51 protein-coding genes, 1 tRNA gene, 2 other RNA genes and 1 pseudogene (2 of these 55 cut by a window edge) are annotated in these 57,671 nt (G+C 43.6%); 29 read left to right on the top strand and 26 right to left on the bottom strand.

What is annotated here, in order from left to right; genetic code table 11:
- The 7 genes from rpmE to LLF92_03010 form a co-directional block, all read right to left on the bottom strand.
- Positions 1–2 carry a 2-nt sliver of a 50S ribosomal protein L31 gene (gene rpmE, locus LLF92_03040; protein MCE5340088.1) on the bottom strand. The gene continues 241 nt to the left of window position 1, outside the view, so a 2-nt sliver of its 243-nt coding sequence is all that appears in the window; only part of the start codon is in view: it crosses the left edge, with 2 bases visible at positions 1–2; its stop codon lies off the left edge, out of view.
- 245 nt (positions 3–247) lie between these two features.
- Positions 248–586, bottom strand: coding sequence for a hypothetical protein (locus tag LLF92_03035; GenBank protein MCE5340087.1), 339 nt, complete (start codon positions 584–586; stop codon positions 248–250).
- Positions 583–1,056 carry a hypothetical protein gene (locus LLF92_03030; protein ID MCE5340086.1) on the bottom strand — a complete coding sequence of 158 codons (474 nt, stop codon included), beginning with the start codon at positions 1,054–1,056 and terminating at the stop codon, positions 583–585. Before LLF92_03030 ends, LLF92_03035 begins: the two co-directional genes overlap by 4 nt.
- Position 1,057: 1 nt before the next feature.
- The gene (locus tag LLF92_03025; GenBank protein ID MCE5340085.1) at positions 1,058–1,432 is read right to left on the bottom strand and encodes a hypothetical protein; all 375 of its coding nucleotides are present in this window, start codon (positions 1,430–1,432) and stop codon (positions 1,058–1,060) included.
- Positions 1,429–2,862: a type II secretion system F family protein gene (locus tag LLF92_03020; protein MCE5340084.1), complete on the bottom strand. Its 1,434-nt coding sequence runs from the start codon at positions 2,860–2,862 to the stop codon at positions 1,429–1,431. Before LLF92_03020 ends, LLF92_03025 begins: the two co-directional genes overlap by 4 nt.
- 7 nt (positions 2,863–2,869) lie before the next feature.
- Entirely contained in the window at positions 2,870–4,063 is a 1,194-nt protein-coding gene (locus LLF92_03015) for a type II secretion system F family protein (protein MCE5340083.1), read from the bottom strand.
- A gap of 158 nt (positions 4,064–4,221) precedes the next feature.
- Positions 4,222–5,382, bottom strand: a complete 1,161-nt coding sequence (locus tag LLF92_03010) for a GspE/PulE family protein (GenBank protein ID MCE5340082.1) — start codon at positions 5,380–5,382, stop codon at positions 4,222–4,224.
- 139 nt (positions 5,383–5,521) lie between these two features.
- Here LLF92_03010 and LLF92_03005 point away from each other — a divergent pair, with 139 nt between their 5' ends.
- Together LLF92_03005 and LLF92_03000 are read left to right on the top strand one after the other, a co-directional pair.
- Positions 5,522–6,073 (top strand): sigma-70 family RNA polymerase sigma factor, encoded by a 552-nt coding sequence (locus LLF92_03005; GenBank protein MCE5340081.1) that lies wholly within the window; start codon positions 5,522–5,524, stop codon positions 6,071–6,073.
- Positions 6,070–6,558: a hypothetical protein gene (locus tag LLF92_03000; GenBank protein ID MCE5340080.1), complete on the top strand. Its 489-nt coding sequence runs from the start codon at positions 6,070–6,072 to the stop codon at positions 6,556–6,558. The genes LLF92_03005 and LLF92_03000 overlap by 4 nt, the downstream gene beginning before the upstream one ends.
- A gap of 41 nt (positions 6,559–6,599) precedes the next feature.
- Here LLF92_03000 and LLF92_02995 read toward each other — a convergent pair whose 3' ends face one another.
- Entirely contained in the window at positions 6,600–7,205 is a 606-nt protein-coding gene (locus tag LLF92_02995) for a hypothetical protein (protein MCE5340079.1), read from the bottom strand.
- A 199-nt stretch (positions 7,206–7,404) separates the two neighbouring features.
- Between LLF92_02995 and LLF92_02990 the strand changes: the two genes are divergently transcribed.
- Positions 7,405–9,174, top strand: coding sequence for a DUF4209 domain-containing protein (locus LLF92_02990; protein ID MCE5340078.1), 1,770 nt, complete (start codon positions 7,405–7,407; stop codon positions 9,172–9,174).
- Positions 9,175–9,425: 251 nt separating this feature from the next.
- Here LLF92_02990 and LLF92_02985 read toward each other — a convergent pair whose 3' ends face one another.
- The 4 genes from LLF92_02985 to LLF92_02970 all read right to left on the bottom strand — a co-directional run bounded on the left by LLF92_02985 (position 9,426) and on the right by LLF92_02970 (position 11,570).
- Positions 9,426–9,563 (bottom strand): hypothetical protein, encoded by a 138-nt coding sequence (locus LLF92_02985; protein ID MCE5340077.1) that lies wholly within the window; start codon positions 9,561–9,563, stop codon positions 9,426–9,428.
- On the bottom strand, positions 9,554–9,988 hold the full coding sequence (locus LLF92_02980; protein MCE5340076.1) for an Lrp/AsnC family transcriptional regulator: 435 nt from the start codon (positions 9,986–9,988) through the stop codon (positions 9,554–9,556). The genes LLF92_02985 and LLF92_02980 overlap by 10 nt, the downstream gene beginning before the upstream one ends.
- A 10-nt stretch (positions 9,989–9,998) precedes the next feature.
- On the bottom strand, positions 9,999–11,117 hold the full coding sequence (ald, locus tag LLF92_02975) for an alanine dehydrogenase (GenBank protein ID MCE5340075.1): 1,119 nt from the start codon (positions 11,115–11,117) through the stop codon (positions 9,999–10,001).
- A gap of 362 nt (positions 11,118–11,479) precedes the next feature.
- Positions 11,480–11,570 (bottom strand) — tRNA-Ser (locus LLF92_02970).
- 233 nt (positions 11,571–11,803) lie between these two features.
- On the opposite strand from LLF92_02970, the gene gcvT reads away from it, so the two are divergent.
- The 5 genes from gcvT (at position 11,804) to LLF92_02945 (ending at position 17,647) form a co-directional block, all read left to right on the top strand.
- Positions 11,804–12,976, top strand: coding sequence for a glycine cleavage system aminomethyltransferase GcvT (gene gcvT, locus LLF92_02965; protein MCE5340074.1), 1,173 nt, complete (start codon positions 11,804–11,806; stop codon positions 12,974–12,976).
- Positions 12,977–13,133: 157 nt separating this feature from the next.
- On the top strand, positions 13,134–13,511 hold the full coding sequence (gcvH, locus tag LLF92_02960) for a glycine cleavage system protein GcvH (protein MCE5340073.1): 378 nt from the start codon (positions 13,134–13,136) through the stop codon (positions 13,509–13,511).
- Positions 13,512–13,591: 80 nt separating this feature from the next.
- Complete coding sequence (gene gcvPA, locus LLF92_02955) at positions 13,592–14,923, top strand: aminomethyl-transferring glycine dehydrogenase subunit GcvPA (GenBank protein ID MCE5340072.1); 1,332 nt, start codon at positions 13,592–13,594, stop codon at positions 14,921–14,923.
- Positions 14,920–16,365, top strand: a complete 1,446-nt coding sequence (gcvPB, locus tag LLF92_02950; protein MCE5340071.1) for an aminomethyl-transferring glycine dehydrogenase subunit GcvPB — start codon at positions 14,920–14,922, stop codon at positions 16,363–16,365. Before gcvPA ends, gcvPB begins: the two co-directional genes overlap by 4 nt.
- Positions 16,366–16,396: 31 nt before the next feature.
- Positions 16,397–17,647 carry an OFA family MFS transporter gene (locus LLF92_02945; protein MCE5340070.1) on the top strand — a complete coding sequence of 417 codons (1,251 nt, stop codon included), beginning with the start codon at positions 16,397–16,399 and terminating at the stop codon, positions 17,645–17,647.
- A 24-nt stretch (positions 17,648–17,671) separates the two neighbouring features.
- On the opposite strand, the gene LLF92_02940 is transcribed toward LLF92_02945, so the two are convergent.
- Together LLF92_02940 and LLF92_02935 are read right to left on the bottom strand one after the other, a co-directional pair.
- Entirely contained in the window at positions 17,672–18,301 is a 630-nt protein-coding gene (locus tag LLF92_02940) for an ATP-dependent Clp protease proteolytic subunit (protein MCE5340069.1), read from the bottom strand.
- Between the two features lie 129 nt (positions 18,302–18,430).
- Positions 18,431–19,120: an ATP-dependent Clp protease proteolytic subunit gene (locus tag LLF92_02935; GenBank protein MCE5340068.1), complete on the bottom strand. Its 690-nt coding sequence runs from the start codon at positions 19,118–19,120 to the stop codon at positions 18,431–18,433.
- Between the two features lie 241 nt (positions 19,121–19,361).
- Between LLF92_02935 and LLF92_02930 the strand changes: the two genes are divergently transcribed.
- Both LLF92_02930 and LLF92_02925 read left to right on the top strand, forming a co-directional pair.
- A complete protein-coding gene (locus LLF92_02930; protein MCE5340067.1) occupies positions 19,362–19,757 on the top strand; it encodes a hypothetical protein in 396 nt (131 codons plus the stop codon).
- Positions 19,758–19,764: 7 nt separating this feature from the next.
- Entirely contained in the window at positions 19,765–20,673 is a 909-nt protein-coding gene (locus tag LLF92_02925; protein ID MCE5340066.1) for a hypothetical protein, read from the top strand.
- Between the two features lie 202 nt (positions 20,674–20,875).
- Here the strand turns inward: LLF92_02925 and LLF92_02920 are convergent, their stop codons facing one another.
- On the bottom strand, positions 20,876–23,077 hold the full coding sequence (locus LLF92_02920) for a PASTA domain-containing protein (protein MCE5340065.1): 2,202 nt from the start codon (positions 23,075–23,077) through the stop codon (positions 20,876–20,878).
- A gap of 667 nt (positions 23,078–23,744) precedes the next feature.
- On the opposite strand from LLF92_02920, the gene LLF92_02915 reads away from it, so the two are divergent.
- From LLF92_02915 to LLF92_02900, 4 genes are all read left to right on the top strand, one after another.
- Entirely contained in the window at positions 23,745–24,431 is a 687-nt protein-coding gene (locus LLF92_02915; GenBank protein ID MCE5340064.1) for a phosphatidylserine decarboxylase, read from the top strand.
- Positions 24,415–25,359 (top strand): CDP-alcohol phosphatidyltransferase family protein, encoded by a 945-nt coding sequence (locus tag LLF92_02910; GenBank protein MCE5340063.1) that lies wholly within the window; start codon positions 24,415–24,417, stop codon positions 25,357–25,359. The genes LLF92_02915 and LLF92_02910 overlap by 17 nt, the downstream gene beginning before the upstream one ends.
- 47 nt (positions 25,360–25,406) lie before the next feature.
- The gene (locus LLF92_02905) at positions 25,407–25,874 is read left to right on the top strand and encodes a ferritin family protein (GenBank protein ID MCE5340062.1); all 468 of its coding nucleotides are present in this window, start codon (positions 25,407–25,409) and stop codon (positions 25,872–25,874) included.
- A 759-nt stretch (positions 25,875–26,633) separates the two neighbouring features.
- Entirely contained in the window at positions 26,634–27,818 is a 1,185-nt protein-coding gene (locus LLF92_02900) for a right-handed parallel beta-helix repeat-containing protein (protein MCE5340061.1), read from the top strand.
- 473 nt (positions 27,819–28,291) lie between these two features.
- On the opposite strand, the gene LLF92_02895 is transcribed toward LLF92_02900, so the two are convergent.
- The 3 genes from LLF92_02895 to LLF92_02885 form a co-directional block, all read right to left on the bottom strand.
- Positions 28,292–29,002, bottom strand: a complete 711-nt coding sequence (locus tag LLF92_02895) for a transposase (protein ID MCE5340060.1) — start codon at positions 29,000–29,002, stop codon at positions 28,292–28,294.
- 101 nt (positions 29,003–29,103) lie between these two features.
- Entirely contained in the window at positions 29,104–30,324 is a 1,221-nt protein-coding gene (locus tag LLF92_02890) for a PAS domain-containing sensor histidine kinase (protein MCE5340059.1), read from the bottom strand.
- Between the two features lie 24 nt (positions 30,325–30,348).
- A complete protein-coding gene (locus LLF92_02885; GenBank protein ID MCE5340058.1) occupies positions 30,349–30,744 on the bottom strand; it encodes a response regulator in 396 nt (131 codons plus the stop codon).
- Positions 30,745–30,970: 226 nt separating this feature from the next.
- On the opposite strand from LLF92_02885, the gene LLF92_02880 reads away from it, so the two are divergent.
- From LLF92_02880 to LLF92_02830, 11 genes and pseudogenes are all read left to right on the top strand, one after another.
- Entirely contained in the window at positions 30,971–32,674 is a 1,704-nt protein-coding gene (locus LLF92_02880) for a GspE/PulE family protein (GenBank protein ID MCE5340057.1), read from the top strand.
- The gene (locus tag LLF92_02875; protein ID MCE5340056.1) at positions 32,674–33,870 is read left to right on the top strand and encodes a type II secretion system F family protein; all 1,197 of its coding nucleotides are present in this window, start codon (positions 32,674–32,676) and stop codon (positions 33,868–33,870) included. The genes LLF92_02880 and LLF92_02875 overlap by 1 nt, the downstream gene beginning before the upstream one ends.
- 99 nt (positions 33,871–33,969) lie before the next feature.
- Positions 33,970–34,053: pseudogene (locus LLF92_02870) on the top strand (prepilin-type N-terminal cleavage/methylation domain-containing protein).
- Positions 34,054–34,357: 304 nt separating this feature from the next.
- Positions 34,358–34,807: a hypothetical protein gene (locus LLF92_02865; protein MCE5340055.1), complete on the top strand. Its 450-nt coding sequence runs from the start codon at positions 34,358–34,360 to the stop codon at positions 34,805–34,807.
- Entirely contained in the window at positions 34,798–35,190 is a 393-nt protein-coding gene (locus LLF92_02860; GenBank protein ID MCE5340054.1) for a prepilin-type N-terminal cleavage/methylation domain-containing protein, read from the top strand. The genes LLF92_02865 and LLF92_02860 overlap by 10 nt, the downstream gene beginning before the upstream one ends.
- Positions 35,191–35,377: 187 nt before the next feature.
- A complete protein-coding gene (locus tag LLF92_02855) occupies positions 35,378–37,309 on the top strand; it encodes a DNRLRE domain-containing protein (GenBank protein ID MCE5340053.1) in 1,932 nt (643 codons plus the stop codon).
- Positions 37,310–37,326: 17 nt separating this feature from the next.
- Positions 37,327–37,713: a hypothetical protein gene (locus tag LLF92_02850; protein MCE5340052.1), complete on the top strand. Its 387-nt coding sequence runs from the start codon at positions 37,327–37,329 to the stop codon at positions 37,711–37,713.
- Positions 37,710–39,221 (top strand): PilN domain-containing protein, encoded by a 1,512-nt coding sequence (locus tag LLF92_02845; GenBank protein ID MCE5340051.1) that lies wholly within the window; start codon positions 37,710–37,712, stop codon positions 39,219–39,221. The genes LLF92_02850 and LLF92_02845 overlap by 4 nt, the downstream gene beginning before the upstream one ends.
- A gap of 1 nt (position 39,222) precedes the next feature.
- Positions 39,223–39,798 (top strand): hypothetical protein, encoded by a 576-nt coding sequence (locus LLF92_02840; protein ID MCE5340050.1) that lies wholly within the window; start codon positions 39,223–39,225, stop codon positions 39,796–39,798.
- Positions 39,785–41,101, top strand: coding sequence for a hypothetical protein (locus tag LLF92_02835; protein ID MCE5340049.1), 1,317 nt, complete (start codon positions 39,785–39,787; stop codon positions 41,099–41,101). The genes LLF92_02840 and LLF92_02835 overlap by 14 nt, the downstream gene beginning before the upstream one ends.
- A gap of 134 nt (positions 41,102–41,235) precedes the next feature.
- Entirely contained in the window at positions 41,236–43,020 is a 1,785-nt protein-coding gene (locus LLF92_02830; GenBank protein ID MCE5340048.1) for a hypothetical protein, read from the top strand.
- A 19-nt stretch (positions 43,021–43,039) separates the two neighbouring features.
- Here LLF92_02830 and LLF92_02825 read toward each other — a convergent pair whose 3' ends face one another.
- The 3 genes from LLF92_02825 to pilM are packed head-to-tail and all read right to left on the bottom strand — an operon-like array spanning position 43,040 to position 48,502.
- Positions 43,040–45,025, bottom strand: a complete 1,986-nt coding sequence (locus tag LLF92_02825) for a hypothetical protein (GenBank protein ID MCE5340047.1) — start codon at positions 45,023–45,025, stop codon at positions 43,040–43,042.
- Positions 45,025–46,323 (bottom strand): hypothetical protein, encoded by a 1,299-nt coding sequence (locus LLF92_02820; GenBank protein MCE5340046.1) that lies wholly within the window; start codon positions 46,321–46,323, stop codon positions 45,025–45,027. The genes LLF92_02825 and LLF92_02820 overlap by 1 nt, the downstream gene beginning before the upstream one ends.
- A gap of 16 nt (positions 46,324–46,339) precedes the next feature.
- Positions 46,340–48,502 (bottom strand): type IV pilus assembly protein PilM, encoded by a 2,163-nt coding sequence (pilM, locus tag LLF92_02815; protein ID MCE5340045.1) that lies wholly within the window; start codon positions 48,500–48,502, stop codon positions 46,340–46,342.
- A gap of 82 nt (positions 48,503–48,584) precedes the next feature.
- On the opposite strand from pilM, the gene mtaB reads away from it, so the two are divergent.
- The 3 genes from mtaB to obgE all read left to right on the top strand — a co-directional run bounded on the left by mtaB (position 48,585) and on the right by obgE (position 51,566).
- The gene (gene mtaB, locus LLF92_02810; protein ID MCE5340044.1) at positions 48,585–49,727 is read left to right on the top strand and encodes a tRNA (N(6)-L-threonylcarbamoyladenosine(37)-C(2))-methylthiotransferase MtaB; all 1,143 of its coding nucleotides are present in this window, start codon (positions 48,585–48,587) and stop codon (positions 49,725–49,727) included.
- A gap of 414 nt (positions 49,728–50,141) precedes the next feature.
- On the top strand, positions 50,142–50,378 hold the full coding sequence (gene rpmA / locus LLF92_02805) for a 50S ribosomal protein L27 (protein ID MCE5340043.1): 237 nt from the start codon (positions 50,142–50,144) through the stop codon (positions 50,376–50,378).
- A 180-nt stretch (positions 50,379–50,558) separates the two neighbouring features.
- The gene (gene obgE, locus LLF92_02800; GenBank protein ID MCE5340042.1) at positions 50,559–51,566 is read left to right on the top strand and encodes a GTPase ObgE; all 1,008 of its coding nucleotides are present in this window, start codon (positions 50,559–50,561) and stop codon (positions 51,564–51,566) included.
- On the opposite strand, the gene LLF92_02795 is transcribed toward obgE, so the two are convergent.
- The 5 genes from LLF92_02795 to ssrS all read right to left on the bottom strand — a co-directional run bounded on the left by LLF92_02795 (position 51,567) and on the right by ssrS (position 57,120).
- Positions 51,567–52,526, bottom strand: a complete 960-nt coding sequence (locus LLF92_02795) for an acetylxylan esterase (GenBank protein ID MCE5340041.1) — start codon at positions 52,524–52,526, stop codon at positions 51,567–51,569. It lies immediately after the preceding gene.
- A gap of 116 nt (positions 52,527–52,642) precedes the next feature.
- Positions 52,643–55,258: an alpha-glucan family phosphorylase gene (glgP, locus tag LLF92_02790; GenBank protein MCE5340040.1), complete on the bottom strand. Its 2,616-nt coding sequence runs from the start codon at positions 55,256–55,258 to the stop codon at positions 52,643–52,645.
- Between the two features lie 160 nt (positions 55,259–55,418).
- Positions 55,419–56,027, bottom strand: a complete 609-nt coding sequence (locus tag LLF92_02785) for a hypothetical protein (GenBank protein ID MCE5340039.1) — start codon at positions 56,025–56,027, stop codon at positions 55,419–55,421.
- Positions 56,024–56,485, bottom strand: a complete 462-nt coding sequence (locus LLF92_02780) for a hypothetical protein (protein MCE5340038.1) — start codon at positions 56,483–56,485, stop codon at positions 56,024–56,026. Before LLF92_02780 ends, LLF92_02785 begins: the two co-directional genes overlap by 4 nt.
- Positions 56,486–56,935: 450 nt before the next feature.
- Positions 56,936–57,120: non-coding RNA, 6S RNA (ssrS, locus tag LLF92_02775), on the bottom strand.
- Between the two features lie 225 nt (positions 57,121–57,345).
- Between ssrS and ssrA the strand changes: the two genes are divergently transcribed.
- Positions 57,346–57,671, top strand: a transfer-messenger RNA (tmRNA) gene (gene ssrA / locus LLF92_02770) (it continues 29 nt past the right edge of the window).

The following is a 57,671-nucleotide window of genomic DNA, read 5'->3' as shown; positions in this document are numbered from 1 at the left end:
ATTTTGTCACCTTAATTAATATAAAGCTAAGTATTATATAGTTTTTTTCGACTATTGCAAGAGTATTAACAAAAAAGCATAACTTTGCACATAATCTCTTATTTTCAAAACACTTACAGCAATAGGCAAGTGTGAAAATCAAAAATCAAAAATTAAAAATTAAAATGACATATTAAAATGTAAAAATAGTTATCCCGAAGGGATTCCAAAATTTTGATGTTTGATATTTAATTTTTGATATTGTACTTTATGGGATATAATACTTCTTAACGCTTGTAAGTTCTCGTGTTCCTCTTTTGCAGAAAACGCTGATTTCAGCCAGTCTGTCGGCTTCGATTTTTATGCTCATTTTCGCTTCTTTCCATGCCAAACCTGTCGTGTCAGGTTCAATCGTGTCGCCTTTTGGGAAATTATTGACCGCCGCAAGAGCCAGACCGCTTGAAATCAGATTCTGTTTGTCGGCCTGAAGCAGAGCGTTGTTGGTTTCAATCGCGATAAAATTCGACGTGCTGTTGAGAATGAGAAATTCAGTCCCCATCAGAAAAAGAATCAACATAACCGAAAGCAGAACAAAACCTTTTTTCATTTTACCGCCTCCGCCTGCACGCCGGCGAAAAAGACATACGAATTTTCCATTTTTTTATCAACGCCATTGTACCTTGCAGCCCCGACATATTTGCTAATCTCCACGGCATAGCCTTTCCCGTCTTTTTGCCAGACATCCCAGTCAACTTTCCCGGCCTTCATATCCCATTGCATTTCATCCTCGCCGCTGCTGCGGATTATTTTGCCATCATTAAAAACGTAATTAATCGTTTTGCCATTTTGCTCAATCACAAGTTTACCATCTTCTGTTTTGGCCAACGCAGCCGCGGCATTGATATCATGTTTTATAAACTGCATAGCATTGAGAATGCTCGTATTATATTGTACGAATTGCAATGATTGCGGAATATTCCACATAACGACTTTAGTCAATCTGCTTATCGGCAGAGCGATAACCGCCATTATCGCCATCAGCACCAAAAGCTCCGTTAATGAATAGCCTTTTTTCATTTTAGTTTTTCTTTTCCGCAAAGTATCTCGCCATTTCGATATGAGCCTGTTTTTGACCGCTTTGCTCAACCGCTTTTACTTTGACTAATTTCAACCCCTGCCATTGGCCACTGCCTTGCGATTCTTCGATATTGATTTTCACCTTCGGCCACAAGCGTTTGTTTATTTCATCACTAATCGGCGTGCCTGTTGCTGAAATACTGTCAAGCTGCGCCTGCGCGGCTGAAATACATCTTTGTTTGGCGAACAGATACTTATTAAAATTGCCGAAAGTTTTCAGCCCAATCGCCATACAGACCATAATCGTGCCAAGCAATGCCATGGCAATCATCGTTTCGGCCATTAGCGAACCATTATTTTTAAATTTCTTTTTCATACAAAATTTGAACATGCCGTAATAATCTCAACCATAACCGCAACAACCGAATAATTAACAAAACCAACTACGCCTCCAAGAAGTATCGTTACACACGGCAGCAGAATGAATCTGGCAAGATTAACCCTGAAGCTATAATTAGTACGATAGACATTTTCGAGCATTTCAAGAACGTTTAACGTATTTTCCGAATTTTGGTCAAAAGCAATCGCAAGCGACGCAGAAAGCCCCGCCTGTTTTAGAGATTTCGCGGGATTTTCACCCGCTTCGACGAGCCTTAACCACTTTTTTAATTTTCCCCTGTACCGGCAATTCACATCAAGCTCGATTGTATTTCTTATCGCCTGATTGAGCGTGCTTCCGGAGTTAAGCGAAATTTTCAAAACTTCCACAGTCTGCAAATTCGAGTAATTATTTTCAAACCAGTGTACCATCGGCAGATGCCATTTTATAAAATCACCAATCCGTGAAAGCAGACGCGGCCTTTCAGTCCTGCGAGGTCTGAACCGCACCGTGCTATAAATAACTGCTGTAATAAATAATATCCCCAACATTATCGCCCATCCAAAGTTGAAACATACATAATTCGAGATTTTAATAAGAAGCATCGTGGATTTCGGCAGACTGCCGCCTGTCATATCTTTGATTACGGAGCTGAATTTCGGAATTATAAACACCATAAGTCCGACAACAATAAACGTCATACATATTAATACAGCGATAAAATATGTAGCCGGATATACAGGTCTTACACTTTTGCGGTCTTCTGCGTTTTCGAGCAAATCCTTTTCAATAGTCTCAATAACTCGCGGCAACTGATTCGTCTTTTCGCCGGCAGCTATTAACGCGGTTATCCTTGCCGGGCAGTTCCTGAAGCCCCGTTTAATCGATTCGCTCAACGAATAACCCTGCAAGAGCCATTTTGAAATTTGCCGCAGGATAATCGAATGTTTGTATTTTAAGTTTTCCGCCGCAGACTGCAACGCCATAGGAAGCGGTAAATTCTGCCTCATACTGGCGCCGATTGTCGAAATGACATAAGCAGTTGTATAATTTTTTCCAGTCCAGTTCGCACCTATTAAATAACCACAGATAATGCCCAGCAATCCGATAAAAACCGTACCTATCGGGAAAGACAAGATAAAAAGGCCGATTGTAATTCCCATAGTTAAAACAATTGTGAAAGCCAGTTTCGCAGCCCTTTTCGGCCATGGAACAATATCGGTTTCATGCGGTCTTACAATTATTGCCAACAGTGTTGTGAAGAAAATCAACAAGGATGTAACCGCCTCCAAACCAAGGTCATGACTTGCGAATACTATAAAGAAAAACGACACCGCAATTGGCATTGTGATAATCGCCAGCCGCGGCGTTTTGTAACCGAGGAAAACATACAGAATAAGAACAGACATAATCAGCATCAAAAACATTTTTATCTCACATCAGCGAAGTAATAATTCTGCACATCGGCAAAAAAATACTTAATACTATCATTCCAACTAATCCGCCGACAACCATCAGCATCAGCGGCAGCAGAATAGCCTCCAATCTGGCCTGACTGCACCGCACCTGCTCGACATACATCTGGCCAAGACTATGCAGATTGTCCTCAAGCTCATTCCGCTGCGAACCTAATTGTATCGAGTAAAGAAACAGTTTTGGAATTATTCGGCAGAACTGCCCCGCCTGCATAATATTTGTGCCTTTTTCGATTTGCTCGGCCAAAAATTTTGTCTCAAAGATAAGATTCTGGCTTCCCGAAGATTCGGCACTTAATCGCAGGCAACTGGACATATCGGTTCCGGCGGCAATCATCGCGGCCATAGATTCAGCCATCTTCGCCATAATACTGCTGTGGTATAGTCTGCCAAGGACCGGAATGCTCAACAATACCGATTCCTTCATTTTTCTTATTGCAGAATTCGGCGACACCAAAACGTTCAATGTTATTATCAGCCCCGTTAAAATTCCAACGCCTATCCAGAAAGGAATAACATATTTCGGTATTTTAAGCACAACTCTTGTCAGGCTTGGAAGCTGCCCGCCGGTCATATCTTGTAATATATTTGAGAATTGCGGAATAACGAGCAGAAACATAAATGTTATTATTACTGATGCCATCGCAAAAATTACCGCTGGATACGCAATAGCTTCAAAAATAATTTTTCGCGTCTGATTCGACATTTCAATGTGCCGATTCAGATTCGTCAGCATTTGGCTCAATCTGCCGGTTTCGACACCTGCTTTTAAAATCCTGCCGTAAAGCGGCGGAAAATATTTTTGCCTTTTCTCGAACGCTTTTTCAATGCTCTCGCCTCGTTCAAGTTCGCTTGCGATGTCCTCAACCAATTTTCGCATTTTGCGCGAGCCGATGTCCGCCGACAGTTCGCGCAAGCCTCTTTCCAAAGGCACACCCGCTTTTGTAATCGAAGCAAGCTGCTGATTGAAAAGCAGAAATTCATCCCTGCTGATGGAAGTCTTCGGCCCTTTGAGTTTCGCCTTCTCAATCGAGTTGACGGTCAGCTTCATATCCTTCAAAAGCTGCTCGGCCTCGGCAGGTGATGCCGCTTCGATTGTGCCGCACATCAGCCGATCATTCGCCGCTAAAGCATCATATTCATATATAGCCATATTTTCACTCCAACTATTTTCTGCCACTAAGACACAAATAAATTTAAGATTGAAGAATGAAGAATGAAGATTAGAGGAACGCCTGCGGCGGAATATTTATAAAAATCTTCAATCTACAATCTTCATTATTCAATTTCATAGTTTCTTCGCGGCTATTTTTATTCTATTACTCCGCAAACTCTGTTCAGTTCATCCATCGAAGTAACGCCCTGCTCGACAAGTCTTTTGCCGTCGGCAAGCATATTCGTATGCCCTCTGTCTTTGAGTATCGCCTCAAGCTGCTCAAGGTCGTTACGCTGGGCAATCGCTTTTCGCAACTGACTGTCAAGCTCGACGATTTCCGCAATCAGTGCCCTGCCTTTATAACCGGTATTAAGACAGCTTTCGCAGCCGATGGACTCATAAGAATTTTTACCGATTTGTTTTTTGCATTTATCACAAAGCCTGCGGACGAGCCTTTGATTCAATATCGCCGTTACGCTCGATGTAATCTGATAAGGCTCGATTCCCATTTCCAAAAGACGCAGGAAACCAGCCGCCGGCGTTGAACTGTGCATCGTACTCATTAAAAAATGGCCGGTCAGCGCAGCTTCAATCGCAATCTTCGCAGTCTCGGCATCGCGTATTTCGCCAATCATCAAAACCTGCGGGTCTTGCCGCAAAAGCGAACGCAGCGCGGTCGGGAACGTCATTTCGCCATAAGGCGTAATCTGAACCTGCGTTACGCCATCGACTCTTATTTCGACCGGGTCTTCGAGCGATACGATGCTTTTGCCGGGAAACTTCTCCAGTATATATCGCAGCAGCGCAGCAAGCGTTGTGCTCTTGCCGCTGCCGGCCGGGCCGGTGAGAAGAAATAATCCCTGACTTTTAAACGCAATTTTCGTAAGCGTATTAAAAATATTTTTTGAAAAACCAAGCTGCTCGATTTCCGTCAGGTTTTTATGCTGATAAAAAATCCGAACAACCGCTCTTTGGCCGTGAATTGTCGGAAAAATCGCCAGCCGTTCATCGGTTACGTTTTTGTTCTGCGAATTGACCTCAATTCTGCCTTCCTGCGGAATATCGTTACGGTATGTCAAAAGATTGCCAAGCACTTTCAGGCGGGCAATGATATTTTCGGAAAACGCCTTCGGAAGCGTTTCAACAGTATTTAAAACGCCGTCGAGGCGGTATTTCACGACCAGACCATTCTCTGTCGGCTCAAAATGCACATCGCTTGCCCCAGTTTCGACCGCACCGGCCATAAAGCCGTCAACCAGCGATACCGCATCCTGCGATTGGCCTTCAGCTTTCCTATTTTTACCTTTTGAAACCATAAATTCTCCGAAACCAATGATTTAGACGCACCGGCAGGCAAAACGTTATTGAAAAAATAAAAATTTCCAAAAATTTTGTATTTTTCCCGATTTTTTGGTAACATAGTATCAGCCTGAACGTCTTAACTGTTGAAAACTAATGTTAAGCAAAGCTCAAAGCTATAAGTTGTTGTGGGATTTTGCGATACCTGACACGCTGAATGCGTCCCAGCAATGGGTGCTGCCTGCAATGCAGTCGTATGGCGAACAGTTAATCACTATGCTTTGGCGAATCCTCGGCAACGAACAGGACGTCTGCGACGCGTATCAGGACACATTTCTGCACCTTGCTCATTACGACCACGGCGAAAAACCAAACAACATCAAAGCCTATGTCTTCCGCTCGGCAAGCAACACCGCGATTTCGTTTTTAAGAAGGCGAATGCTCGAAAAGAAAAATCTGCCTCAACTGGCCGCAACCAAAACGGAAGAAGCTCAAACAGTCGATATGGATTCCAACGCTTTGCAGCAGCAGCTTCGCGATACTATTACAAAATTGCCAGACCTGCTGCGGGATGTCGTAACGCTGCACGATTTGGCTGAACTTCCTTATGCGCAGGTCGCGAAAATTTTGAGTATAACCGAAGGCAGCGCCAGAGTATATCGGCACAGAGCGGTACAGTTATTGGCGGTTTGGATGAATAAAATATGAAATTTAAAAATACAATTTATTGCAAAGACATACGAAGCAGACTGAACAAAATCGTCTCCAGCTTAATAAGTATGGATGCCGTCTGGGTTCAGAATCATATTGCCAACTGCCCGAAATGCCAAAGACGCCTTGCCTCGCTTGGCAAAGTCTATCTTGCATTGTCGCTGCTCAAATCTCGTCCGCACCAGCTTGATTTATTGAAAGCCGCGAATGTGCAGACAATAGACACTCTCGCTCATTCGGTGCGTCATACCGCAAAAGCTGAAAAATTGAGAATTGCCCGGCCGGACATTAAATTTATGGAAAAAATCGCACCGCTCAAAAGCTCCATCGCCAACATGGCTGCGTGTTTTGCGATTCTGTTCCTGCTGAAAACCGGAATCTTCACCTCAATCGAGAAATTCCAGAACACCGGCGAAAAAGCACTTCATAATTATTACGAAAAACAACTCGGTCAGGAATACTCCGACGAAATCTTCTCGTAAAATAACCCGCCGAATGAATCGGCGAGCTAACGATGCAAAAACTATTTATTAATTACTAATTGAGACTTGAAAACCTTACCTGTCAGATAATCGGTGAATTGCGTTTTTAGCGTAAGTTCTTTTTCTTTACCGGCCAATTTATCGCCGGCGTCAAAGTCCAGTTTATAATGCGTTGACATCAGCGAGCTTGTCCATTTCTTTTTCAATTCTTCAGGCGTTACTTTCCATTGCGCAAGCATCGCGTTTTCCGGCTTGGCGTTCAAATTCCAAAGTTCGACATTGACTTCCCCTGCCGCTTTGACAGCATCGCCCATATCGTCGATTGGCTTCAGATACACAACCAGCCTGTCTTTCTTCTTTGTTGTATCATTTGTATAGAGTCCGCTTTTGGATAAAAGCTCAACCGCATTCAGTGTTGACAGCGCAGAAGTCCTTGCTTCTTTGTTTATGCCCATTAAGCCTTCGACCTGCTTTGTAAGCTGCGCAACTTCGTCAGAAAGTTTCGCGTTAGATTTTGCGGGAGCCTTTGTTTCTGTTGTCGATTCAGCCTTCTGCTTTTCCTGACAGCCGGCAAACGGCAGAATACAGAATACAGAAGTCAGCAGACAGAATATGATTTTGAATTTTGAGTTTTTAGTTATAGCCATTTCAAGATTCCTTTCTGAATGCAATATATTATCGGCAGGGAATCAGAATTGTCAACTATATATATCTGCGATGTTTCAACGCAAAAAACAGAGCCCTGACAGTAATGGAGGGGTAATTATCTCGTCTCCGAGATTCGTTTTCCCTTTGCCTTTTCTCCGTTTTCCCGCTATAATTCACTCATTCCCTTGAGGAGATCATATGGTGAACGAAATTGAAAAAGTTTTATCTGCATTTGAGAATGCAACAGACCCTTTCGATGAACATGAAGTAAGCGAAGCGGTAAGAAAGTTGCGTAAAAAAGACGATAAATCTGAGCCTCCAATGGAATGGCTTGCTGAGTACACGGCATTTGATTTTTATGAGGATGGCTCAGAACAAGGAAGCGTATGGGGGATTTATTTCGGTCCAATGATGTCGGGGAAGGATAAAGATGGAACAACATGGGAAATTCCTAGTCTGAACCAAGTAACACCTGAAATACTTGATTATTGGTACAATCGAGCAAAACAAGCAAAACATCCCATATTAAAAACTCGTTATGCAACACTGGTTTGGGAATTTTCAAAACACGTAACTAATAAGCCTGCTGATATCACAATGGCACATATTTGCATTGACAGTGTAATCGAAATGGCAAAATTGCTGTGCCATAAATATGAAAGTAATGTTATTCGGAAAATAAAATATGCTACCAAATTAGCAATTAGTATAAATGATAAAATCCGCTCAAATCAACTCCGTGATACAATGATTGATTTTGAGGGTAAGATTGCTGACGATTCTAAACGTGGCTTATGGGGGTTTTCATTTGATACTCTTTTAATGAACAAAAAAATTAAATTGGTCGACGAACAGGCGAAAAATATTATTGATGACCTCGAAACTAGGCTTGACCGTGTATCTAATTTTGACAACAAAGAATCATTTGACCCATTCGCTGCAGAATCTGCTGCTATTCGGTTAGCACAATATTATCGCAAACAAAATAACCCGGACGACATCAAGAGAGCTTTGCTAAAATATGGGGGCGCATTTGAAAAGATTTCTAAAGAAGCTTCTGGTCTTTTAGCTATCACCTGGTTGCAAAAGGTTGAATCGATATATAGAGATTTCGGCCTTAAAGATGAAGCTGATAAACTACTAAATATTATTCACAATCGCGGCCCCGATGCTCATAAGGATATGAAGCCGATTTCAGTTAAGACAGAAATTCCTCGGGAAGAAATGGATAATTATGTCAATGCAATGACTGCCGGAGAAATTGATAAAGTAATGACTATGATAGTAATTCAGTACATTCCTAATAAAAGTGAAACTCAAAAAGAACTAAAAAATACCTCTAAAAATTTTCCTCTTTCATTTCTGTTTTCAAACGCCTTACAAGACCATAATGGCCGTACTATTGCAAATATAGGCTCACTTGAAGAAGACATAGATGGTCATATTATTATGCAAATTGCTCAAGATATGCAATTTATTTCTATATTTCTTCGCAATGTATTACATAAATTTAAGGAAAAGTTCTCTATTTCGTCTGATAGCATAATCGGAAAATTATCTGAATCGCCTGTATTTACAAAAGAAAAAATGAATATCGTCAAAAGAGGTTTAGATGCATATTTTAATGAGGATCATCTTGTTGCCATACATTTATTAATCCCGCAAGTCGAAGATGCCATAAGGAAATTATTAGAATTAGCTGGTGGGACTATATCTAAGCAAAATCGTTATGGCGGATACGATTATAAAACCTTTAATGAGATACTCAGAGATGATGTTATAGTTCAATTGCTTGGAGAAGATGCTGTTTTATATTTCCGAGTTTTATATACAGACCCTCGTGGATGGAATCTGCGGAATAATGTTTGTCATGGAATCAGTTTACCAAATCAATTTTGTGTCCAGATTACAGACAGAATATTTCATTCCTTATTATTCCTTGGTCTAATCAGAGAACGAAAAGAATAAATAGTATCCGCTTGCCCTGCCGTCAATTTTTGTATTTTGATAAAAAAATCCATGCGAGATTTACCCGCCTATGGAGGGGCACTCCTCATTCGACGTTAAACGTTGAAAGTTGAATGTTCAATGTTCTTGAAGCCCCTTTCGGGGAACGTTAAAAACAGGTTTCACCAAAGACAGACTCTTCAATTGAGAATTAAAAATTCAAAATTAATAATTTCTTTGTGCCAGACTATCTCTGCGGCCAATTGAAATCTTCAGGCCATCGCGAATAAGCCCTTTATGATGACCGCGGCAACTTCAATCAGGGCGGCGCGGATGTAACGGAAATCACGCCGCAGGTGCTGCAAAAATAGCAGACCGGAAAAATGATTTCTGTAAAATTTTAAATCCATTTTCCGATGGATTTTAGCACTACAAATGTTTCTGTTTTGGAAATTCCTTTAATCGCAGACAGTTTATTTGTAAGGAACTGAATTAACCCCTTATTTGAATCAACCAATACCTCTACCAATAAATCATAACGGCCTGAAAGGATAGCAACAGATATGACGTTTTCAATCTGTGAAATCTCGACGGCCTTCTGATTCAACAGTTTGCTTTCGGAAACATTTACAGTAATCAAAGCCAATTCCTGATTTTCGAGCGTTTCAGGATTCCGCAATGCTTTGATTTTTAAAATGCCGTTTTCCTGTAATTTCTTGAGACGCTGACGCACGGCACCTTCAGAAAGCCCCAAATCTCTGGCGACCACACTGTTGGGAACAGAATTTTTCGAGAGCTGATTTATAATTTTCCAATCTGTACTGTCCGGCTGCATATATATATCCTTAAGAATCTAATACTGAATCCAGTGGAGTATAGGTCAGCCCCAGTCCCTGTGCAACATTATTATAAACACATTTTCCATTATATACATTTACACCTTTGGCAATATCCTGATTCATTCGGCAGGCTTTTTCAAGGCCGTGTTCGGCAATCATCAGGCCATAACGCAGTGTTGTACTTGTTAATGCAATGGTTGACGAGAGAGCTACTGCACCAGGCATATTCGCAACGCAATAATGAACTACGCCATCAACTGTATAAACGGGGTTGTCGTGTGTCGTCGGTTTTGTTGTTTCTGTGCAGCCGCCCTGATCTACGGCGATATCGACAATGACAGCGCCCTTTTTCATTTTTTTCAAGTGAGCCTTTTTGATAAGACGAGGCGCTTGTGCACCGGGGATTAATACTGCTCCAATTACAAGGTCGGCATTTTGTAAAACGGCATCGATATTTGCTTCGTTGCTGTATAACGTTGTGATGTTACAGCCAAATATATCATCGAGATAAGCCAAACGGTTGGAATCAATGTCGAGAATCGTAACATCTGCACCAATACCTACGGCGATTTTGCACGCATTCAGGCCCGCGACGCCTCCGCCCAGTATTGCAATGCTTCCGCGTCTTACACCCGGCACTCCGCCAAGCAATATGCCGCGGCCGCCAAACGGTTTCTCAAGATATTTTGCACCTTCCTGAATTGAGAGCCTTCCTGCAATTTCGCTCATCGGCTTCAGACATGGCAGCAGACCTGTCGGAGTTTCAATTGTTTCGTAAGCTACGCCTTTTATTTTCTGTTTGAGCAGCGCAAGCGTAAGTTCCTTTGAAGCGGCCAAATGAAGATAAGTGTATAAGATTTGTCCCTCGCAGAATAAATCATACTCTTCCGGCAGAGGTTCTTTGACTTTGATGATCATATCGGAATCGGCAAATATTTTCCGCTTATCGGAAATGATTGTTGCGCCTGCGGCGGCGTATTCACTGTCTTCAAATCCGGCATTAATGCCTGCTTGTTTTTCAACGAAAACTTTATGACCTTTCGAACAATACACTCTTACACAAGATGGCGTTGCACCTACTCGGTACTCATGTGTCTTGATTTCTTTGACAATTCCTATTTTCATACCAAATTCCTTAAAAAATCATGTGTATCTGCTGATTGTACTCGTAAAACGTATTTTTTATAGTAAATTATGCTAAATTAGTAAAAAATATCTTTAAAAATACGAAAATCGAACAAACCCACACATAATCATCACGAAAATAAGACAATTATTGCATATCAATTCCAATCTATCGTAGCGCGTAAGAGTCTTTTCGCGGATAGAAATTTTCTTAAAAAGTCTATTTTTTTAGATGCACGCAGGTTGCGAAGTGAGACACAAAGGTATGAGGTAATAAAATTTGGTGGAAAACTATAATGAGGCTCTAATGAGTCTCTTAATCCGTTGGTAATCAAGAGCTTAACTAATGGCTCTCTTTAAAACGGAGAGGGCGAGATTCGAACTCGCGGTACCAGCGTTCACCGGTACGACGGTTTAGCAAACCGTTACCTTCAGCCACTCGGTCACCTCTCCAAATCATTGACAATTAATAATTTAGAATTACTAAAATAATCGCAAATCACGGTCATTTCGCAGTAACTTTACATAAAACAAGGCAATATTGCAAGAAAATAAGAGCCAAGATTTGTGGGCAATTAAAAATAAACAATAATCCCTAAATATTCAGCACCTCTTTATGCGTGAAAAACGTTGACATTTGAATAATTTTGCTTAGATTTATCACTATTCTGCTAATAAGGATAAATGTGGACAAGAAAACTGTTTTATTTGACAAGCACGCGGCTCTTGCGGCCAAGGCTCAAATTGTGCCTTTCGCCGGCTGGATGATGCCGTTGTGGTACAAATCCATCAGCGAAGAGCACTCGGCCGTTCGCAAAACAGCGGGACTTTTCGATTGTACCCACATGGCGTTTTTGAAAATCACAGGCAAAGACGCAATGAAGTTTCTGAACCTGCTTGTTACCAACGATGTCCCGAAATTGAAGCCAGGCAAAGCACAATATGCTTATGTTCTGGATTACGCAGGCGATATTATCGATGATGTGATTGTTTATTGTATCGCTGACGATAATTTTATGCTCGTCGCCAACGCTTCCAACGAACAGAAAGTTAAAGACTGGATTGCGAAAGTCAAGCAAGGACAAATCGAAGTCGCTGACCTCAAAAACGCTTCTTTACCCGATGCCAGAGTCGATATGGCTCTTCAAGGACCTGCAGCGGTAAAGTGTCTGGAAAATATTTTCGGCGTTGATGTAAGCGGAATGAAATCACTGTCTTTTATTTTCGCGAAGAAAAATGATCTCGATGTAATTATTACTTCGACCGGTTACACCGGCGCAAAAGTCAGTTACGAAATTTTCGTGCATCCGAATAAAGCTGCGAAACTTTGGGATATGATTCTCGAAGCGGGAAAACCGCTGGGTATTATTCCGTGCGGGCTTGGCTCGCGCGACAGTTTGCGAATTGAAGCGGGATTGCCATTGTACGGCCATGAGCTTGCGGGCGATTTTAATATTTCGCCTTTCCAAGCGGGTTACAGTTGGGCGGTAAAACTTCAAAAAGAAAACTTCATCGGTAAAGACGCGATTGCGAAAAAAGTAAACTATGAAACCGAAGTCGCGAGATTAAAATTTGACGGCGGCAAAGGCGTTCGGCCAATCAGGCAGCTTGACGGCGTTTTAAATGAAGCAGGCATTTGTATCGGACACGTTTTAAGCTGTGCTACGGCAGGCGGGACGCAAATTGTTCTTGCACTGATTAAAAAAGAATATAACGCGGCAGGAAAACCTGTCGGCATTTATTATACCGCCCGAAACGCAGGACACATCCAGCAGGGCAGAAAAGAAAAAGTAAATATCGGCGATAAACTTACCGCCGATATTAAAGGAATGGCAGCAGAACGATTCGAAAAATTTTAAACGTTAGCCACAAAGACACTTATAAATTGAAAAATTGAAGATTGTAGATTGAAGATTAATATAAATATCACGCCGCAGGCGTTCCTCAAATCTTCATTCTTCAATCTTAAATCTTAAATAAATTCGTGTCTTGGTGGCTAAAAATAAGGAGTAAAAAATGGTACCAGGAAATCTTTTTTATACAAAAGACCACGAATGGGTTGAAATTAACGGCGGCACAGCGACAATCGGCATCAGCGACCACGCTCAACATTCACTTGGCGAAATTACTTTCGTTGAGCTTCCCTCGCTGAACAAGAAATTAAATGTTCACGATGTTGCGGCTGTTGTTGAAAGCTCAAAGGCGGCAAGCGATGTTTATAGTCCTCTGGCGGGCGAGGTCGCGGAAGTTAATGAAGAATTATCCTCAAAGCCTGAACTTATTAATCAGGATTGCTATAAAACAGGCTGGATTTGCAAATTGAAAGTTTCAAAGCCTGACACGAAACATCTTATGAACGCCACACAATACGAAGAATATCTTAAAACGGTATAAGCGTAAAGCGTATCTCGTGAAGTGTATCTCGTTTTTTTTCGCTTCACGCTTCACGAATAACGAAATACGAAAGGTAAAAAATGTCTTTCATAGCCAACACACCCAGCCAGCAGAAACAAATGCTGTCTGAAATCGGTCTTTCAATGGATGGTCTGTTTGCCGATATTCCGAAAGAATTTCTGACAAAGGAATTTAATCTGCCTTCGGGAATGAGCGAGTTTGAAGTTCGCAACAGACTCGCCGACCTCGCCGATAAGAATCATATCGATTTGACTTGTTTCCTCGGCGGCGGTTTTTACGACCATTTTATCCCCTCGGCTGTTTACGCGCTTATCAGCAGGAGTGAATTTTATACTGCTTATACGCCCTACCAGCCGGAGATTTCGCAGGGTACCTTGCAGGCGATTTTCGAGTATCAGTCTTTGATTTGCAGGTTGACTGAAATGCAGGCTTCAAACGCTTCGCTTTACGATGGTGGAACGGCTCTTTATGAAGCGATGATGATGGCGCTGCGAATCACAGGCAGAAATAAAATTCTAATCGATGACAGCGTCAATCCTATTTACCGTGTAATGATTCAGTCGTACACGAAGAATTTGAATATTGATTTGGAACAAACGAAAAACGAACAGGGACTTGTGAACAGAAAGGCTCTGCTGGAAAAACTTGACGATGGTACCGCGGCAATAATCGTACAGAATCCGAATTTCTTCGGCTGTGTCGATGATTTTACGGATTTGGCCGAAGCCGCTCACAAAAAAGGCGCACTGCTGATTGTTTCATGCTACCCGATTTCGCTTGGCATTTTGAAAACGCCCGGCGCAATGGGCGCTGACATCGTTACCGGCGAAGGCCAAAGTTTAGGATTGCCGATGAGTTTTGGCGGGCCGTATCTTGGATTCATGGCGACGAAAAAAGATTATGTTCGGAAAATGCCGGGCAGAATCGTCGGCAGGACAAAAGATAATCAGGGCAGAACTGGATTTGTTTTAACATTGCAGGCGCGTGAGCAGCACATTCGCCGCGACAAGGCGACCTCGAATATTTGTTCCAATGAAGCACTTTGTGCGCTGACGGCTTTAGTTTATTCTTCGCTGCTTGGCAAAGATGGATTGAAACAAACTGCGCAGTTGTGTGCGGACAAGGCGAGTTACGCATGGCAGAGATTGACTGCGGTAAAAGGCGTGAAATCTAAATTTCAGGCGAAATGGTTTTTTAATGAATTTGTGATTGAACTTCCGGCCAATGCCGCGGAGGTTGCGGGCAAACTGATTGAAAAAGGGTTTGCCGCTGGCTTTCCGTTGAGCAGGTATTACGAAGGAATGGAAAATTCGCTGCTGATTGCCGTAACTGAAAAGCGAACTAAACAGCAAATTGGAATGCTCGCCGAAGCACTGGAGGCTGTACTATGAAACTCATATATGAAAAAAGCGTTGAAGGTCGTCATGGCGTAATGCCGCCCGCGAGCGATGTGCCGACAACTATTCATATTAAAAAAGAATTATTGCGAAATTCTGATGCGAAACTGCCGGAGTTGAGTGAACTTGATGTTGTTCGGCATTTTACGGAACTTTCGCGCAGGAACTTTGGCGTTGATACAAATTTCTATCCGCTGGGTTCATGTACGATGAAATATAATCCGAAAGTCGCCGAGCGAATCGCGGCGTATCCGGGCTTTGCACATCTTCATCCGTTACTGCCGCAGTTGCGAATGGGCGGAATGCTTACGCAGGGTGCGCTTGAAGTTTTGTATGATATGGATAAATATCTTTGCGAATTGACTGCGATGGCAGGCTTTACAATGCAGCCGATGGCCGGCGCTCACGGCGAACTTACCGGCATTATGATTATGGCGGCCTATCACCGCGACAAGGGAAATAAAAAAACAACGGTTCTGATTCCAGACAGCGCACACGGGACAAATCCGGCAAGCGCAGCGATTGCGGGCTACAAAGTTGTTTCTGTGCCTTCCGACAGCGAAGGTATGATGGATGTTGAAGCGTTGCGAAAAATGGTTAATTCTGAAACTGCCGGCCTGATGCTGACTTGTCCGAACACGCTGGGCATTTTTGAAAAGAATATAAAAGAGATTTGCGAAATTATTCATTCGGTTGATGGTCTTTGTTATTATGACGGCGCGAATTTGAACGCGATTGTCGGCAAGGCTCGGCCGGGCGATTTTGGTTTCGATATTATGCACATAAATCTTCACAAAACTTTCGCCACACCTCACGGCGGAGGCGGTCCCGGCGCGGGGCCGGTTGGCGTTGTGAAAAAATTAGTCGATTTTCTGCCGGTGTCTATTGTTGTGAAAAGAGACGACGGAACATTTGCGCTCGAATATGACAGGCCGAAGTCGATTGGTTATATCGCGCCGTTTTACGGCAACTTCGCGATTATTCTGCGGGCGTATGTTTATATTCTAATGCTCGGCAAAGAAGGTTTGAAAGCTGTTTCGGAAAACGCGGTTCTGAACGCAAATTATATCAAAGAAAAACTGAAGGATTATTACGATTTACCTTTTGGGCAGACCTGCAAGCACGAATGTGTTTTCAGCGCTGAAAGACAAACGAAAAACGGCGTTCATGCAATCGATATCGCCAAGGGTCTGATTGAAAGAGGTTTTCATCCGCCGACAGTTTATTTTCCGTCGATAGTAAAAGAAGCGATAATGGTTGAACCGACGGAAACAGAAAGCAAAGAAACGCTCGATATATTTATTAATACAATGATTGAATTAGCGAAGCTGGCGAAAAATGAGCCGGAGAAATTGAAAGCTGCGCCAATCACAACACCTGTTGGAAGATTGGATGAAACCGCGGCAGCGAAAAATGTTGATATAGCGGAAATATAAGCACAGAACATAGAATAAAACGGAGTAATACTTGAAAAATAGATGGTTGATTGCATTAAGCGCGGTTGGTATTCACATTTCCATCGGTTCGGTTTACGCATGGAGCGTAGCGGCAAAGCCGATTATGAATATTTTCGAATGTAAATTGTCTGATGTTACGCTGACTTTCGCGGTCGCGATTGCTTTTCTTGGATTAAGCGCAGCGTTCTTTGGTCACTTTGTTGAAAAATATGGACCGAGAAAAGCCGGCACACTGTCGGCCTGCTTCTTCGGTGTCGGTGTTATTTGTGCAGGTATTGCAGTCAGGTTTGAATCGCTGCGTCTGTTATATTTATCTTATGGAGTGCTCGGCGGAATCGGTCTCGGCACAGGATACATTACGCCGGTATCGACTTTGATAAAATGGTTCCCGGATAAAAGAGGAATGGCGACGGGCATTGCGATTATGGGGTTCGGCTTCGCGGCGTTTATCAGCAGCTTCGCAATGAAAAAACTCATGTCCATCGAATCAATCGGTGTTGAAGGTATGTTTTATGTTCTTGGCGTAATATATTTTGTTGTAATGTTCATCTCGGCACAATATTTAGCTCCGCCGCCACAAGGATGGATGCCTGCCGGTTTCAAGGCGAAATTAGATAACGGAACAAAAAAAATCAAAGCTGACCTTTCGCAGCTAACGGCAAATGAAGCCGTCAAGACCGCGCGGTTTTATTTTCTGTGGGTGATGCTGTTTATTAATATTTCCTGCGGCATAGCGATAATTTCGGTTGCCTCGCCGATGGGGCAGGAATTGGCGGGCTTGTCAGCAGCGGCAGCGGCAGGAATGGTCGCGATAATCGCGTTGTTCAACGGGCTTGGCAGAATCGGCTGGTCGAGCGTTTCAGACCATATCGGCAGACCGGTAACGTGGATGCTGTTCTTTGTGATTCAGATTGTCGCGTTTTTGGCACTGCCCCGCATTACAAATCCCGTTCTATTTCAGGCTGTAGTATTTTTAATTATGACCTGTTACGGCGGCGGGTTTGCATCGGTGCCTGCGTATATCAGCGACCTTTTTGGCACCAAACAGGTTTCCGCGATTCACGGTTATATTTTAACGGCGTGGTCGGCTGCGGGTATTTTCGGGCCGATGCTGCTGGCTATGGTAAAAGACAGAACACAAAGCTATTCAGCAACATTATATATTTTCAGCGGTTTGTTCGCGGCGGCTTTGATAGTCTCAATTCTGCTGACGGTCAAAATTCGTTTGATTCGAACTAAAAATCTTGCAGCGGGAATTTAAAAAATCTTCGTGCCGCGCCGGCCATTAATCTTCTTGGGGCCTTTCCACTGGCTGCGGAGCTTTCTGCAGGATTTCGTCCGCAAGGCCGTACTCGATTGATTCATGAGCTTCGACCCAGCGATTTCTGTCGCAGTCGGCTTCGATTTTCTCTACCGGTTTGCCGGTGTGATGTGAAAGTATTTCATATAATCTGCCGCGCAGGCGGAGAATTTCCTTGGCCTGAATATCAAGATCGGTTGCCGGCCCTTCCAGAATGCCGCTGATTAACGGCTGATGCAAAAGGATTCTGCTGTTGTTGAGCATATATCGTTTGCCTTTAGCGCCTGCGGTAAAGAGTATCGCGCCCATGCTGGCGGCCTGTCCGACGCAGTATGTCGCAACCTGGCAGCGAAGGAATTGCATTGTGTCATAAATCGCAAGACCCGCCGTTACGCTTCCGCCCGGCGAGTTGATGTAGAAGTTGATATCGGTTTTGGAATCTTCATTACTCAAAAACAGCATTTGAGCGATGATAAGGCTCGCGGATTCATCATCGACCTGCCCGCCGAGGAAGATGATTCTGTCCTTGAGCAGTCTCGAGAAAATATCATAAGAGCGTTCGCCGCGTCCGGTTTTTTCCACTACTATCGGTACTAAATTTTGATTTAGTGTCATCTGTTTTCCTTTATTTATCTCTGTGAGCTTTATCGTTAAAAAATAAATGCCTCTGTGTTCTCTGACTTCGGCGAGCTCAGTCGAGTCGTGAACTCTGTGGCTAAAAATAAAATTTAACTCTGTGGCTCATTATTTATTTTCTTTTTTCTTTTTATCTTTTTCATCAATGGTTTCGTGCAGCACTTCGTCAATCAAGCCGTAATTTTTCGCTTCATCTGCTGTCATATATCTGTCGCGTTCTGTTTCAGACATAATTTTTTCTATCGGCTGACCTGTGTGCTTCGAAAGAATTTCGTTAATAACTCTCTTTGATTTGAGAATTTCTTCAGCCTGAATTTTGATATCCGAAGCCTGACCGGTTACGCCGCCCCACGGCTGGTGGAGCATAATTTTTGCGTGCGGGAGAGCATGACGTTTGCCTTTTGCACCGGAGCCCAGAACGATTGCCGCACCGGACGCCGCACAGCCGATGCAATATGTCGCGACCGGCGAGCCGATGAACTGAATCGTATCGTAAATCGCCATCGTATCGTCAACGCTTCCGCCCGGCGAATTAATATACAAACTAATTTCGCTTCCGCGTTTTTGATTATCAAGATACAACATCTTCATAATTACCGCAGTTGCCATACTATATTGAATTTCGCCAATCATAAATATGATGCGATTTTCCAGCAGCATATCGTCCAGCGTCATTTCACGTGTCCGCTGATACTGCATCTGCACCCGTTGCCCGGCCTGTTGGCCGGCATCACCAAAACCGTTAATGATTGACGGATTATTTGTTTTTATCAGACCTTTATGAGTCTCAAACATCATTTTTTCCTTAAAGACAGTTACTTTAATAAGCCTTTATCGGCTTTTTTTTCCTTTAACTTCGCGTTTTTTTCGCAAATCTCCAGCATTATCAACATCCTGAAAATTTCGTCAATAAAATAACTTTTGGGAGGGTTGTGTAGGATGCGAAAACAATAGTATCTGCTATTATTTCGACTGGATTTATATGTGATATAAGGTATAAATAAAGGCAGTCTAAACAAAAAAAAACACGGAGGAATTTATGATTAACATCAAAGATTTAGGAGCCGTTGGAGATGGAAAAGCCGATAACACAGCCATTTTTAACAAAGCAATCCCAAAAGACTCCAAAATTATCGTTCCTACGGGTACATATCTTACCGGCCAGATTCGCCTGCGGTCAGGAGTTAACTTACACCTTGAAAAAGACGCAATAATCCTTTTCACAGATGATTTTACCCACTTCCGCCCTGTTAAATCCCGCTGGGAAGGCGTTGAATGTTACGGTTATTCGCCGTGCATTTACGCCGAAAATCTTCAGGATGTCTCAATCACTGGCGATGGAATCATCGATGGCAACGGCACACGTTGGCATGAGAAATTTAAGCAACTAAAACAAGGCGATAAAAAACCCGTTACCGCTTTGCGCTTTGGATAACGAATTTATGAAACTCAATACAGGCATCGACCTTTCAGACTGCGGCGGTGGCGGAATCGGTTCATTCTTTTTCAGACCGCCGCTGATTCAATTCAACAACTGCCAAAACGTCCTGCTCGAAGGCTTCACAACCCGCAACTCCCCTTTCTGGAACACACACATACTCTATTGCAAAGACGTAACAATTAAAAACGTAACATTCCAAAATCCCGACACCGGCGTCAACGGCGACGGCTTAGACATCGATTCCTGCAACGGCGTTAATATTTTAGATTACAACTTCGATGTAAATGACGATTGCCTTTGCTTAAAATCCGGAATCGGCAAAGACGGCCTGCGCGTCAATAAACCGTGCGAGAATATCGTTGCGAAAAACTGCAATATGCTTCGCGGCCACGGCAGCATAGTTATGGGTTCGGAAACCGCCGCCGGCATTCGCAACATCGAAATATCAGATTGTGTTTTCCACGGCACAGACCGAGGCATAAGACTAAAATCACGTCGCGGCAGAGCCGGCACAGTTGAAAACATTACGCTTAACAATATCACAATGAACGGCGTCGGCTGTCCGATTGTTATGAATCTATATTATGAATGCGGCGCAAAGCCGGAGGAAATTCCGTATCTTTCAGACCGTAATTTCCAGCCGGTCACAAATACTACTCCGCACGTAAAAAATATTAAAATTACAAACATTACTGCAAACAATGCGCAATCCGCGGCATCTGTTTTTATTGGCCTGCCTGAAAGCCCGATTGAGAATGTGCTTTTCGATAATGTGAAAATCACGATGGCAAAAGACTGTAAACCGTTCCGTCCCGCGATGGCGTTTGGAACCGAAGCTATGAAAGGCCAGGGTCTGATTGCCGATAACGTGAAAAATTTCATTCAGCGAAATACCTGTATTGAGTCATAAATTACATGGAACGCTGAGCGTGAATTTTTAAATTACAATTCCATCGTTTAGCCGTTTCCGGAACGGAAACGTATTGTAGGGGCAGACCTATGTGTCTGCCCGAATGCATAATTTTGATTTTGGATTTAATTCTGAAATCTCAAATTTGTCCGCGTCTGACCTTTTAAATTCAAAAATTCCCAAAAAAAATATTAAATCATTTTCACTCCATCCAGTTTTCAGCCAATACTGCGAAGTCGAGGAAATCAACAATATCATCACCGCCCGCAATATCAGCGATAAACTCGCCTTCAAATAACCACTGACTGCTCAAGAAAGCCAAATCATAAATATCAACGCCATCCGGACAATCAAAATCTCCGCCCGATGAATATGTCCAACTCAACCCCGGATAATTAACTTCGTTAATACACATTCTCCAAACATCATTCGACCCATTCACAGTTTCACCTACAAAATCCCAACCGACAAAACTTGCCCGCTGTTTCATCTGCGCATCTGTCAGCGGCGTACCATATCCATTATTCGGCCCTGCCGTATTAAGAAAATAACTACCGCTAATGCTACTGCCAGAATAATTCCATCCGCACAGCCCCCCGATATAATCACCGCTTCCGCTCACATTGCCTGTCGAATAACAGTTCGCGATGCTGCCGGAAGAATTATATCCGCACAGCCCGCCGACAGAATTTGTTCCACTTACATTGCCTGTCGAATAACAGTTGGTGCTGCTGCCGGAATAATGCTCTCCGCACAGCCCACCGACAGCCCCTTTTCCGCTCACATTGCCTGTAGAATAACAGTTGGTGATGCTGCCGTGATAATTAGTTCCGCACAGCCCGCCAACCCGATTTGTTCCGCTTACAGTGCCGGTCAAATAACAGTTGCTGATGCTGCCGCTGTTATTATATCCACACAGCCCGCCGACATACTCTGTTCCGCTTACATTGCCTGTTGAATAACAGTTCGCGATGCTGCCGGAAGAATTATATCCACACAGCACGCCGATATAAGAACTGGCGCCGCCAATAATGTTCACATCTTCTGTGCCCAGGTTTGTTACGATACCGCCGGAATCAAGTTTTCCGAACAGGCCAAGATAATTATTGCTTACTCCGCCGGTATCTATCTTAAGTGAAATAATTGAATGGCCATTGCCATCAAAAACACCAGTAAAGGCAGTTCCCTGAAAACCGGTGGTAGAAGAATTTATATCAGGCGCAATAACAGCTTTAGAAAAAACAAATCCCGCCAGATTGATATCATTTACAAGAATGAAAGCCCTGCTATAGTCGTTAGCGTATGCCGCTAAAGCCAGGAGGTCAATTGCATTTGCGATTTTGTATGGGTCTTCTGTTGTCCCGCTTCCGCCGCTGTAATCGTAGCTTCCTGCTGTACCAAATGAAACCACTATATTTACAGATATTCCCGATGCAACAGAAGCACCCGCTGCCGGATTTTGACTTATAACATATCCTGCGAGTACTGTATCGCTGAATCCCGGCGATACGGCAACGGTAAGACCTGCTGATGTAATGGCGGATTCCGCCGCCGATTGCTCCAGACCAACTACATTGGGAACAGTGATACTAATACCCAATGAAACCACTATATTTACAGATGTTCCTGATGCGACAGAAGTGTCTGCCACTGGTTCTTGGCTTATAACATATCCTGCGGGTACTGTATCGCTGAATCCCGATGATATGGCAACGGCAAGACCTGCTGATGTAATAGCAGATTCTGCCGCCGTTCGTGTCATACCAACTACATTTGGCACGGTTACCATAGGTGCATAGTCAAGCCGTATGTTCGGAATCTTGGTAGTACTGCTTGGTATTGGTGAAGTGTAGCCTGACCATGTTAATGGATCTCCATAGTCGTTATCCGCGCCATAATATATCGAACGTGTACCGCCCGGAGTTGAATATCGACAGTAGCCCTTGCCTAAATATGGACCTGAACTATTATTAAAAGATATATCAACCATCAGGTTTTGCGTGCCGTCATAATAAAATGGCGTACTGAATATGAATGTCGTCCAGCCTGTTGTAGAAACAGTCTGGTTCGACTGATAAACGACTGTCCAACCCGTTGACTCCCACGCCTTCAGACTGCTGTATGCGGAACGGCTCGTATGTTTCATCCTTATTGTGAAATTATTCATCACCACTCCCGGTATTGTCGTAACATCGAGGGCAAGCGAATTCAGAGTTTTTTCGCAGCCGATTTCAGCGGCAAGATAAATTGTCTGTGTGCGGGCATCATAATAACTCGTATTTAATGGATATTCCCACGAATAAGCGCCTGTGCCGATTGTGATAGTTTCTGCCTTTGCAGAAGACACACAAACAATTGCTGTAAAAATAACCCCCGCCAATATTACTGCTGTGAATCTCTTCATCTTCCACCTTTTGAAAAACATTTTGCTCGAAAACATAAACTGCAAAGGAGTGCCTACAAACATCTCCTCGCACTCAATGAGTCAACAAAGTACCTATAATCATACCTATTTTACCCAAATAATCAAGAAAAAAAACTTGTACGCCGCAGGCGGATATCAGTGTCATCTGTGGAATCCGCGGTTAAATTTTTCGTGTAATTTTCTTGACAAACAAGATGTTTTATGGTATAATACCCACATAAAATTGATGGATGGAGTTATTACTATACCCTGTCCTCTATACCCTAAACCCTTTACGCTAAAACTTGCACATTTTTTTATGGACACCCATAGTCCTTAATTTTTTAGACGATTTCAGGTTAATTCACTTCATTTCACTGCTCATTTATTTCTTTTTTGTGTGTTTTACTTACGTTTTTGTGTCAAAAAGTGTCGATTTGGGTCAAAACTGACTAAAAAAATGAGCGATTTGAGGTGTTTTTAACGGTTTTTGAGGTGTTTTGAGGCACTTTTGATGTGTTTTTTAAGGTTTTTAGACTGTTTTTAAGCGTTTTTTTTTAACAAATACAAGCAAGTTTGACACACAATTTACTGTGCTGTTGTTGAATTATTTTACTATGGCCTTTGTCGCTTCGGGGTTATAATGCTCGCGCATTTAAGGATTTTTATGAGAATACCAATTACGAAATACGGTTTGCCGCAAGTGGTCATCTATCCGGGCTTATGCGCATTAGCAATGCTGCTGTCGATGTTCACGGCGTTTTTAAGCGTCGGCCTGTTCTGGTTTCTGGAGATTGTTTTCGCGATAGTTCTGGTATGGATGCTGTCGTTTTTCCGCGACCCTGTGCGTGAAATTCCGCTCGGCGACGATTTAATTCTCTCCCCTGCCGACGGCACCATAACCGAAGTGGAAGTTGTTGATGAGCCGGACGTTATGGGCGGTCCTGCGATTAGGGTCGGCATATTTTTGAGCATTTTTAATGTGCATTTGAACAGAACGCCCTGTGCGGTTAGAATAGAGAACATAAATTACCGCAAAGGCGCTTTTATAAACGCGATGGACGCTAATTGCGGTAAACTCAACGAGAGCAATAACTTAACGATGACCCGCCTGAATGAACCGAAAGAAAAAATTTACGTCAGACAGATAAGCGGTGCTATCGCAAAGAGAATTGTTTGCGCCGCACAAAAGGGTCAGGAATTTGCTGGCGGACAGATATTTGGAATGATAAAATTTGGTTCAAGAACGGAACTTTACCTGCCGGCTCAAAGTACCGCAAAATTTCTCGTGAAAAAAGGCGACAAAGTCCGGGCAGGTTTGACGATATTGGCTAAGTATGACAGAACAAAATAATAATTCGGAACATACGCACAAAAATATTCGCAAAAGCAAAAGGCGACTCAAATACATTACCGTTTTGCCATCGCTGGTAACGCTGATTAATGGAGCGTGCGGTTTTGCGGCGATTATCTTCGCAGCGAAAGCATCAACCGGCCACATCTCCGGCCTTGACATTTATCATCCGGAGTTTCCATTTTTGAAAATGGCCGGCTATATGATTTTCTTCGCGATGATTGCTGATATGCTCGACGGGCATCTGGCACGTTTGAGCCATAGCACAAGCAGTTTCGGCGGTCAGTTGGACAGCCTCTGCGATGTAATCAGCTTCGGCATCGCACCTGCGTTTCTTATGCTGCGGGTTGTCGAAACAAGTATATCGTTTAATCCTGTTATCGATATTTTTATATATCGTTTTCTGCTGCTTGTGGCCGCGATATATTTCAGTTGCGCCGCTATTCGCCTTGCAAGGTTCAACGTCGAAAACGAAGACGACGAATCTCACCATATGAGTTTTTTAGGATTGCCCAGCCCTGCCGCTGCCGGTGCGGTTGCAAGTCTTGTTATTCTCAATCAGGAAATGACAATGAAAATCGCAGAAAACTGGCGGCCGTATTTGCAGATTTGCCATACCATTTTGGTATATATCCTGCCATTCGCGACCCTTTTGGCCGGCACAATGATGGTCAGCAGAATTCGCTATCCGCACGTTGTGAATCAGTATCTTAAAGGCAGCAAGCCTTTTGGGTATTTGATTAAAGCTGTGGTTATTATCGTTATAGTGGTCTGGTATTTTGAGTGTGCTTTGGTGATTGTATTTTGGAGTTTTGCGTTGAGCGGCATTACAAAGTGGATTTACGACCATATTATAGCCCGCAAGCCCACCCAAAGCAAATTAGAGGAAGACGAAGAAGACGCATCGGCAGTTACAGTTTCCCAGTAATTAAAAATCGATAGAGATATTTTTATTGGTTTATTGGAGAGATTAAAATGGCAGATACTGGAGATATTGTCGATATTCTGATGGTGGGCGTCAACAGGGAAACAGAGGCTAATATATTTTACAACATCATGTCGCAATATACCGAAGACCCTCAAGTCATCTTAATGTGCAAACAATTTGCCGAGGAAGAACTTGTGCACAAGACGAATCTTGAGCTTGAAATATTCAAGCTGGGCAAAACCGTAAGCGACCGTCCAAAAATTTCAAATAGCACTCCGCTTGATTTTATGGTCGATTTATCAAAAGTATCGCAAATGGATTGCGGGGATTTACTGGTTATCGCGATGAACAAGGAAAAAGAAGCGTTCAGATTTTATATGGAGTTGTATGCTATGACAACTGAACCGGAATTTCGCGAAGTGCTTATGGAAATGGCCGAAGAGGAAGCCAGACACAAATTAAGATTTGAAATCCACTATGATTTGTATATGTCGGCAAAAAAACCGATACTATGATTTGTCAAAAAATACTATACCGCGAAGTAAATTTTCACACTGATTATTGCCGTTTTTAAAAATTGTGGATACGTTTTTCAGTTCAAAAAACACTGTCAAAAAGTCTGAATTGCGCGAAATTAAATCAAAAAACCTCAAAAAGACGCCGATTTTTTATTTTTGCGCAGGAATTTATCGCCTATTTTGCGCACGTTAAGATTGTTCAGCGCAAGTTCGTAAAAAAACGCTCACTGAATAACACGCTTTTACACAAATCGGCAGTAAATTGTCAGTAAAATGAAGTAAAATCACATAAAAACGACAAAATACGCAAAAACTGAAAATGCTGCTTGCGCTTTTTTAAAACGAAATCGCTAACGTATCCAATACAAAGACGTTGCAATTCAAGACCCCTTTTTTAACGCTGATTACCCCATCTGAATTTTAATTTCAAGGAATAAAATTCCTGAAGATTCTGGGGTCTGCGTTACACTCCGACACAGATGCCGCTGATTTCGGCAGAAAAAAATAGGTGGCTGTCCCTAATAATTCCCCTAATAATTCCCAATAATTCCCTAATAATTCTAATAATTATAATAATTAATATATCTTGACTTTCAATTAAAATGCTTTATACTAATTTTTATATGATGCGGTGGGAATATTAACAAATGTTGAAAAGAAAAATACAATCGTATCTCACAATTCTGGTGCAATTCTTTTTTGTAGCTGTTTTGGTCTGTCCGGTTTTGTTGCTATTATTGCGGAGGAGAGATTAACGTGAAGCGAACTCTTTTAGCCATCGCCATTATAATCAATTGTTGGTCTCCATTTTCTTTTGCCACCGTTCGCAATGTGCCTTCACAGTACGGCACTATTCAGGCGGCAATTAATGCGAGCGTTAATGGCGATACGGTTGTGATTGCACCGGGGGTATATATAGGCAATGGCAATCGGGATATTGATTTTAGCGGGAAGGCGATAACGGTTCGGGGGGCGAACGACAATCCAAACGATTGTGTAATAAATTGCACCGGCACAGAAGATGAGCCGCATAATGGGTTCAATTTTACTTACGGTGAAGGCGGCAATTCGATTCTCGAAGCAATCACAATAAGAGGAGGCTACGGCTATGGTGGAGGAATTTTCATTTCATCGAGCAACCCTGTCATAAATAATTGTATTATCTGTGATAATTTGGTGCCTGAGGGCTGTGGCGGCGGGATTTATAATACTTACGGCAGTCCAATAATAAATAAGTGCATAATCCGTAATAATTCGGGAGGCTGGGGTGCCGGAATTTTTAATTGTGGTGGCAGTGCGACTATAAGCAACTGTGCTATCCTTAATAATACAGGAACGATTGGTTGCGGTGCCGCAATTTACAACTATTCTTATAGCAATGCAAACATAAGGAACTGCACCATAAGCGGCAACATAATGCAAGGAGAATCTGTTATTTGCGGTGCCTACAACAATGGCGTAAGCCCAACTATGAGTAACTGTATCATATGGGGCAATGTGGCAAGTGCCTTGATTCATGGGCCTATGACGGTAACATATTCTAATATGCAGGGTGGATACTCCGGAGTGGGAAATATAAACGAAAATCCATTATTTTCAGCCGGTGGTTATCATTTAACTGAATTTTCCCCTTGCGTAAATGTCGGCAATCCGAACTATCAAGCAGAACCTGGTGAGACTGATTTGGACGGCAATCTGCGTGTGCTTTATGGACAAATTGATATGGGTGCTTATGAATTTGTTCAGATTACTCCCGGCGATATTGATGCGGATGGCGATGTGGACTTTGTTGATTACGCCGTCTTTGCCAGCCGCTGGATGTATCAAGATTGCGCCGAACCGAACTGGTGTTCCGGTGCCGACCTTAATAAGAACGGTTCTGTTGACTTATATGACTTAGGTAAATTTGTCGAATACTGGCTTTATGGCACATTGCCATAATCATATACGACGACTCAATAATCTTTCGGCAAAGTGGTGCTTTGCCCGGCGTCTGTGGTTGGTTTATGGTTTTATGTATAATAAAAAAACATCTAAAATACCCATCCATTGCTATCGGGGTTCTGTGTAATTAAATATTCCCTGTTCATACTTGCCGATATTGTATTCATATGAAACGGCACCACAACCGAGTGGCATTGCTACGCCAGTTCTGGTATCTGCCGCATTACCCGTTAGAGTTGTTTTACTAGGAGCGTGTCGGAAAACCCACATAGCAGCATATCAATAAAAAGATTCGGCATAATCATCAAATAATTATTGCCGACTTTTTAAATTTTTGCATAATACTTCTTTATGAAAACACAAAATCAATTCAAGGGAATTAATTAGGAATTAATTAATTAATTAATTAGAATTAATTAGGGACAAATTAGGAATTAGGGACAAATTAGGACAAATTAGGGACGGACAAATTAGGGACAGCCACCTATTTTACCTTTCTTTCGCTTTTCGCTAATTTCTTTCTTTGGCCTGCCGACTGGCAACGGCCTTAATCTGCGGCCTGCTAACTTTTCAAGTTTACTTATAAAACTATCGCTGCCTAATGGACGACCTCGCAATATACCGCTGCGAATTGCTTTCATTTCCTTGTCAGGAATTTTCTGCATCAATAAGTGTTTCCACTGGTCAGCTTTCATCATATCATACCACCTGCGCAAATCAAGCAACTCCGATTTGCTATCCGCATCAATATGCGCGGCCGCACTCGACCATTCATAATTCCACGGCTTACGGCTTATGCCGGCACGCAATGGATTATGCTCTATATACCGCATCGCTGAAAAGAAATGATGCTCGTCAAGGCCGCACGAATAAAATCTGCCCTGCCAGAGATGGCCGCTGCGTTTGTGAAAACGATTGATGTATTGCGTGTAAATGAAATGCGTTCGGCCTACCGCCATGGCAAGAGACTCGGCCTTTTGAGGTATCGCTATCAGGTGAATATGATTCGTCATCAGGCAATAACCCATTATCGTCAGACTGTATTTCTCCGCCTGCCGTTTCAAAATTTCAAGATATACTTTCCTGTCGTCATCAACGAAAAATACATCCTGCTTGTTATTACCTCGCTGGGTAATATGATATGGCAATCCTTCTAATACTATTCTTGCTATTCTCGGCATAACATAAAAATAACATTCACTTTGTATTTGTCAATAAAAATAGAAAAATAGGTGGCTGTCCCTAATTAATAATAAAAGAGGTGTGATTAGTGTGTAATTGATTAGTGTGTAATGGTGTTTTCGAGCAGTTCGTCTTTGCCTTCATCCAGCTCAACCTGCGGGCCTTTTAAAGGCAGACTTACGGTAAAAGACGTTCCTTTGTTTAATTCGCTTTCGACTGAAATCGTGCCGTTGTGCCGTTCGACAATCTGCGCAACAATCGGCAAACCAAGACCTGTGCCGGCAATTTCTTTCCCCGGACGCTGCACACGGTAAAATCTTTCAAAAACTTTCGGCAAATCTTCTTTTGGAATACCCATACCGTTATCTGAAACGGTTATCGCAACAGTATCATTAAACAATTTTGTGACAATAGATACTTTACCGCCTGCGGGCGTGAATTTTATCGAATTGCTCAAAAGATTCGTAAATACCTGTATCATCTTATTGCGGTCGAAAACAGCCGTACCCACCTGCGGCTCGATTTCAACAGACAGTTCAACTTTGAAATTTTTAGCCATCAGTTGCATCGTGTCGGCAGCTTCTTTTATAGTCTCGGCCATATCAGCCCGGGCGAAATCAAAACTCATTCTGCCTGATTCGAGTTTCTGAAAATCCAGCACATCGTTAATAAGAGCGCTCAACCGGTCAACGTTTCGTTTTGAAAGTTCAAGAAATTCTCTTTGTTTACTTTTTAATTTGCCTGCCACGCCTTCGAGCACGACATTTAGGCCTTCGCGGATGGCTGTCAGAGGCGTTCGCAATTCGTGAGAAACGGTTGAAATGAATTGCTGCTTGAGTTTCATCGACTCGACAGCTTTTTCCTCTGCGATTTTCCTGGCGGTAATATCGTTAATACATACTACAACATGTTTTCTTTCATCAACGATTACAGGTTTTATAGTCAGGGAAAACCAGAATTTTTCATCTTTGTCGGAAAACAGGGTCTTGCTTTCGACTTCAAGCTCTTCGACAGACTTAGATGTTTTAAAAACATTATTTATATTCGTTTTTAAAAGGCATTGCCCGCAGTGAGATTCATCGTGGCATTTTTCATTGTCGGCGGCGATTTTGCAGTTGAGAACATCGCAAATAGAGTTGTTGATAATTTCCTTATAACTTTTGCCTATCCTCCGGCGAATCGCCTCGTTGACTCTGTCAACATTAAGGTTATCATCGACCAGAAGCAGCCCCACAGGCACAGCGTCAAAAATCACTTCAAGGCTTTTGCTCTTGAGTTTGATTATAAAATTCAGCTTCTCATTGGATATTACGTCTGTCAATTGAATACCAGTTCAGAAAGAATGTTATTTTTCGAGCGTCTGTGTAATTTTTTCGAGTAACTGCGGATATTCAAAAGGTTTTGTAACATATTCGGTAACGCCCAACGAACCAGCTATCGCGATATTGTGCGACTCGCACGCTGCTGTCAGCATAATTACAGGAACATCTTTGAACCGGTTGTCCTGCCGCATCATCTCGAGCATTTTAAAGCCCGACATTACAGGCATATTGCCGTCGAGCAGAATCAAATCCGGCGTCATCTTCTCAAGCATTTCAAGCGCTAGGCTGCCATTAGAAGCGGTTACAACCTTATACTTGTTCCATTCAAGTCGAGCTTTAATTGTGCTGACAATGTCCGGTTCGTCATCGACAACCAATATCGTTGCGGTTTTCTTTTTTGATTTAAATAAGCCCAGCATAATATTCCTTTATATTAAAATCTCTGGGGTCTATTTCGACTGTTTTGATAGTCATTTTAATCATTTTTCGCAAAAACAGTTTTTTTCTGCTTCTGTGCTCCACATTAATTATTTATCACAAAATTATCGGACGTTGAATCTTGTAATACTTGTAATGTATGTTAAGCCCTGCTCTGTTATGGACGATTTTACATGCGGTCAAAGTATATTAATCCGGATAAAAAATATGCAAGAACTACAAACTGACAGTCAGTTATTGGATGAAATTATCCGCCTCGGCATTGCCGACGAAAAAAAACTCGACGAAATGACAAGGCAGTGCGAACAGAGCGGAAAAAATCTGCTCACATATCTTAAAGAAAACAATCTTGCGACAGATGAACAAATCAGCAAACTCGTCGCACAATGCCAGCATCTTGAATACGTGAATCTTTCACCGGATATGGTTGATTCGATTACTGCGCACATGATTCCGTATGAATTATCCAGCGAACACAGTCTTGTCGGAGTGCGTCTGGATGGCGACAAACTTTACGTTGCGATGAGTTCGCCGATGAACCTTGCCATTCGCGACCAGATAGAAATGCGAACAGGCTGCAAAGTGATTCCGATGGTCGCCGCACCAAATGCAATAAAAGCAGCTCTGCGTTATCATTTCAACGTTCAAAACGTAACGAAACAGACAATCGCCTCGATGCGTCTGAAGAATACCGGCGAACCTGTTAATCATCGTACAGTTACCGCATTGGATAACTTGCAGGAAAGCAGCGACCCTGTCAGCGGTCTCGTCGCTTCAATTATCACCGGCGCAATCGATGCCCGCGCAAGCGACATTCACATTGAGCCGCAGGAAAAAGATACGATAGTCCGTTACAGAATCGACGGCATCCTGCGCAAGGAACTTGATATTCCATCATCCGCGCAGGGCGAAATCGCAAGCCACATAAAAATCCTGGCAAAAATGGACATCGCTGAAAAACGCGTTCCGCAGGACGGCCACATAAAAACATCGCATCAGAATAAAGACTTCGACTTAAGAGTATCTTCGCTGCCGTCGGTCATAGGCGAAAAAATCGTAATAAGAATCCTCAACAAGAGCAACCGTCAATGGAATCTCGACAACATTGCGCCTGACCCGTTAGACAATCAGCGAATCAGGAGTCTTGTCGCAAATCCTTATGGAATGATTCTTCTGACAGGCCCCACAGGAAGCGGAAAAACAACGACGCTGTACTCTTTGTTACAACTCCTGAATACCGGAAAGAACAATATCGTAACCGTTGAAGACCCTGTCGAATACAGACTTGACGGCATTACGCAGGTACAGACCAATCCGCGAGCCGGCTTGACATTCGCAACAGCACTGCGAAGCATTTTAAGACAAGACCCGGACGTAATTTTAATCGGCGAAATCAGAGATTATGAAACCGCGGAAATCGCCGTCAGCGCCGCAATGACAGGCCATCTTGTTCTGTCAACTCTGCATACAAACGACGCGGCAGGCGCAATATCAAGACTTATAAACCTCGGCATTAAACCATTTATGCTTGCATCCGCCCTGCTCGGCAGCATCGCGCAAAGGCTTTACAGAACTTCGTGTTCGGCGTGCAGGGAATCTTATGCTCCGGATTCGGATATTAAAAATAAATTATTCGCCGAACAGCCCGACGATATACTTCTTCACAGAAGCACCGGCTGCGACAACTGCGGCAAGAGCGGTTATGTCGGCAGGAAGGGAATATATGAAATTCTGCCGGTATCGCCTGCAATTCGCAATATGATAATCGACGGCGGAAATGACACCGCGATAAAAAATCAGGCGATAAAAGAAGGTATGAAAACATTAAGAATGAGCGGACTGAATCAGGTTCTATCAGGCCTGACCACGATAGACGAGTTATATCGTGTCGTTGATATGCAGGAGGATTGATGGCAACTTACGAATACACCGCACGAGACGAAGCAGGCAGAATCTTCAAAGGCATTTATGAAGACATCAACGGCATAGGCGCCCTGCGCAGCGAATTCGCAAAGATTGGTTACAACCTGCTGAAAGTCAAAAGAAGCAGTAAATTCAATCCAAAACGTCTGTCTATCAGGCGTCCGGAAATTATATCATTCACTTTTAAATTAGCAGGTATGTGCGGTGCAGGCCTTTCAATCGTCCAGAGTCTTGAAACGCTGGAAAAGCAAACGGACAATCGTTCGCTGCAATATGTAATCGCTGATGTGAAAAAAAGCATTACAATGGGGTCGTCGCTTGCCGATTCTTTCGGTAAGTATCGTAATATATTCTCTGATTTCTTTCTTGGAATGGTCGAAGCCGGCGAATCGAGCGGTAAACTTCCGGAAAGCCTTGAAATCAGCGCCAAATATCTCGAAAAGCAGGACGACCTGCGCAACCGCCTCAAGAGCGCTTTTACATATCCGCTTATCGTCGGAGTTATGTGCGTCGCCATCATTGCGGCCCTTGTGATATTTGTTGTGCCGGTCTTTTCAAAAATATACAGCCAGCTCGGTGTTGCACTGCCGGGCCCGACTCAAACGCTTCTTGTGCTTAGCATAATTGTCCGGCATTACTGGCTGCACTCTATAATATTAATATGCCTTGCGATGTACGGGTTCCAGCATTACAGAAAAAATAAATATCTAAAAATAAAATTGGATTATTTTAAATTCGCGATGCCTGTGTTCGGAAGCTTAAACAAAATGGTGGCAACAGCGAATTTTATTCGAAGCTTTACGATGTTGATAAACACCGGCGTACCGATAATCAGGGCACTACAAATTTCGGGCTTCGTGGCAAATAATGAAAAAATGACATGTATAAGTCAGGCTCTGCAAAAATCCGTTCAGGCAGGCCACGGTCTGGCCGATGCGATGCAGGAACACAATATTTTCCCACCGATAATTATACAGCTTGCCGGCGTAGGTGAACAATCCGGCCAATTGACGCAAATGCTCGACAAAGGCGTCAATTTCCTCGAAAAAGATATAGACAGAATGATTAATTCGCTGCTTGTAAAACTTGAACCCGCAATGACGGTTATTATGGGTTCGGTTATCGGACTTATACTGATGGCTGTTTATCTGCCGATGTTCGATTATATGTCGCATTTAAAATAAGTTTAAAGTTTTGCAGATTTTACATAAGTCGCAGGTTTTAAAAGACGAGAAACTATATAAGAGTATTAATTTATTTATTGCTTTTCGAAAGGAAATAAGATGAAACGTAAAGGTTTTACATTGATTGAATTGCTCATAGTGGTTCTGATTTTAGGAGCACTTGCTGCCATAGCGATTCCGAGAATTACGGTCAGTGCCGGCAACGCGAAAGCCAATGCCTGTGCAACAAATATTGACTTGATGAATTCTCAAATTGAACTGTACGCAGCAGACCACAATGGTGTCTATCCGGCCACTATGGCAACAGTAACTGGCAACACCAGCTACTTCCCGGATGGCGCACCAATCTGTCCATTAGGCGGAAAATACACTATGCCGACTAATAACAGAGTAGTGTGCGACCACAAACAATAAAAAATAACGGATTCCGTAGAGGGTAAGATAAAGGGATGGCCGAAAGTCATCCCTTTGTTTTTGGTGCGAACAAATGAAAAAAACTGTCAAAGCCGTTACGCTCGTTGAAATGCTTATTGTCGTATTGATAATAAGCGTGTTGACATTTGTCGCCGTTCCGAGAATGGGAATGGCAACGGTCTTTAAAGGCAAAGCACAAACCACAGCAAATCAAATCGCCGCGGCAGTTCGTTTATGCAGAACGATGGCAATCAGCAACGCCGCTCAAAACCGACAGGGATTCAGCTTAACTTTTACCGGTTCCGGCACCTATACCGGTTTTCAAATAACCAACCTGCAAACCTCACAAGTAGTCAAAACAGAAAAACTTACTAACGGTATTACATACAGCGGAACAACCAGTTTCTGGTTTGGCCCGCTTGGCAGCAGAACAGACACAGGCGGAAATCTCACTGTCAGCGCAGGCGGAAAAACTTTAGTAATATCAGTCGTCAGTACTACGGGAATGGTAAAATGCGAATAGCAGTGAAAAATAAAACGGGGTTTACTCTGGTGGAAGTATTGGTTGCCTCCGCCCTGCTGATATTTGCGATGGTTCCAATCCTAAAAGCACTTACGCAAGTCAATATGAACAATATAATCGTCGAAAGAAGAACAAAAAGCCTGAACCTGGCAAAATCGCAAATAAATCAGATTCAGGCAAAATCAATTTATAATTTCGATGACAATTTCTCACAAAATAATTTATCGCTTGATAACTTATACCTGTGCAATATTGCTTCCTCATCCGTAAACACCAACTTGAAAGCAATCACCGTTTCGGTCGGTATGGATAGAAATCATAACGGCACACTCGGCAGCGATGAAGTTGAAGTTTCTCTTCAAACTCAATTAGCACGCCGATAATTTATAGGACTTACATTAACTCATTTTAAAATAAACAGAGCAAAACGCTCAATGTCCTATAAAACCGCAAGTACGCACAGCGTAACGCCCTTTTCTGCGTTGCCTGCTTAATTTCGTCATTTGCGGTTTTGAAGTTAGCACACAGCTTTTTTCAGCCGATATTTACACAGAAGTACCGGAAAGCACTATGCGTATGCGCAAAAACAATTTAATAGCAGGTTTTACAATCGTCGAACTGATGGTGGCAATGGTGTTACTGCTCATCATTATGGCTGCGCTGATTCCGCAGATACGCGCGATACGAAGCAGTTGGGCGACAACACAAAAATCATCTGAACTGATTCAAAACGCACTTGTACTCGAAGAACATCTCAACAGAAATCTCGCTGCGGCAAAACAAATTCTTGCCGTCAGTTCAGACAATGTTGACAGCGGATATATAACATTCACCGACAACCTCGGCGTTTCAAAAACATATTCTGTTGCAAATGGCTATATAGCATTCGGCGATACGGCAAATCCGCAGTTGCTTGCCGGCCCTGTTACAAAATTTAAAATATCGTGCTATTCACTGAACGACTTCGATACACCTGTAACCGATGCCAACAGCATACGTTTTGTGAAAATCGAAACTGATTTGACAAACAGCGAATCATCCGGCACGTCCAGAAACATCGTTACGCAAATATACGTACAAACCGGCAAACCTTCTGCATCAGGTCAGGAAGTTATAGATGTTATGGTAAATCAGAATAACAAGAATACTGCTTATGATTTCATCGCAGGCTCTTACGGCTGCGACGCTGTTATGGAAATCAGCAAAAATAGCTATCAGGCTTTGCTGTGCTTTAAGGACATCGTAGGTGATGCAAACTGGCAAATACCACTGGGCACGGAAATTTCTGAAGCGACATTGAAACTGTGGTATGTAAATCACAACGGCAGTAATAACATTAATATATACCGAATGAATGTTGACTGGTCTGAAACATCAACTTGGAACAGCATCGGCGGCGGAATACGTCCCGGCATCAACTGCGATTCAGCAAGCGCATTGACCATGAATCCAGGCAACGGCGTTCCGACTTCGCTCGAGATTGACGTAACGGATATTGTAAAGGGCTGGATAAACGGCGAATATCTAAACTATGGTTTCGGCTTTGTCAACGACAAAAACAATAATCTGCAATTCGCCGCGACAGAAAACACAACCGGAACAAACGCGCATACTCCAAAACTCATAATCAAACAACAGACGCCGGACACCAGACCAAAAGTTGCGGTAAAAGATTATGTGAGCTATGGCGGTTCAAATGCTATCTTCGACAGCTATAATTCCAGCAGCGGTTTCTACAGCAATAGCAATGTATCACAAAACGCCGTTGTTACTGCCAACGCAATCGGCTACAACATAATCACATTATACAGCCATGGCAAAATATACGGCGACGCCTACATCGGGCCCGGCGGCAATACGTCCATTGGGTTTTCAACCTGGGGTTCGACAATCACCGGCATAAGAGGCACGCTCGACACGCCGATTGATTTTCCAAATCCGACTGCGCCGACAGGTTCGCCTTTCGACAGCGCGTCAGAAGGAGATTTCCCGACTAACGACTGGACAGGCGGAGAGCGAATCATCAGCAGCAATCATCATTACAACAGTATATCGATTTGGAGTTCATACATCACAATAAATGGAGATGTAACTCTGCTTCTCGATGGCGATTTAAATGTCGGAAGCGGCAGAAGCATCAGAATAGCTTCAGGCTCAAGTCTGAATTTATATGTAAAAGGAAGCTGCAGCATAGGCGGCAGCCTAAACGCATATAACGAATATCTGCCGTCAAATATGCGAATTTATATGCTCGGCAGCAATAAATCTTTCAGCACATGGGGCAGCGGAGACATCAGCGCCATGATAGACAATCCTAATGGCCCGGTAAGTTTTTGGGGATGGGGCGATTTTTTCGGCAGAATAAAATGCAAGTCGCTTTCAGGCTCGTCCCCAATACACGTTGACCTTGATTCGACATTTGAAAACGGCGGCGGAAGTGCCGGCGGAAACAAAACATGGACTTTCAGCGGCGGGAATAGTTATCAGGGAATTGCGCCATAAAAAATATGAAACGAAAAATGAAAAATAACGGTTCGGTTTTGCTTGTGGTGGTTTTCATAATCGCCCTGCTGACTGCTTTTGTAGTCGGTATGCTGCAGATTCACAGCGAACAGTTTCAGATTATGAAAAATGAGATATTCACAACGCAGTCGAATTTAATCGCACAGGCAGGCATTGCGGACGCACTGGCAAGAGTACGCACAAGCCAGTCGCTGCCCGCGAATTTTAACACTAATTTTGGCGGCGGTTCATACAGCGTAACCGTTGCAGGTTCGCTGCCTGACCCGAATTTTACATCCGCAGGAACTTCAGCGCAGGGATTTACGACCAATATCAGCGCGGATGTTACCGTGGATACAAGCAGTTATGTAATTCGTATTGATAAATTAAGGATAAACGAATGAACCCGACTCAAAACAAGACGATCGGCATAGACGTATGCAAAAATTCTTTGAACGTTGTCCGTCTGGAACGACAGGGAGAGAAAATAATTCTCACGGAAAGTATGCAGATTCCGCTGAACATCAAATTGAATGTGCCGGATGCGCAAACAGACCCGAAAGTCCTGTCAAACGCGATAAAAAGTTTAAAGCTCACCAAAAGACTGGAACACTGCGATGCTGCTCTTTGTTTGGGTTCTTCGCCGGATTTGCTGCAGATTTTAAAGCTGCCGGAAGCAACGCCGCATAATATTATTAAGTATATTCACGATGAAATTCGGCAATACGCTGTTTTGCCGCTGAAAAATATAAAGACGGACTACTGTGCATTGCGAAGCACGGCCTCTGACGAGAGCAAACAGGTGCTCGTGAGCGCTTGCCCCGCACAGCCACTTGTCGATGCAACAAGAGAGCTTGAAAGATATCATATTGATATAGGCCTGATTGAGCCTGCCGTTATTTCTCTTATAAGAGCCTGTTACAGAAAAATCGTCTGCACCGCTCACGACAAAAACACAATGCTCGTCCTGCTTGGAGACGATGTTTTGAATATATGCGTCTTCAACGGACAAAAGCTGGATTTCCTGCGAACTAAGAAAATCGATGATAATTCAGATTCAAACGCCTGTACGCAGGCTATCGCGGCTCAAATTCAGTCTGTTGTCCAGTTTTATGAAATGGAAAAACCACTGCAGCCGAACGCATGGCAGATTTTCCTGACGTGCAGACAGAGCGCCGCGCAGGCAGTTCCAATTACAGAGCAATTGAAAAATATCCTGCCGCAAAACATCGAGGTAAATCCTGTTTTGCCGGAGCATTTGAATATTGTCAACAAAACCGCAAGTTCAGATTTTTCTCCCGCGGCGGTCGGTGCGGCAATGAAACTGCTCAAAGCCGACGATTCGGAAATCTCAATCAATATGGTTCCGGACGAAATTTCAGAAATCAGAAAATCAAACAAGCAGTTGCTTGTCATAATCGATATCGCTGCGGCAATATTAGTGCTGCTGTTCATACACATTGCACAGCTCGGCATACAATCTTCCAGAGCAAACACAGAAATCACAAAATCGAGCAAAATTCAGTCCGAGCAAAGCCTTTCGCAGCTTTCACGTGCAAAGGCCGACGTCAATGAACAAACAACTAAAATTACCGCCAACCTCGGGACGCTCGAAAAAATCGTGCCTGAAAACAGCAAACTGAACTGGGCGTATGTTCTGGCTGAAATATCCAAAAAGGTTCCGCAAACCGTTCAAATTCAAACTATGCGGTCGGGAGATTCGCAATCGTTAACGATTGAAGGCGTAGCGGTAAATTACGCCGCGGTAACAGATTTTGTCAAACGCCTGTCGGAATGCAAAACTATCGGAACAGCGCAGCTTGAAGACACAAAACAAAACACACAATACGGCGAAGGCTTTATCGATTACTCGATAAACTGTTCTCTTGCATCAGGACGGAAGGAAAAATAATATGACAAATTTACAAAAAAGAAATATGACTGTCGCCGCGATATTAATAATAATGACCATTGCGATTTACAACTGGTTTGTAACGCCGCACTCACAGTATCTCATGGCCGAACAGCAATATCAGCAGACAATCGAATCGCTGGAGACGAAAAATAAAATTCTTAACAGCAGTCTGAAAATATCTAATAAAACGCTGGAGAATCTCAGCGGAAAATACGAACAGCACAAGCAATTATTCTTTGACGCAAACAACGCAAAGATTTTCCTGACAGGCATCCAGACCGCAGCGGAAAAGAACAGCTGCACGATTCAGAATCTCCGCTTCCTGTCACCGCGTGAATTTCCGCAGACCGCAGGCAATATCGGAATCAGCCAATACCAGACGAATTTAAACATATTCGGCGGCTACGGCAGCATAATCAAATTTTTGAATACGCTTCAGAACAGAACTGAACAAGTCCGGGTCGATTCAATAAACATCGAGATGAACAATGAAAATGGCTATCTCGAATGCGACTTGTTAATAAGCATATACACATTAAAGGTTAAGGAGAATACTGAAAATGTTAAGAAATAACAACACCTTAAAAGCGATACTCTTTTTAAGCTTGTCGGCTGCCGTTTACGCTGCCGATAACGAAATCGATATCAACTCTATAACGCAGGAAAATCCGTTTGCGCAATTTAAGCCCAATCAGCCCTCGCATCCCGGCATTGCCGGCATTATCAAGCCGGAGCTTGTCGTTGAAACTACGACGTTGAAATTCCTCGACGCAAAAAGTGTAAAGACATCCATCGTGAATATGTCGGGCGATTTCGGCAATATCGAACCGGATAGCAAGGGCAATTCGCTGATAGTGTGCGACACGCCGGAAAATGTTGCGAAAATTATTGCGCAAATCCGAAAAATCGACCGCACACCGGAACAGATAATGATTGAAGTTGTTATTCTTGATGTAAAACTCGATAACGAAACTGAAATCGGCATCAACTGGGATATGCTGACGAACGATTACAGAGATGCCGCATATAGACAGAACCTGACTTACTCAAGCCGTCTTTCTGCAGTGGCACAAACTTCAGACAACATTCAAAATGCTACGGCATATAATACTACTGGCACCGCAGGCGACTTCTGGCTTACCTTTGGAGACATACGAACGGTTATTCACGCCCTTCAGCAAAAAAATAATGTCGAAATAATAGCAAGTCCGCGAGTGATGGTTGTCAGTGGTCAAACCGCTTCCATCGAATCCGTAGAAGAAATACCATACAAAGAAAGCTCCGACACAAGTGCAGGCGGGTCATTGACAAGTACGCAATTTAAAAATGTCGGCGTTAAATTGAAAATAGTCGCAACACTGACAGATGATAAATTCATACTTTTAGCCGTCGAAACGGAACAAAGCGTTCAAACAGGCTCAAGTGTCGTTACAGGCGGCGTAGGCGCCACAGGCGTACCAATAGTTGATACAAGAAATGTTAAAAGTTCTCTGTTGCTGGAAAACAGTCAGACGCTTGTAATCGGCGGCCTGCGTAGAAAAGTAACACAGAAGCAGACCAATCAAATTCCATTCCTTGGTGATGTGCCGATTGTCGGTCTCGCATTTAAAGCAACTGATATAACCGAAAACAATTCGGAATTATTGGTACTGCTTTCACCGCACATTTACACGGGCGAAAAACCAAGTAAAGCGGAAATGGAAAAATTTGATGAAATATCAAAACGACCTCTGCTGACGATTCCGGAAGTCGAAGAGAAAAAAGAACAACAAAAGAAAGAAAAAGCTGAAAAGGCGAATAAAGTAAAGGCTGAAAAAGAAAAAGCCGAAAAGAAACTTCAAAAAAATAACAAAAAGAAAAATAACGTAACACTTTAGCCAAATGATTTTTGTAGGGGCAGACCTGTGTGTCTGCCCAAAAGGGCGAACACATAGGTTCGCCCCTACATACGGCTAAAATGTTACAAAACAACAAAGATTAAGCCATCAATGTTTTGGAAAGGAAAAGACAAATGACACATAAGCCGAATATCGTTCATGTAACACACGAAGCTGTCGGCAAAATCGGCGGAATTGGCGCCGTGCTTGAAGGTATGCTCACGAACAAAGTCTATCTCGAATCAACCGGCAGGTCGATTCTTGTAAGTCCGCTCTTTTCCATTGATGGTCCGGTGCAAAATCGTCTCGGCCATGGCGGCGAAGTCCTCTACTCCGGCGTTGACGGCTATACCAAAACAGGTTACGCAGAAACATTCCAGGCGATTGAAAAATATTTCAACGTTGACATTGTTTACGGCAGAAAACTTTTCGAAGACAAACGTTCCGGCATTCAAAGCACGCCGGAAGTTTTACTAATCGATGTTCGTCAGGTTAATCAGCCGCCGATTAATGAGTTCAAACATAAAATGTACGAGCATTTCGGCATATCGGGAATGAGATATGAGAAAATGTGGGAATTTGAGGAATGGGTGCGACTGGCTCCGCCGGCAATTGCCGCGTTGAAAGCCATCGGCGCCGCTTCACACGACGGCAGCACAGTTATTGTCAGTCATGAGTTCATGGGAATGCCGACCGCGCTTGCCGCTATGGTCGACACCGAATATGATTTCAAAACCGTCTTTTACGCGCACGAAGCAGCGACCATCCGCCGAATCGTCGAAGACAAAGTCGGCCATGATACGATGTTTTATAACGTAATGAATCGGGCAAAATCAGAAGGTTTATCGTTGTCTGATGTTTTCGGCGACCAGAGCGATTACTCCAAACACGCATTGGTCAACGCGTCAAAACACTGCGATACCGTTTTTGTCGTCGGCGACCTTGTCGGCGAAGAGCTGAAATTCATCTCTTCTGATTTCGACGCCGAGCATATCAAGCTGGCTTACAACGGCATACCGGCTTATCATATCGGCCTCGACGAGAAAAAACTTTCTCGTTCAAGACTTCAGGGGTATTGCAAAAATCTGCTCGGTTATACGCCGGATTACATTTTCACACACGTTACAAGACTTGTCCGAAGCAAAGGACTCTGGCGTGATTTGCGGGTTCTTGAGCATCTTGAAAAAGAATTCAGCGCACAAAACAAAACAGCCGTGATGTTTGTCTTAAGCACCGAAGTCGGCCAAAGACGCGAAAAGGATATTTTAAGAATGGAGTCCGACTATCACTGGCCGGTTGTTCATCACGAAGGCTGGCCTGATTTGAGCGGCGGCGAATTAGTTTTTGACAACGCCGTGCAGGAATTTAACGCACGCAGCAGAAACATAAAAGTCGTGTTCATCAACCAATTCGGATTCGACAGAGTACACTGCGGTTCAAGAATGCCCGAAGATATGGAATTTATGGACATCAGAAAAGGTTCTGACGTTGAATTCGGACAAAGCATATATGAACCGTTCGGCATCGCGCAATTCGAGCCGTTGAGCTTCGGCGGCATCTGCGTCGTAAGCAGCGTCTGCGGATGTGCAGGATTCATAAAGAGAATCTGCAATCCTGCCGAGAGCCGCAACGTCATAATCGCCGACTACACAGACCTTGACGGTATACAGTTTAACAGTATCTCGGATTTGCTGAAAATAGATATCGAGACAAGAAACAAACTCGAACGCTATGTCAGCGAAAAAGTTGCGATGGGAATAATGGTCAGACTGCCGAAGAACGATACGGAAATGACAGAAATGATTAATTCCGGTTTTGCGATCGCCTCGCAGATGAGCTGGGATGTAGTTGTAGAAAATTACATTCTGCCCGACCTGACACAAACGGTTCGACAAAAAGAAACCGCAACAGTCTCATAAATTTACGCTGTCGAATAGACTATTGTAACATTCCAGGCATTCCAGGCATACCCGGCATTCCAGGCATTCCAGGCATTCCCGGTTCTGCGCCCGGCTGAAATCTTCTATTCGATTCATCCATATTGTCCGGCTGATTTATCGGCGAACGATTTTCTACGCCAATCGACGCCTGTTCCCACGACAGGAGAACTACTGGATTGCCGGCAATCGCAGCGTTTATTTCCTTATAAACCTGCTGAACTTTCGCAGACCAGTTTCTGTCTTTAATCGGAGTTCGTAACATTTCACTGCCGTCATAGCTGTGCAGCAGTTCATAATATTCAGTTGTACGAGAACCTGAAGCCGGCACTTTTTGCGCATCTATCATTACAGCACCGGTCGAAAAATCTATCGCATCGGTACTGATGCCTGCGTTGACAAGTCTGGCGTCAGGCTGTTCGTCGGCTTTGCCGATTTCTTCGCCGCATTTTACATTGGTGTATTTTTTGCTCACCCAGTTGCCGAGCATATAACGTGCGACCATAACTTCAACCGTCTTGTCAGTACTTGTACCTTTGTCGATTTCCCTGTAATTCGTAGCGAAGAAATACAGCCTTTGCGGAATTTCAACCGTTTCGCCCGCCTCGGCATAATCACTCCACAACACCACCCTGTCATGATATTCTTTTTCGCTTTCGACAAACATTTCTTTGCCCGCTATCGGATTAAACACACCTATCCTGATGCGATACTGATATTTTTCGCCGGGCTTTGTTGTATCATCATGTGCCCAGAATACCAGTTTATCCATCTGGTCGATATTTGTTTCCGCATAAAGTTTGATTGCGGCAAAGTCTGAATTTTCCGTCATCATCAATGTCATATCGGTAGTGGTCGTAGTTGTCGGAGTTCTTTCGCGTACAGTGCGTTCAGTTCTTGCCGGCGTTCTGGTTGTTTCTCGACGCGACGTAGCGCCTCTGCCGCCGCCTACGCCGCCGCCCATACCATCGCCGCCCATGATGCCAGGCATACCACCTGGCCCTGTCTCCATGCCTCTGGCAGGTGTGCGAACATCCCGTGTTTCTCTTGCAGGAGTCGATCTGTTCTGCAGCCTCTGTGCTTTGGCGGCTTCAGCTTCAGCTTTGCGTCTTTCTTCTTCCTGTTTATCTAATTTTCCCTGCCGGCTCTTGTAAAAAGACGGGCTTATCCATCGTTCAGTCGGTATCGCGTTGCAATAAACCGCGGGCTGAACAATTTCATCGCGAAACTCGCTTTTGGCAAATTGAACCATCGCCATTTCCATCGCGAACTCGCTCGTATCCTTGGGCAGTTCCAGATTTTGTTTCAGATAACATATTTTTGTCAGCGGAACATCTGCCCACTCGCTCCATTTGCCGTCCGATTGCAGTGTTTTTCGTTGGAGCTGAACTTTTGCGAAAACAGGCGTTGCGTATTGTTCTTTTTTCTTTTCCGGCGGGAAATTTTTCGCCGCGAAGGATTCCTTAAATTTAGCATACAAAGATTTCAAATCTATGGAAGACTCGACCGTTACAATGTCCAAATCTTCGAGTTTTTTGCCCGCACTGCCATAGGTAACAGTTGTTGAAAGCTCCTCGGTAGGCACAAATGCCGCCATTTTTACAACAGCCAGACTCGGTTTGCCTATCTCACCGATTTGCGGAACATGATATGTATATTTTTCGATTGGACCGCTGGAATTATTAGCCGGCAGCGGAAAGTAAATATTATTGTTTACATCGCCGTCTATCGAATCTTTCAGTAATGCAACAAATTCTTTCTGTTGCAACTCGTACTGAATCTTGTCATTTGGTTCGCTGTTAAGTTTTTGCTTGAGGGCATCAGCTTTGCGATTGATGGATTCGTCCAATTCTGACAACCCCACGCCGTCAACCTGCGGCGAGCTTAAAACAAATACAAAAACTATAACAACCGCGATTACCGCCGCGACGGCAATCACTATCTTATCGAGATATTGTTCAATATATTTTAAAATTTTATTTCCCATTATTGCCGTCCTCCGCCGCCGGGCATATCCATTCCAGGCATACCCATTCCAGGCATACCCATTCCGCCTGGCGCACCCATTCCGCCAGGCACACCCATTCCGCCGGGCGCACCGCCGCCGTCCTGCTGCTTGGCTCCGATGATTTCATCCTGAATTACTTTCGGTTTTATTACATCATAGCCCTGCCGGTTAAGAACATATTCACAAATAAGATCCAGTTTAACAATCGCGTCCTGACCGTAATAGTAGCGTTTATGTTCCGTGCTGGTTCTGTCAACCGGCTCGATGCTGCTTCCAAGAATGGTTATAAGATTATGTTTGTATGTTTGCGGCGGAAGTTCACCATTGAAACCTGCAAATGTATGTTCTTTTTCACTGCAAATCGCCGTCATAAATTTAAGCACATCATCCGCTCGCACAATTACGCTGACGGCAAAATGCATCACATCGATTCTGTCGTCGCATTTTCTGCCAGTCCACGGCTGGCACAATCCGCCGCTCTTTTCAGTTACATACATCGGCATATCCAGGCCGGCGTCTCTTAAGCCTCCCGCGAAATTGCTGGACAAAAGTCTTTTAACTGAAGACTTAGCTACGCTGGTTGAGCCTGCGTTGATTGAATTGATGCTGCTGATAACATCCTGATGAATCCAGACTGCCATTTGACAATACCAGCAGTCGCGAACAGCCGACGTCATCCCTGCGAATTCCCATTTGTCCCAGTATGCGTAGCCGCTGAAGACCCAGGGATTTGCGTAAACAGGAATTTCTTCGCTTCGGCTTCTGCATATAAGCTCGATAATTTTTTCATCGCTGCTCTTCCTGCCGGACGTTCCGCCAATCATCTGTCCAATATTTATTGCGCCGGCCTGTTTGCGTATTTCGCTGTCGGTCGGGGCGTCAAGCGCCTTTAAATCTTTCACGAAAATGGCAAACACTGCTTTATATTCACGTTTAAACTCATTGAAAAGTTGTGAGGATGTTTCGTTCGGGTCCGGGAAAATCTTGTAGCTAAGCAATTCTCTCTGTGAAGTCTGCTGCGCAAGCTTATCGATTTCGTTCGCGTCAGCCTCATGACTGTCCTGATATTTAGTTGCTATTTCAGGTTGCCTCGAAGAAACTGCCTCGTAGAGGGTCGAATCCACTTCCCTGACTACGTTAGCGCTTTCAGAGAGTTTCGCTTTTATTTTGCCGCGAAGCATTACTGTTGGTACCAGCAGAAGAATCGCGACTGCCGCAATTGCAGCCGGTATGATTATCGGCATATTCTTTTTAAATATTTTTACTACATCTATCATAAATATCTTTCAGAGGTTACATACCCGTAGACTGATTTTGAGCCGCGGGGTCTTTCCAGAGAAACTTAGCTTTGATTCTAAACCATCTATCTCTTTCGATATAAAGAGGCTGTCCGAAATTATCGATTTTTTTTCTGCCGTTGCTGTCAAGATCGAACGTCCTGCTCATCTCTTCTCTTGTGAGCGGGTCAACGAGAACCATTTCGGTAGCAACACTGTCGCCGGAATCTCCTCTGCCGCCTCTTGTGGCAGGCGCTGTACCGGCCTGTTCTTCAGCAGTTGCTCTTGTCTTTGCTTCCAGAACGCCGATTCCCGCGGGCATTCTGCTGCTATTGTCGATAGCTGAAACGTCAATTACGCCCTGTTCGATTCGGAAGTGTTCGATTTTACCTTTATTAAATAATTCAAAAGGACTGTTGCTGTCGAAGAATCGATTCAAATTCATCATTCTTGTTACAATACCCCATTTTTCAGGAGTGTTGTAAACACCGGCCGGGTCGAGTAATTCGCCTATTCTTTCATAAGGAGTATAGCCTTCGATGACTACGACAAAACCTTTGCCATCCGCCTGCTGTCCTTCGACCACTTCGCCGCCGCCCGTGTTCTGCTGTTCAAACATCCTCATATTGCTGCTTCTGCCTGTTTCAAGCGAAGCGCCGGCAACACTGTCATAATAGTTTATGTTAAGACTTGTTACAAAAATAAGTTTGCGTTCTTTTCTCGGCACAAGTTTTATCTTTTCGACATCGCCCTGTGCGTAAGCGTCATACAAGTCTTTTTCTTCAGGAACACATTTTAATATTGTCTGATGAAGCAGTGGCAGCACATCGCGGTATTTAAACACATCCATTTGCTTGGCGATTTGCTCTTTATATTGCGTATCTCGCGAAGCCTGCTCATCTAATTGGCTTTTTACGGCTCTTGCTTCTTCAAGAACCGCTCGAGCCGCTTCTATTTTGCTGTAAAAAATGCCGGATGTAATTCTCTTGAGGTCAATGTTTGCTTTCAGCAAGCCGACCAAAGATGCGATGAGAATTATTGACGCAGCAATGATAAAAAACTTACTCTTTCTTACCCACATCATTCGCCGGGCGATGCCCTTCGGCAGCAGGTTGCTGTTGACTTTCGCAACTCCCAAAGACTGAAGACCCAGACCATAAGTTATCGCCAGGTCGCAAATGTTATCGTGCATTTTGGCGTTTGAAACTGACGCTGATGGCACAAGTTTTTCAAAAGAATCCGGCCGAACGGTAGCTAATTGCGTTGACTGCTGAATATACTTCGCCAGCCCCTGCAACTTAAAACCGCCGCCGAGACATATAAGTTTTGTATAAGATGTACCTCTGTGGCTGCCGCTGAAATAGCCCAAAGAACGCTGAATTTCCGCAGCTAAATCCGAAAAGACAGGTTTCATCGCGTGGAAAATCTGTCTTGCGTATTTGCTGACCGGTGCGCCGCGTTTTAATTTTTCCGCTTTGTCGAAATCGAGTTTGAACGCTTCCGCGATAGCTTTTGTAAAATTATTTCCGCCAAGAGGAATGCAGCGTTGCCAAACTGACAACTTTGTGCAAATGACAAGGTTGGTATCAGCCGAACCCATTTCCAAAAGCACAACGGCTTTTTTGTCCGCATCGTCAAGGTCGCTTCTGTCAAACTGTGCGTAATTATATAACGCCATTGGCGACATTTGCACAATCGCGACTTTCAAATTTTCCGCGGAAAAATTATCGAGGTATCTGCTGATAAGTTCATTTTTGATTGCGAAGATACCGACTTCAACTTCTGGACTGTCAGGCTTTGGCATAATCTGCCAGTCCCATTCGACTTCGTTGATGTCGAACGGAATCTGCTGAACAGATTCAAATTTTATAATTTCAGGAATTTTTTTCGGGTCAACCGGCGGAAGTTTTATAAATCTTGCGAAACTTGTTTGGCCGGGGACGGAAACGGCAACGTCGTCTTTGCCGAGAGTGTTTCTACCAACAAATGTTGCAAGACTTGCGCGAATTATTTGATTTTTTTCTTCTTCGTTGGTACCCTCGACACTAAGAATTTTTGGGTGCTCGATATAATCGAGGCCGGTAACTTCTATACGGTCGCCTGCCGACTGAAGACGAAGAGCCTTCAGTGAACAACTGCCGATGTCGATTGCCCATACGGAACGAGCGCCTGTAGCCATTTTTTATCCCAATAATTGCGTTTTAAAAAAAATAAAGCTATATATTTATAAAGATAGTTAATTATAACAGATTAGTTAAAATATGCAAACTTTTGCCATAAATACTCTCGGTTGTAAAGTAAATCAATACGAGTCCCAACAAATTATTCAGTTCCTGACTGAACGTAATCTGTTATACGTACAAAACTTCGAATCGGCTGAACTAATTATCATCCATACATGCAGCGTTACTCATACAGCATCGGCAAAAAGCCGCCAGTTTGTCCACAAAGCCCAAAAACTCAATCCAAACGCTAAAATCATCGTCTCCGGCTGCCTTGTCAAAAGCGACCCAAAAGAATTTGAAAATTTGGGCGAAAATACCCTCCTCGCATCCAATCTCGATGAACTTTTTAGCCTTTTTGAAAAAGAATTCAATCTCTCTAAACCTAATAAAGACATATATTTAAAAGAATTTTCCGGTCAGACTCGCGCGTTCCTGAAAGTACAGGACGGTTGCGATGGCTTCTGCTCCTACTGCATCATTCCGCATACCAGACCTAACATCTCATTCAAACCCGTCGAACAGGTCTTAAATGAATCGCAAAACCTTGTAAATGCAGGACATAAAGAAATAATCCTTACCGGAATATTCCTCGGCGCTTACGGCCTGGATACCGTAAAACGAAAAAAGTGGCCAAATAATGAAAATCCACTTCTGGCCGAACTTTTGGAGCAGGTCGCTCAAATTCCAAACCTTAAAAGAATCAGGCTAAGCTCGCTCGAGCCGGCTGATGTAACGGGGCAACTGCTCGAAGTAATGAAAAATCATACTAATATTATGCCGCATCTGCACCTGTCGCTACAATCCGGCTCCGACAAAATCCTCAAAAAGATGAATCGGCAATATACCATCAAGGATTTTCTTAACTCCATAGAAAATATAAACTTACAATTAGACCGCCCCGCTATTACAACCGATATAATCGTTGGCTTTCCCGGCGAAACTAATCAGGATTTTGCGCAAAGTCTTTCGGTCGCTAAGTTGTCGGGCTTTTCAAAAATTCATATTTTCCCGTTCAGCAAACGTACCGGAACCGCCGCCGCTCAACTGCACGACCATATCGACAAGGGAACAATTACCCAAAGAACCAAACTTCTCCGCGAACTGGAAAAAAACTGGCCGAGGAGTTCAGACAACAGTTCGTTGGCCAAACCGCGCAGGTTCTTATCGAAAATGAAGTGAAAAATACCGGCAAGTGCGAACGATATTACGAAATCACCGTCAAGACCGAAGACAACCTGCCGAAAGGCGAAATCGTCGAGTGCGTTATCAACGACGATTTAGTTACCGCAAAAAAAATTACAAATTAATTTTCGCGCAAGAATTACCGTGCGCACATTTTTAAAAACCTGCGCGGCTTGTAACTAACTTGCCCCCTCTGTTTTTTCTTTTCGAGTCCCCGCAAGGACCGGGGGGCTGAAGGAATGTTAATATAATTGAGAAGATATTCGCATCTAAACAGGATACGACTTGTCGTATTTGATGTAATTTATTTACAACTGCCATATTTTCACTGGACAACCGACGGTAAATTTGATATAAGGTTGTATTCTTAACTTTGCAATAATTATAACTTGTTTATTAAAAGGTAGTTACATGGCACATAAAAAAGGACAAGGCTCTACAAGCAACGGACGTGATAGCAATCCGAAATTTAGAGGCGTTAAGCTCTACGGCGGCGAAGTCGCTAAGGCTGGCGCTATTATTATTCGTCAGAAGGGTACTCTCTTTCAACCCGGTTACAACGTCGGTATGGGCAGGGATTTCACTCTGTTCGCATTAAAGGCCGGTACGGTAACGTTTAAGGGCAGAAAAGTACATATCGAAATTTAGTATTTTCATTGAAATAAAAATTTGATAAGGATGGCTGATTATGCCATCCTTTTTTTATATAATTATTACCCGTCGCTAACCCCGCTTCGCTTATGGGTTTCCGCTGCGGCTACAACGCTTCGGGCTCTGAACCCTGCCAAAATGTTGGCAGGGCTAAACAAATTATCCGATAAATCAAATATGTTTATAGATGAAGCAAAAATAAAAGTAAAGGCCGGCGACGGCGGCGACGGATGCGTAAGTTTCCGGCGTGAAAAGTACATCCCAAAAGGCGGCCCTAACGGCGGCGACGGCGGTAAAGGCGGCGATGTGTATTTTCTTGCCGCTGAAGATGTCGATACGCTTTTGGATTTTTCCGGCAGACCAATATGGGATGCGCAGAACGGTATGCCCGGCGAAGGGTCGAATTGCAGCGGTCTTAAAGGCGAAGATTTGATTTTAAGAGTTCCGGTCGGTACGCAAATTTACGATATGGATTTGGACGATTTGCTTTTGCAGGACTTAAATCAGCCGGGGCAGCAAGTAAAAATATGCCGGGGCGGACGAGGCGGAAACGGCAATCAGCATTACGCAACGGCGACCAGACAGGCTCCTAAATTCGCTCAAAAGGGCCAGGAAGGCAAAGAACGAAATCTTAAACTTGTATTGAAACTCATCGCTGATGTCGGACTTGTAGGGCTTCCGAACGCGGGCAAGAGCACACTGCTTTCGCACTGCTCCAAGGCAAGGCCGAAGATTGCGGATTATCCGTTTACCACGCTCAAGCCGGTATTGGGAATCGTGGAATTGACCGGTTACAGGCGGTTTGTTATGGCTGATTTGCCGGGGCTTATTGAAGGCGCACACACCGGCGCAGGTTTGGGCACCGACTTTTTACGACATATTGAAAGAACACGTATTATCGTTCATATCATCGATATAATGCCGATGGACGGAACCGACCCGGTTGATAATTATAAAACAATCAAAAAAGAACTGACTGCATACAGCAAAGAGCTTGGCAAAAAGAAAGAACTCATCGTTCTAAATAAAATTGATTTAGACCCTGACGGCGAAATTCAGAAACGCCTTAAGAAAAAACTCCGCAAGAAAACTGTCGCTATCTCCGCAGCGACCGGCAAAGGCATCAAAGAACTTCGCGAGATGCTTTTCAAACTCGTGCAGGAACAAAAAGAGAAACAAGCCTGATCACAGTTCCATCATAAACTGCATCGTATCATCCGCGAAACCAGGGAAACCCTCGTGGCCATAATCAGGATAAATTAAAACTTCCTTCTTCGAGGTTATTTTATTGTACGCTGCGAACTGGCTCGACGGCGGACATACCGTATCCATCATCCCTGTAACCATTCGCACCTTCGCTCTGATTCGCGGCGCTAAATACTGAATATCAATGTACCCCAATTTTATGAAAATTTCGTTCTCTTTTTTGTGCTGCGGGTCAAACATACGAAAATACATCTTCAGTTCATCATACGCATCTTTAGCCAAATCCATTTCCCAAACGCGTTTATAATCACTCAAAAACGGAAACTGACTTACAACGAGCTTAACTCTCGGCTCAAGCGAGGCACATGCAAGCGAAAGCCCGCCGCCCTGCGAACCACCCGTTACGCCAACACGGTCAGCGTCAACCTCCGGCATATTCATAACGATTTTTGTCAGTTGTGCAGTGTCCAAATATATATTTCGGAAAAGCAATTTGTGCGGGTCTGCATCATCAAGGCCGCGAATAATCTGGCCTTTCAACGTGTTGCCTTTAACGCCGCCGGTGTCTTCTGATAAACCGCCCTGCCCACGGCAATCAAGAGCCGCGACAGAATATCCAAGCGCAACATATTCCAGTTTTTCCGACCAGTCGCCGGCACTACAGCTATAACCGTGGAATTTAATTACCGCCGGATGCTTTTGCGGATTATTTTTTGGGCGAAGATACTTTGCGTGGATACGCGCATTGTCAACACCTGTGAACCATAAATCGAAACACTCGGCGTAAGGAACCTGGAAATCGCTTTTGACAAGTTCGACTTTCGGGTCAACGGCATTCATCTCCTTTAGCGCTGTGTCCCAATATTTATCAAAATCAGCAGGACGCGGATTGCGTCCCTGGTACTTCTTCAATTCCGCAAACGGCATATCTATTAACATATTTTTCTCCGAAATAAATGAAACACGTGATTATATTACTCTTGCCGCGACAATTCAAATAAAAAAATCCCGCGGTTTTCAGGTCGCGGGATTTTGAAAAATCTCAAACTTTATTTCTATACGCCGTTAGCACTGGAAGATTCCCAAACAATCATTCCCGGTTCGTACAAATCGGCCAAATCCTTGTGCTCCGGCAGAACTCTTACGGCAAAACCGCACTTTCCGCTGCGTGCACATTTGATAGTACCTGTAAACGTATAGCAATTCTCTTTGTTATGCTTTGCAGTGTACGCCATCTGTCTTACGCTGCCGCGATTAATATTGCCCCAGGCATCGACAACGCCATGATAAACCTGAACGCTGACGTCTTCGGGCGACAGTTTACCAAGAGCAACAACCGCTGTAACCTGCAACTCTGAACCGACCTCAAGATGCACATCGTCGCCGTTGAGAGCAGCAGTAGTCTTGCCTGTCTTCACAAGCGTGTCAACATCTTCAATTCTGATATTGTTCCATTCGCTCTGCAGACGGCCCTTGAGTATCGCAGCAGCTTTTACCTTTTCCATATTGGAATTGATAAAGCTTTCCCAACGAGCGGCTGCCGGTTTGTAAAATTTGTTCGTGTACTCGGCGACCATACGATGAGTATTGAAACGAGGAACAATCCATTTTATGGAGCTTTTCATTCTGTGTATCCACGCGCGGGGCAGATTATCTGTCGAATGCGTGTAGAACAACGGAACGACTTCGTTCTCAAGTAAATTGAATATCGCTTCGGACTCAACTTTGTCCTGATACTCATAATCGTCATAAGTTTCGCCTGCGCCGATGACCCAGCCTGTGTTGAGATTGTAGCCTTCAACCCACCAGCCATCGAGCGTGCTCAAATTCAACGCGCCATTCAGCGCGGCTTTCATACCGCTTGTGCCGCTGGCTTCGAGAGGAACTCTCGGGTTATTGAGCCAAACATCAACACCCTGCACCATATAGCGAGCGATATCAATATTATAATCTTCCAGGAAAACAAGCCTGCGACGGACTTCATTTCTTGCACAGAAATGAATAAGCTGTCGAATGATTTCCTTGCCCTGTTCATCTTTTGGATGAGCTTTGCCTGCGAAAATAAATTGAACAGGCTTATCCGTCTTATTCAAAAGTTTTACCAACCGCTCAACATCCTTGAGCAGCAGATTACCGCGTTTGTATGTTGCGAATCTGCGAGCGAAACCAATCGTCAATGCTTCGGGGTCGAGAACCTGTTCTGCCCAGCCCAGTTCGGTGTGATATGTTCCGCGACGCTGCATCTGCTTCTTTATCTGCTTGCGGACGAAACTTACAAGCGCTTCTTTGCTTCGCTGATGTATGCGCCAAAGCTCTTCGTCCGGTATCTGGTTAACGTTCTGCCAAAGCGATTCTTCGGCGATTTCCTCTGACCAGTTGAAACCAAGATAACGTTCATACAACTGATTCATCTCCGGAGAAATGAAACTGCCGGCGTGTATGCCGTTGGTTATCGATTGAATCGGAACTTCCTCAACGGGCAGTTTTGGCCACATTTCAGCCCACATCGAACGTGAAACGCCGCCGTGAAGCTTGCTAACGCCGTTACGCCAAGTGCTTAATTTAAGCGCAAGTACCGGCATCTTGAACGATTCATTGTCTTTATTCGGGTCAAGTCGCCCCAGAGACATAAATTTATATCTGTCAAGGCCGAGCTTTGGGAAATATTCGTTGAAATATTTGTTCATCAGTTCCGGACTGAATTCGTCATTGCCAGCTTTTACCGGTGTGTGAATTGTAAAGACATTGCAGCCCTTTGTTGCTTCAAGAGCCTGGTCGAAATTCAGATCCTTGGTAGTGCTAAGATGTCTGATTCTCTCGAGCGCCATAAACGCGGCGTGGCCTTCGTTCATGTGACAAACTGTCGGCTCAAGCCCCATCGCCAAAAGCGCTCTGAATCCGCCAATGCCGAGAAGTATTTCCTGCTGGATTCTCATTTCCGTATCGCCTGCATACAACGCAGAAGTCAGGAGTCTATCGCGTTCAGAATTTGCGGGTATGTTGGTATCGAGCAAAAATAGATTAACACGGCCAACAGTTACCTGCCAAACCTGAGCAACAACCTGACGTGCCGGAAACGTGAGTTTTATAGTAATCGGATTTTCACTCTTCTTGCGTACAAGCTGTGTGGACATATTGTAAAAATCATTGTCTTCGTAACGTTCCTGCTGCCAGCCGTCAGCGTTGAGGTATTGTCTGAAATATCCTTTCTGATACATCAGACCTACACCAATCAGAGGCAGACCTAAATCAGAAGCGCTTTTCAAATGGTCGCCGGCAAGAATTCCAAGACCGCCTGAATAAATCGGCAATGATTCGTGTATGCCAAATTCAAAACTAAAATAAGCAATGACCGGTTTTTTGCCGTTAGTCCAGTCCTTGTCGAACCAACCTGGTGAAGCCAAATAGTGCTCCAGCTTTTCCTGCGCCTGCTTGAGCTGATAAATATAGCCCTGCATCGTAGCCAAATCATTTAGACGATTCTGACTTACGGAACCCAGCAACTTTACCGGATTGTGGCCGCATTGCTCCCATTTTTCAGGGTCAATCTGCTTAAACAACTCGATAAATTCATAGTTCCACGACCAATACATATTGTGGGCGATTGTCCTAAGTGCTGAAAGTGACTCAGGTAACGCCGGCAATACCGTAAAATTACGTATCTTTTGCATATATTTATAGTTCCTTCCGAAACCATTATCGACATTTTGCTTATAACCCTTAATTGATTCCCAAATTATGGTTAAAAATGTAATTTGGGCAATAAACGGAGTGTTTAAACCTCGAAACAAGTACCGATAATATTTTTTTAAAGGAAAATTTTATCGCTGCTTATGGGACTGTTTGATAACTTGTTCTGATATTGTTGAGTATATATATCAGTTTATCAACTGCAACCCGATTACTGCTGTCGGCAAACTTAGCCCTATTTAAATAATCGAGAGCTTCATCAAATCTGTGGACTCCTAATAATTGATAGCCGGCAAGCAATTGAAAATCACTGCTCACAGATGCCTGACTAATAAGCGTATTAATCTGCATCATCAAAATATTATCATCTTTATACAGGCCGCGAGGATAAAACGCCCACTGACTGCCGGCAGGCTGACGCTCAATCGCAGCGCGAAGATTTTGAGCGGCAGGTAAATAATTACCGGCGGCAAACAAAGCCTGAACATACGCGAACGGCAAAATGTCATCCGTCGGTGTATAAGATTTTGCGAGGAAGAAATAATCGGATGCCCTGCTGTAATCGCCAATGGCAAAATAATTAACGCCCTGCTCGAAACATCTGTCCGCGGAATTCTCCTGCGCGGGCGATGTAACATCGGCAAAAGATTCATATTGATAACTGCTGGTCTGGTACGATGACCAGTAATATGGATACGTTCTGTAATTGTAATAACGATAATGATTGTAGCCCGGCCAATAACCATTCAAACTAACAAAGACGTATCTGCGAGGATATGAAGAAACAACCCGACATCCCGAAGATGAAACAACTTCAACATAACGACGAACATTGTCATAACGTCTGTAATAACGATGGTGAAATCTGCCGTAAGCATCACAATCGTATCGCGGCCTGCGATAATCATTCGCATATCCAGGTCTTTGGCTGTGTGAGATATGTGAATCACGGGAACGATAATCTCTGTTTGTATGACGATTGCCATACTCCGATATTTCATTTCGATTAACACGGCCGCCATTCGGCAATGTAGTTGGAGCGTACGGCTGACTGATTTCTGAACGTGAATCGGAATTTCCGGCTCGTTGTCTGTCAGATGAACGCTGATGCGTTCCAGACTGCCGAGAAGATTGGCGAGAAGAAGAACCTGAATCTCGCGGACTGCCTGAACGGCCTGATTGGGATGCCCCGCCATTGGGACGAGCATAAGAAATTTCAATGACTAATGAAGCTAACACGAAGCTGACAATCAAAAACAAGTTTTGTTTTCGTATTAACATAATAAACTCCTTTTACTCTTTACGTGTCCTATACAGAGATAGGGTAACTAAAAATTTGAACTTTGCAAGGAAACGATAATTGGAGTGTACAAGAGGCGAGAATAATAAAAAAATCGGGCAATTCTGATACGAGCAGCTTTGTCACGAAGCGTTACAAAAATCCGGCCTATTTCATGTATCTAAGCCTTTGGGCTTTTAAAGCCCTGAATCTTCGGGTGAAAGAAGCTCATCCTTTTTTGAATCGCCCGATTCTATACATTATATTATACCGCCGGAAAGCAACGAATGTTTGAAAAAAAATGAGAAAATTTTGGAAATATAAGAAATGGCAATTTGGGTAAATAAAAAAAGGTCTGCGAACAGACCTTTTTATAGTGGGCACCTCCACCTGTGCCGATGAGCGGCTATTTAAAGAACCCTGTATTTTAAAGTGGTAAGTCAGCTTCAAGCGTCCGAAAGTCCCCCGTTAAGGGGCGTTTTCGAGCCGGCAGGTTCAGACTCCCTAAAATATGGGTATCGGTTCTTCAAATATCTACCACCCTGTCGTACACTGCAGGGGAAACCTACTTAATATATTATATCGGAAAGCGCATCGTAATTCAATGAATTTATAAAATTCATTTGGGCATTTCATATTGATTAAAGGTAATACTGGACTTTTATAAGTATTTCTGATACACTTATTGTTGCGTGTACTCAACTATATGCAGTTCTTTTAAAATTCAATTAAACATTGATGTAAATCTCAATTTGAAATATCAAATCTGAAATTTCAAATTTCATTCGAGGGGGCGAAAGGCTTCGACCGGATGGGTAGATAAGCAGGTTGCATGTCCAGGACGTCGGTTGGCCTGGCTAATCATCCGACACAAATTTAATTGGCAACTACCAATTAAGAATGGCTGCCTAAACAGGCACCCGTCCTGCGGGATTGCTCCCGTCAGTTTCGCAAGGGCGTCAAAATATGGGATCGCTTTGAAAGGCCGTTTGTCCTGACGAAGTTAAAAAACAACAAACTGGCCGAACTGAAAGCCTGTTGATCGGCGGGCAGTAAGGCGACAACTCAAATTGATCGACTAAACATGTAGATGCCTGTTTTGAAACATTTCGGGA

It is taken from the genome of Planctomycetaceae bacterium, from assembly GCA_021371795.1.
GTDB lineage: Bacteria > Planctomycetota > Phycisphaerae > Sedimentisphaerales > UBA12454 > UBA12454.
The sequence above is the reverse complement of the archived record's forward strand: the minus strand, read 5'-3'. Positions and strand labels throughout refer to the sequence as shown.

What these genes read in the sequence shown, in the direction of transcription:
- LLF92_02780 (MCE5340038.1), bottom strand. Translation starts at nt 56,485, where the DNA reads ATGCTCGTCCCAATGGCGGGGCATCCCAATCAGGCCGTTCAGGCAGTC.
- LLF92_02895 (MCE5340060.1), bottom strand. Translation starts at nt 29,002, where the DNA reads ATGCCGAGAATAGCAAGAATAGTATTAGAAGGATTGCCATATCATATT.
- LLF92_02920 (MCE5340065.1), bottom strand. Translation starts at nt 23,077, where the DNA reads ATGAAGAGATTCACAGCAGTAATATTGGCGGGGGTTATTTTTACAGCA.
- LLF92_02990 (MCE5340078.1), top strand. Translation starts at nt 7,405, where the DNA reads ATGGTGAACGAAATTGAAAAAGTTTTATCTGCATTTGAGAATGCAACA.
- LLF92_02795 (MCE5340041.1), bottom strand. Translation starts at nt 52,526, where the DNA reads ATGTTAATAGATATGCCGTTTGCGGAATTGAAGAAGTACCAGGGACGC.
- LLF92_03035 (MCE5340087.1), bottom strand. Translation starts at nt 586, where the DNA reads ATGAAAAAAGGTTTTGTTCTGCTTTCGGTTATGTTGATTCTTTTTCTG.
- LLF92_03030 (MCE5340086.1), bottom strand. Translation starts at nt 1,056, where the DNA reads ATGAAAAAAGGCTATTCATTAACGGAGCTTTTGGTGCTGATGGCGATA.
- LLF92_02980 (MCE5340076.1), bottom strand. Translation starts at nt 9,988, where the DNA reads ATGCAGCCGGACAGTACAGATTGGAAAATTATAAATCAGCTCTCGAAA.
- LLF92_02940 (MCE5340069.1), bottom strand. Translation starts at nt 18,301, where the DNA reads ATGACACTAAATCAAAATTTAGTACCGATAGTAGTGGAAAAAACCGGA.
- LLF92_02850 (MCE5340052.1), top strand. Translation starts at nt 37,327, where the DNA reads ATGAAAAATAACGGTTCGGTTTTGCTTGTGGTGGTTTTCATAATCGCC.
- LLF92_02930 (MCE5340067.1), top strand. Translation starts at nt 19,362, where the DNA reads ATGATTAACATCAAAGATTTAGGAGCCGTTGGAGATGGAAAAGCCGAT.
- LLF92_02935 (MCE5340068.1), bottom strand. Translation starts at nt 19,120, where the DNA reads ATGATGTTTGAGACTCATAAAGGTCTGATAAAAACAAATAATCCGTCA.
- LLF92_02865 (MCE5340055.1), top strand. Translation starts at nt 34,358, where the DNA reads ATGAAAAAAACTGTCAAAGCCGTTACGCTCGTTGAAATGCTTATTGTC.
- LLF92_02915 (MCE5340064.1), top strand. Translation starts at nt 23,745, where the DNA reads ATGAGAATACCAATTACGAAATACGGTTTGCCGCAAGTGGTCATCTAT.
- LLF92_02885 (MCE5340058.1), bottom strand. Translation starts at nt 30,744, where the DNA reads ATGCTGGGCTTATTTAAATCAAAAAAGAAAACCGCAACGATATTGGTT.
- LLF92_02860 (MCE5340054.1), top strand. Translation starts at nt 34,798, where the DNA reads ATGCGAATAGCAGTGAAAAATAAAACGGGGTTTACTCTGGTGGAAGTA.
- LLF92_02995 (MCE5340079.1), bottom strand. Translation starts at nt 7,205, where the DNA reads ATGGCTATAACTAAAAACTCAAAATTCAAAATCATATTCTGTCTGCTG.
- LLF92_02835 (MCE5340049.1), top strand. Translation starts at nt 39,785, where the DNA reads ATGTTAAGAAATAACAACACCTTAAAAGCGATACTCTTTTTAAGCTTG.
- LLF92_03005 (MCE5340081.1), top strand. Translation starts at nt 5,522, where the DNA reads ATGTTAAGCAAAGCTCAAAGCTATAAGTTGTTGTGGGATTTTGCGATA.
- LLF92_03000 (MCE5340080.1), top strand. Translation starts at nt 6,070, where the DNA reads ATGAAATTTAAAAATACAATTTATTGCAAAGACATACGAAGCAGACTG.
- LLF92_02830 (MCE5340048.1), top strand. Translation starts at nt 41,236, where the DNA reads ATGACACATAAGCCGAATATCGTTCATGTAACACACGAAGCTGTCGGC.
- LLF92_02820 (MCE5340046.1), bottom strand. Translation starts at nt 46,323, where the DNA reads ATGATAGATGTAGTAAAAATATTTAAAAAGAATATGCCGATAATCATA.
- rpmA (MCE5340043.1), top strand. Translation starts at nt 50,142, where the DNA reads ATGGCACATAAAAAAGGACAAGGCTCTACAAGCAACGGACGTGATAGC.
- mtaB (MCE5340044.1), top strand. Translation starts at nt 48,585, where the DNA reads ATGCAAACTTTTGCCATAAATACTCTCGGTTGTAAAGTAAATCAATAC.
- LLF92_02985 (MCE5340077.1), bottom strand. Translation starts at nt 9,563, where the DNA reads ATGGATTTAAAATTTTACAGAAATCATTTTTCCGGTCTGCTATTTTTG.
- LLF92_03015 (MCE5340083.1), bottom strand. Translation starts at nt 4,063, where the DNA reads ATGGCTATATATGAATATGATGCTTTAGCGGCGAATGATCGGCTGATG.
- ald (MCE5340075.1), bottom strand. Translation starts at nt 11,117, where the DNA reads ATGAAAATAGGAATTGTCAAAGAAATCAAGACACATGAGTACCGAGTA.
- gcvPA (MCE5340072.1), top strand. Translation starts at nt 13,592, where the DNA reads ATGTCTTTCATAGCCAACACACCCAGCCAGCAGAAACAAATGCTGTCT.
- LLF92_02840 (MCE5340050.1), top strand. Translation starts at nt 39,223, where the DNA reads ATGACAAATTTACAAAAAAGAAATATGACTGTCGCCGCGATATTAATA.
- LLF92_02855 (MCE5340053.1), top strand. Translation starts at nt 35,378, where the DNA reads ATGCGTATGCGCAAAAACAATTTAATAGCAGGTTTTACAATCGTCGAA.
- gcvPB (MCE5340071.1), top strand. Translation starts at nt 14,920, where the DNA reads ATGAAACTCATATATGAAAAAAGCGTTGAAGGTCGTCATGGCGTAATG.
- LLF92_02925 (MCE5340066.1), top strand. Translation starts at nt 19,765, where the DNA reads ATGAAACTCAATACAGGCATCGACCTTTCAGACTGCGGCGGTGGCGGA.
- LLF92_03010 (MCE5340082.1), bottom strand. Translation starts at nt 5,382, where the DNA reads ATGGTTTCAAAAGGTAAAAATAGGAAAGCTGAAGGCCAATCGCAGGAT.
- gcvH (MCE5340073.1), top strand. Translation starts at nt 13,134, where the DNA reads ATGGTACCAGGAAATCTTTTTTATACAAAAGACCACGAATGGGTTGAA.
- LLF92_02905 (MCE5340062.1), top strand. Translation starts at nt 25,407, where the DNA reads ATGGCAGATACTGGAGATATTGTCGATATTCTGATGGTGGGCGTCAAC.
- pilM (MCE5340045.1), bottom strand. Translation starts at nt 48,502, where the DNA reads ATGGCTACAGGCGCTCGTTCCGTATGGGCAATCGACATCGGCAGTTGT.
- LLF92_03025 (MCE5340085.1), bottom strand. Translation starts at nt 1,432, where the DNA reads ATGAAAAAGAAATTTAAAAATAATGGTTCGCTAATGGCCGAAACGATG.
- LLF92_02910 (MCE5340063.1), top strand. Translation starts at nt 24,415, where the DNA reads ATGACAGAACAAAATAATAATTCGGAACATACGCACAAAAATATTCGC.
- LLF92_02845 (MCE5340051.1), top strand. Translation starts at nt 37,710, where the DNA reads ATGAACCCGACTCAAAACAAGACGATCGGCATAGACGTATGCAAAAAT.
- LLF92_02875 (MCE5340056.1), top strand. Translation starts at nt 32,674, where the DNA reads ATGGCAACTTACGAATACACCGCACGAGACGAAGCAGGCAGAATCTTC.
- LLF92_02825 (MCE5340047.1), bottom strand. Translation starts at nt 45,025, where the DNA reads ATGGGAAATAAAATTTTAAAATATATTGAACAATATCTCGATAAGATA.
- LLF92_02880 (MCE5340057.1), top strand. Translation starts at nt 30,971, where the DNA reads ATGCAAGAACTACAAACTGACAGTCAGTTATTGGATGAAATTATCCGC.
- obgE (MCE5340042.1), top strand. Translation starts at nt 50,559, where the DNA reads ATGTTTATAGATGAAGCAAAAATAAAAGTAAAGGCCGGCGACGGCGGC.
- glgP (MCE5340040.1), bottom strand. Translation starts at nt 55,258, where the DNA reads ATGCAAAAGATACGTAATTTTACGGTATTGCCGGCGTTACCTGAGTCA.
- LLF92_03020 (MCE5340084.1), bottom strand. Translation starts at nt 2,862, where the DNA reads ATGTTTTTGATGCTGATTATGTCTGTTCTTATTCTGTATGTTTTCCTC.